The following is a 44926-nucleotide window of genomic DNA, read 5'->3' as shown; positions in this document are numbered from 1 at the left end:
TTGTTCAGTTTTCAAAGGTCTACCAATTGTCTTTTAAGAAAAATTTCTTTTTCCTTTGCGATAACTTTATTAGTATATCATCTGGCTAGCAGCTTGTCAACAAAAACTTTTAATTCTTTTTTGAAGAAGCAAGCTGTTCTCCGTCAGGCAACGTATATAAATATACCAAGTCATAAACATTTCGTCAAGCATTTTTTGAAATTTGTTTTGATTTGTTTCATTTTTTGCTGAAAATCACCGTGTTTTTCACCTATACCAATTTCAGATTGACTGCTTTTGATACCCATCGGATAAGCCATTTCCTAGTCGTTGAACGCCTAAATCAATTTGTGAAAGAGAAACGCTACTAAAACTAACTCTCGCGCCATTTTTATGTGATTTATCTGGAAACAGATTGGTTGAAGGAATCACCATCACATGAAAACTGGGCTTTAACTGTTTTGTTTGAATGCTTTCTAGGTCGATATTCTCCGGAACAGTAATCCAAGTGAAGAATCCACCCTGTGGTTTCGTATAACTTACATTGTTTGGCATGTATTGTTGCATTGCTTTCATCATAGCATCCCGTTTGATTCGATAACTTTTTCGCAACTTCTCTAGATGGTTCGACAAACTATACTTTGATAGATAAGCATTCACTGTTTGAATCATGATATTTGAAGTCTCTAGATCCGCACCAGCTTTCAATTCTTGCAGCCGATTAAAAACTTGACCACCAGCTGATAACCATCCCAAACGCAATCCGGGAGCCAAGATTTTTGAAAAACTTCCTAATTGAATTACACGATTTTGTGTGTCCATTGACTTCAATGTAGGTAATGGCTCCCCTTCGTATCTTAGCCAGCGATAGGGAGCATCTTCCAAAATCAAAACATCATAACGGTTAGCTAATTCAATTAACTGCTGACGTTTTTCCAATGACATTACAATGCCAGTAGGATTTTGAAAATCTGGAATCGTATAGATAAGCTTTATGGAATTTTGAATTAGCATACGTTTTAGTTCAGTTAAATTCATCCCATCATCTTCCATGCTAACGGAAAAGTAATTTGGTTCATAAGCATCAAACGCAGCTAATGCGCCAATATAAGTTGGTCCTTCTACAACCAAACCGTCGCCTTTGTTAATTACAAGCTTAGCAACTAAGTCCAATCCTTGCTGGGCACCTTGTGTCATCATAATCTGATTAGCACAAGTTACTGTGCCATCAGCATTCAACAAATCAGCAATTTTGCTTCGCAGCTCAGCAGATTCCTCACCCACCTGATACTGTAAGGGTGACTTTTGGTTAGTAACTGCAATTTGAAAACTTTCTGCTAATTCTTGGTTGGGAAACAAGCTGGCATCAGGAAAGCCACCCGTAAAAGAAATCATTTCAGGATCTCTACTTGGATAGATAGCATTCAACCCACTTTTTGAAGTTAACGAAACTCGACTAGCAAATTCTTCTTCCATTACAATTCCTCCATACTTTTTCGGTTTCCTTATTGACTCTATGATACTAATTATTTAGTATGAAGTAAAACTCAACGTTCTCAATAGAGCGTGAATGCTTTTCATCACTAAACTATTTGAAATTTACGTTTCATACTTATATATAGAAGGAAGTGCATTAGATGGCTAATTTTTCATATGAGATTTTTGCTCAAGTCGTGACCACTAACAATTTCGGTCAAGCCGCAAAAATACTAAACGTAACCCCAAGTGCAGTCAGTCATGCAATCAGTCAATTAGAACATGAACTAGGATTTCCATTATTTATCCGTAACCGAACTGGTGTGGAACTGACACCAGATGGCCAACAAATTTTACCTGTCATTCAGCACATTTTAAACAGTGAGGCTCAGTTGCAACAAGTTGCCGATCAAATCCGTGGTCTAAATTTAGGAACCGTTCGAATTGGCGCATTTAGTAGTGTGTGCATAAACTGGTTACCCACAATTATTCGCCGGTTTAAGAAAAAATATCCTGGCGTCGAGGTGACAATCACCCAAGGGACCTTTTCAGAAATTACCGAAATGACTCGCATTGGCTCTGTCGACATTGGCTTTGCCACACTTCCAGTAGATTCGCAGCTTCAAACAGAATCTCTAATCGAGGATCCTATCTACTGCGTCACTCCAGCAAACTTTGTACCCAAAAACAAAACTTATATTACAACCGATGACATTGGTGATTATCATTTTATTCTTCAACAAATTGACTATGATCGTGATACCAAGAAAACTTTGGATCAATACAACGTGGCCCCGAAAGCCATTAGTTATTCAATCGATGATCAATCCATCCTTTCTATGGTAGAAAGTGGACTGGGTTTTGGAATTTTGCCTAAGCTAGCGCTGCAAAAGTTGACTGGTGATGTGAATGTTTATCCCTTTTCACACCAATACAACCGCACAATCTGTCTCAGTGTCAACAAAACTCAAGCTGCATCCCCCTCTACAAAACTTATGATGACCGAAATCCATGATTACCTGACCCAACACTATCAAGATGATTACTTGGGGCATCGTTCAAAATAAACATAAAGCTAATCTCTGGTTGTAAGTTAACTCTTGTGGCCGGTGTGCAACGATATATTTATATGGATGGTGAAATTTGTTATTTTCAAAAGATCCATATTGTTCAAAAATAAACATGTGAGACTTTCACAAACCAAAGTTCAATCCACTGTTAAACAATTAGTGGATATAGATTGATTGGGCGGCCCAAAGAGTGACATATGAGGAGGATCTTTAGTATGAATAAATTAAAACTGCAGGTTACAATCGACAGACCAAAAGGATATGTGGATCAGTTTGGAAACGTATATCCATTAAACTACGGCTATATTTCTGGTATTATTGGCGGCGATGGTGAAAAACAGGATGTCTATGTGATATCAAAAAATGCAGAAACTCCCATCGGAACTTTTACTGGTATACTTGTCGCAATCATTCATCGTGATGATGATGTTGAGACAAAATGGGTAGTTACATCTGAAAAAGAAGTAATATCCGAAAAAGAAATTTTTGAAAATACCCAATTTTTAGAAAAGCATTTCAACTCAAGAATAGAAATCCTGTAAATCTGCTGCTTTTCAAATGAGTATAGTAGCATTTAGAGCGTTTAAGCAGACTTTACTAGGCAGATAACAGAATCGTCTTAGTTTCTCTGTTCATTTTAAGGCTAAATTGACATATCCATTTCTGAAATGCTTTTACCTATTCTTATTGGTGAAAAATCTGTGCGTTTAATACTAGCAAGAAGTTATTACCTTTAATAAAATCTAACATTAAAATAATAAACACGTACGATCCCAAATACCCATAAAGCGCCAAATTATCAAACAGCACATTGCCTAAGATAATTTGACGCTTTTTTGAATTTTCCCATATCTTTAGAAAAGCTTCTGTATATAGAAGAGCAAAGATTTCAAATTATTTCTAGGTGTTTAATCAGTAGGACCGCTCGGCAAAATAAGAGGCTGATTATAACCACGACTCCCGCGGGATTGCGATCCCGCATCCGTCGTGGTTATAATCAGCCTCTTACCATTTTGCCTCGCGCACTCTACTTAATTCGCACCAAGAAATACTTCTTCTTTCCACGACGGACAATGACAAACTTCCCTTCAAAGTGAGCACTTGGATCAATCTCTGCATCCACATCCTGCACCTTTTCACCATTAATCCAGATCGCACCATTCTTTACATCTTCTCGCGCCTGTCTTCTCGAAGCCTCAATCTTCGTATCATCAACCAACCACAATATAATGTTTTTCTTCTCAGCACTAACCTCAACAGATGGCATATTCTTAAATCCCTGTTCAATCTCTTCTGCAGTTAAATCCTGCACCTCACCAGAGAACAAAGCCTGAGTAATATGCTGTGCCTCAACCACCGCCTGTTTGCCATGCACAAATTCCGTCACTTCTTCTGCCAAACGACGCTGAGCCTCACGCTTCTCAGGCTCCGTACGTACCTTTTCTGCCAACGCCTTAATTTCGTCTTCATCAAGGAATGTGAAGTACTTCAAATATTTCACTACATCCCGATCATCCTGGTTAATCCAGAATTGATAGAATTCATATGGTGACGTCTTCTTAGGATCCAGCCAAACAGCTCCACCGGCCGTCTTACCAAACTTAGTCCCGTCTGCTTTCAACATTAATGGAATCGTCAGCGCAAACACATCTGTATCTGAACCTTCAATTTTATGGATCAAATCAATTCCAGCAGTAATATTACCCCATTGATCAGCACCACCAATTTGTAACTGAACATTTTCATGTTTATATAGATGAAGGAAATCAATTGATTGTAAAATCTGGTACGTAAACTCTGTGTATGAAATCCCTACTTCCAAACGACTTGCGACAACTTCCTTATTCAACATTGTATTCACATTAAATAACTTACCGTAATCGCGCAAGAAATCTAACAAAGAGATTTTTGAAAGCCAATCGTAGTTGTTCACGATAGTAAAGTTTTTCGTCCCAAACAGCTTGATCATTTGTGCGGATAACGCATCTTCATTATGTTTAACCTGCTCCATAGTCTGTAGAACTCGTTCAGAGTTTTTACCCGAAGGATCACCAATGGCACCAGTTCCACCACCAATTACAATTACCGGATGGTGACCCTGAAGCTGGAATCGTTTCAACATCATAAAGGGAATCAAATGGCCAATATGCAAACTATCACCAGTTGGATCAACACCGCAGTATAAACCAATTTGTTTCTTATCTGTAAGTTCATGTAATCCTTCTTCATCCGTTGTTTGATTGACGGCACCCCGCCATTTTAGTTCATCAATAATATTCATGTAATCGTCCTCCTTATTATTTTTGATATAAAAAAAATCCCTAAAGTCAATAAAGACTCTAGGGACGAATTTTTCCGCGTTACCACCCAAGTTATTACATTTCAATGTAATCACTCAACATCGATAACGGGATGAATCGCTAATTTAGGATTAGAAGCTCAACAAGTGTAATTCACAATTATCACATTCTGGTTCGCAATCCCACCAGATCTCTGAAATGTTGGATAATCTGCTACTTCGGTTGTCTCAATGCTTTTAATGTTAATTACATATTAAGAGAGTTGATTTCGCAAGTCAAGCATCTTTTTACAAAACTAGGCGAATCAGCGCCATACAAATAATTCCGACCACCACAATCACAATCAAACTTTTAGAAATAATGGCGGCGATAAACGCGGGCACAGTTGCTAACAAATTATCGAGATTGACCGTTGGTAACGAGCCAGCGTGATGAGTAAAAATGTTTTCCATAATCAGCGCCGTCATAATGACAATGGGCACAAAACTCAAATAGCGAATCAACCACTTTGGTAAATCGAAGTTTTTAACCAGTACAAACGGAATTACCCGCGACAGCCATGTAACCAAGCCACAGCCAATAATTGCCCACATAACTTTCATCGTGATCGCCATTGTTCCACCACCATTCCTAAAAAGCATCCAATCAATGTCGTGGCAATCAACGCCACATTATCAGAAAAGAAAATTGTTAAGCCATACATTAACGCACAAATAATGACCACCATGACAACCTGAAATCCAAATGCTTTGCTGCGATCGGTAATCATTGCAGGTAGAGAAGCCCGATAAACATCGCCACAAGGGCAAAATCAAGACCAAACGCTTTTGGATCACCAACCAAATTTCCAAGAATGCCACCAGCTGCCGTGGCCAACGCCCATGTGAGATAGGCAACCAGATTGGCCCCGTGAAACCAGCTTGGTGTCAAACGATGATTCGTAAAATTAAGTTTGTTCATGCTTAACGCGAAAGATTCATCTGTTAGCAAAGTACCAATCCCAATGTTTTGCCAAATCGAATCTTGGCGAAAATATTGAGCTACCGTGGTACTCATTAAGATAAAACGCGCATTTACTAAGAATACAGACAACATGATAAACGGAATTGAACTGCCAACCAGCAATAAACTTACCATGATGAACTGTGCCGAACCAGCATATGTAATTAAAGACATCAAGAAAATTTCTAGAACACTCAAACCACTCGTTTTTCCGACAATTCCAAACGCCAAACCAATGCCAATGTACCCAAATACAGTTGGCAACGCATCTTTAACACCTGTTTCAAAATTTAGTTTATCATTCACTCAAGTTCATCCCTTACCCACTTTTATTTCCGCCAACAGCCTTTTTAACAAAAAATCAATTTATAAACGTTTTATTTGTTATAATTTAGACAAACTATTGTTCAGGAGGCACCCCTATGAAAACCTTGTATATCGACCACATCACCGTTGGCTCTTACACTTATCTTTTGGCAGTAGGTGACCGCGGTTTAGCTTTTGTCAGTTCGAACACTGATGGCGAAGATGACCTGCAGCATTATTTTCCTCACGTTCAAAAAGTGAAAAATTCGGTTAAGACCAATGCCTACGCACTAGCACTTAAAAAACTGTTAACCGGCGAATCGCAAAAATTCTCTCTACCAGTAGAGTTCAACGGAACCCCTTTTCAAAAATCTGTCTGGCAAGCTCTTTGCAATGTTCCTTATGGAGAAACGACAACTTACAGTGCATTAGCCGAAAAAATCCACCGACCAACTGCCATTCGAGCGGTTGCTAATGCAGTCGGAAGAAACCCCAATCAAATTGTGATTCCTTGTCATCGTGTATTGCGAAAAGACGGTTCAATTGGTGGTTATCATGGTGGTTTGCCTTTAAAACGTGACCTGTTAGCTCTTGAAGCGCGCACAAAACAAAGTTAACCTACCACTTCAAAAAGTTCACAAAGACAGTTCATATCTTCACTAAATGTTTTGCCAGCCTCTTTGTATTCTTGCTTAAAAAATGCCTCATGGACCTTACGCCAATAAGCTAATGTGCGATCACCTTCGCCTTCGTAGTACGCGTGTTCAGCGGTTACATTTTTATAAGGAACGACCTCCACAGCGAGTGTTTTTGTGATGCAAACTGGATGACCATGACCATCCAAAATCATGTTATATTCACCGACCTGCGGATAAGCCTCATCTTCTTCATATAAATCATATGCCGAAGTTGTGGCTGTTTTTATACCTCTGAATGTCAAATCAGCAAGTTCATTTGCCATCTCAGGTGTAGAGCCAAACGTCCAAGCACTGTAAACAGCACCATTTAACTGCTGCTCCTTTACAAACGTTTGCCAATAGGCTTTAATTTCAGCTTCATGTGACACCAAATCACCTCATTAAATATTTTTACCATTATAGCATTTTTACACGCCTCAAGTCCGTATCAATGTGCTACAAAATTGATTCGTTTTTCCTCATGGCGACTGGTCTTAACCATCTAATTAATTTAAACTTTCGGTCTGGTGTGATACGGTTTATTCAGGTAACTTAAATATAAGGAGATTATTTTTATGACAACTAAATTATCACGCGGTAAATTTGAAAACTTACAAAAACTAGCAGATGACGAAGGCACCATTAACATTCTGGGATTAGGTGAACAAACTAAATTTCAAGCGATGATGAAAACTGCTGAAGAGTCTGCCGGCCATCAATTTGAAGTTGATCAATGCATCGAATTTAAGCAAATTTTATCAGAGTTCTTATCACCAAATGTTTCCGGAGTGCTTTTGGATCCAACGCTGGGCACTAAAGCCATGCAATCTCGATCCAAGGATACTGGCCTAATCACCGTCTATGAGTTATCCGATCAAACACCTGACCACCTTTCCTTAAATCGTTTAGTTCATGCCAAAACGAATGGCGTCAAAGTTCGCGTGGTTTACAATCCCCACACTGATGAACAGACAACTGATCAAAAACTTGCGCTACTAGAACGCGTCGGCGCAGAAGCTTTAGCAGCTGATCTGCCCCTCTTTGTGGAACCCGTTGTTTATGATGATCAAGTTTCTGATAAATCAAGCGCCGAGTTCGCCAAATTGCAACCTGATCTGGTCATCGATACCATTAAGGAATTAACTAAAGAACGATATCACATTGACATTCTTCAAATAGAAACACCAATTAACTTTGCTTACACAGAAGGATTTGCAGAAAGCAATGCAACCGTTGTTTATTCTCAACGTGAAGCCGCAAAATTGTTGAAAGAAGCCAGTGACACCACCACGCGGCCATTTATTTTTCAAACTGGTGATAATTCTGTTGAAACCTTTCGAACTGCGGTTAAATTTGCGGGAAAGGCTGGAGCAAAATTTTCTGGTGTGATGACCGACTATTCTTTAGTCCAAGATGGCATCACTGCCTACGCTACTGAAGGGGAAAAAGGTCTCCATCAATGGTTAGAAACAACTGGAAACAAGAACTTAACTGATCTAAATGATATTCTCGAAAACTATGCAACTCCTTGGTACGATCGGTTTGGAGGTCAAAAAGATTTAGAGCTCTTTGACAATACAATTAAATTATAAAAATCTAGAATAAACGCAATTTAGATTGTTATTTTGAACAAATGGTGCTATGATATCGGTGTGATATCAAGTAAACGGTTTCATATTCATTTTTATTTCTTAGAGGAAGTAGATTTTTATGAAAATTAGTGCTGATGTTTTAAAATCTCAAATTACGTTTAAGCCACAAAAAGATGGCGTTGATCCGTTTTTATCCTGGTGCCACATTCAGATTGATGGGGAAGAATATCCTCGTGGTGGGAAAAGTCTTTTAAAAAAACGAGTTTCTCGACCGAAAGTGCGTTCCAAAACAACCGTGGCTTATGACAAAGACAAAATTGATATCATAATTGAGGGTAATCTATATAAAAGTTATCCGATTACTGACCTTAAGTCATTAACAGTTTTCATCATGAGAGGCTTTGCTGTTTACTACCCTGGTCGTGTTTCTAACAACACGATTTCTATTTTAGAGTTTCCAGACACGCAATATTACTTTGACACACCAACCCCATTGCCGGCGGCCATTTTGTTGGCATCACCAATTTTCGATCACACTACCGTCAATGATCCGATGAATCTCAAAAAGTTCGGAAGTGGGCAAAGTTTACAAGATATGAATGACCACATTGCTCGGATAGGTTACGAAAACTTGGTGAAAGATACGTCACTAAGTTGGTTGGCAACTACTTTTAATCCAGAAGAAGAGCCCTATCAACTTATGACCAATTGACAAAAGGCAGTTTGTGGCTTATCTTTGAGAAACTTAGACGTTTCAAACAGGAGGTCACAACTATCAGAGAACAGCATTTAATCAAACCTAAATATGGCTCACGTGCATTTTCGACATTTTTGTACTTCATTTTCATTCTAGCAACAATCTGTTTGTTTACAGTTTTCAATAAAAGTTTCGGTCAGATTGTAGCCACAAGCGATCCCATTGTGGACCGGATTGTGAGTGTTGTAAACGAAAAGCTACCTCAATATGATGGCTATTCCGTTCAACTCACTGAAGCTGTTATTAAACCTGATCTTAAAACTGCCGTTGGGCAAGTTTATGACGGTAAACAAATAAAAGTCGATCCAACAGCGTTTCAAAATAGTGTCAAACAACAACTTCAAGCGGACGGCGTGTCCACACTCATTATTAATTCTTCAATTGGAGCATCGATTGAGACAAAATTAACTGGTGAATATCAAAGTGCGTTTCAAAATCAATATTTGCTCGAATTTCGCGACCAGCTTCCAACCTACAAAATGATTACCTATCTCGTTATGCTAGTCACGTTTGTGTTTGGAACCTTATTTAGAATTCGGTATCGCAGATCAAGACATTATTAAACCAAAAGGGCAGTTAGGTTCTGAGCGCCGCCTAGACTAATCAGAAGAATCTGCCTTTTTCTTCAAAGTTTAGAAATAACATTCAGAAAATATAACGAGGCCGGACAAAACTATGTTTTTGTCCGACCTCGTTTTCTATTCTCCAGCTTTTTTGTTACCACGATTTTAGCAATCGATCAATTGTCACCAAGACCCCATTTTCATCATGGCTTGGCGCAATTTCGTCTGCAATATCTTTTATAGCTTGCGGCGCGTTTGCCATTGCAAATCCTTGTCCCGCTTCCTTTAGCATCTCCACATCATTACCACCATCCCCAAAAGTAACTACGTTTGCCATCGGCATATCCAGAAAGTCTGCGACGCGTTTAATCGCATTTGCTTTATGGGTATTAGGAATGATTAAATCAATATCGCCATGGCCTGAAGACACGGGTAATAATTTACCTGCAAGCTCATCATCCAACAACTGCAAAATTTCTTCCGTTTTCTCATCTGGACACGACATGCCAATTTTCATAACTGGATCGTCAATGGTAGCCAAATCAGGAACTAACTTTAGTTTATAGTAATATTTAGCCGTCATCTCGGCAAATGATTTAGGAGCTGAATCCAAAACATACGCACTTTTTTGTGCACTCACCACCGGATAGACGTCATCCAGACTAGCTAAAAATGAAATAGCATGCTGATAAACAGCGGGATCCATCTTTGCCGAATACACAATTGTTTCATCAGGTTGCTTCACTAATGCCCCATTATCCGACACAAACCAAATCGAATCTGCGGTATGGGGAAAAAACGCGCGTAACTGTGAATCCTGATTCCCGCTGGCCACTACAAACGTCACGTTCTTAGCTTGCATCCGCGGATACAACTCTAAAAAAAATTGCCGATCAAAATTTTGTTGACTGTTTAAAAATGTGCCGTCCATATCAACAGCAATTAATCTATTTGTCATGTCTAATCTCCTATGCGTTTTCATAATTGATTTAATCATAACAAAAAGCGCTTACAAAATAAAGTAAGCGTCGGCTAAGTTTGTTCGTAATTTATTGAACCATCTCATCTTCAACCGCTTTAATATACTTCTTTGCAATAACTACACGCCCATTAAAATCCGTAATCCGCATCAAGCTATGTCGGTCTTCTTGACAGACGGTCTCCATGTCCAATTCAATCAAATAGGTATTTTCATATTCCTTAATGGCACGTCCCCCAAACCCATTCTTAATCATGGGACACTGATTACAAACAACCTCAAATCTTTGATAACTACATTCTTCATCCCTCATGACGATCCTCCTACATTTTTCTTATGCTTAAGATAAGATTTACTTTAAATAAAAAGTTTGAAGAATGTGTGAACAAAGTTTAGATTAAGATTGAAGTTATAGATTGCATAATAAAAAGAGGACAGGTAAAAAATAGTTTTGCCCGACCTCTTTTTATTTAGTAACCGGAAGAAGCACGGTAAATATCGTACCGCCACCCGGATTATCAGTAACCTTAATTTTTCCTTTATGCGCGCGGACAATCCATTCCGCAATTGACAAACCTAATCCATTTCCACCGGTCTGCTTATTACCCGATTTCTCTTCACGATAGAATCGTTTAAAAACTGATTTTTTGTTTTTATCACTAATTCCAATTCCTGTATCACAAATCTGAATTTTTAAATTACGAGCTTCAATATTACTATTAACGGTTATCGTCGCGCCTTTTGGTGTATATTTTATCGCATTATCCAATAAAATAACGATTAATTGGTGCACCCGTTTGGCATCTAATAAAACTGGGCGATCTACATGAATTGATTTCACCAAATTTTTATCTTCACTAGCAATCAAATCCGTATAAGGTTCCAGAATTTCATTTATGAAACTTGAAAAGTCCACTGGCGCTTTTTCCAGCGTAATCACGTTGGAATTGGCCCTCGCCAATGTTAACATATCACTCGTTAATCCATTTAATCGGCGTATTTCCGAAAGCGACATGATAATAGCCCCCACCTGATTTTTTATGGTGTCATTGGGTTTAGTCATCAAGCCTTCAAGTTTATTTTGGATAATCGTCAATGGTGTTCGGATTTCATGCGCCGCACTATCCACAAATTCCTCTTGTTGTTGCCAAGCTTTCAGTACCGGTTTCATATTAATCCTGGAAATAATGTAACTAATGATAAAGACGATTAATCCGAACACGATGAAAGAGGCTAACAAGAGATTCTTGAATCGATCAATACTTTGAATTTCTGGTGTAATATTTTTCAAAACCAATGCATATTTGGGCTGCTGGCTCGTCGGTAAGGTTTTCCCACTTCGGTTTACCATCAATTGAGAATTTACTTTTAAATAAACTCCCCGCATTGTGACACTACCAACCTTAATATTATAAATTTTGTTCAGCTGTGACTTACCAACTTTAACTTTGGAAACTGAACTCGACATATTACTCAAATTTTGTGAATTAACAATTTTCCCTTTCGAATTATAGTACACCGTAATCGTTTGAAAATCTGGTGGCCCCATCATATTGGTACTATTGGCAGCCATTGTGGCCCGCCGGCTCAGCGTATTATCAATACTGGTATAGGTATTTCGTTGATAAAAAACAAAAATAATCGTTCCCAAGATTGTAAAAACAATTAAAAAACTAAAGAACTCAAATAAAAATAGCTTAATTTGTTGCTTTCGATTTACAATTTTATCCATTAATTCACTTCCAAAAGAAACCCTACATTACGTAAAGTTTGAATCAATTTTGGCCGACCTGCCTTTTCTAGTTTGCGGCGAAGATTACTAATATAAATATTCACGACATTAATCGTCGTATCGGAATCCATCCCCCAGATTCGGTCAAAAATTTGTTCTCGCGACACAATAATGTTTTTATTCTGTGCTAAATACGCTAAAATCTCGTATTCTTTTCCCACCAATTTTAGTGGTTGCCCATCAACTGTAACTTGTCGATTCTCAGTATTTAACCACATGTCATCATCGACCATCAATCGTTTGTCATCTTGATAAACACCACTGCGTTTGAGCAAGGCTTTTACCCGCACAATTAATTCCTCTCGATGAAACGGCTTAGTTAAATAATCGTCAGCCCCAGTATCAAAGCCGGTAATTTTATCTTCCAAACTATCTTTAGCCGTCAAAACTAAAACAGGGGTCTCAATTTTTTCTTTTCGAATATTTTTGATGATCTCTAAACCATTCATCAGCGGCAACATCAGGTCAACGATGAACAGATCGTAAGGCTCTTCAGTTGCCAAGTATTCGCCTTCTTCACCATCAAACGCTTGCTTGACTGAACCAATATCAACTAAAAAGTCACGTACACTGTCCGAAAGCTGATGGTCATCTTCAATTAATAAAATTTTTACAATATCTGCCATCTTGCATCCCTAATTTCTTTTTTTGATTTCTTTACCATTTTAACCTACAAAATGGGGTTAAGACAAAGAATAATATTGTCTTAACCCCATTTTCCAAGTATTTGGTGTTATGCAACAACAAATTCTCGATTTTCCAAACTGATCTTAACATCGCCCTGATCCGCAATTTTTGGATCATGGGTAACAATAATAACAGTTTTATGGTGTTCATGTGCTAAGTCCTGGAACAACTTAATGATCATAGCCGAGTTTTCACCATCAAGGTTTCCAGTTGGCTCGTCAGCAATTACGATATTGGCATCCACCAGCATCGCCCGGATAATGGCAACTCGTTGTTGTTGCCCGCCAGAAAGTTTCTGCACGTTTTTCTTAGCATCAGCTTCCTCGATTCCGACGCCCTTAAGAGAATCAAGGACAAACTGTTTTTCGCCTTTATGTTCTGAATCAGTGACAGATAGGGCCGTTAAAATGTTATCCAATGCCGACATATAATTTAATAAATTATACTGTTGAAACACAATTGCAACTTTATGTTTTCGATAGTTGGTAGCACCAATCTTTTTAATGTTTATACCATCTAAAAAAATATCTCCTTTTTGTGGCTTATCTAGACCGGCAATAAAGGATAAGAAAGTTGTTTTTCCTGATCCTGATGCACCAACTATTGTATAGACTTTGTCAGAATCAAAACTTAAATCAACATCTTCATATAGTGGTTTATCTGCCTGTCCGTACCAGTGGGTTAAATTTTTTACTGTTAACATTTCTTCAACTCCTTATTTTTCTTGGATTTTTTTATTTTTTGAATTGCTATAGCTTTTATTCACCTATCAGGATATCCTTCGGCCTTAATCTCAAAATACTAATTGCCGAAACACAAACTGCTAAGGCAATAATAACTAAGCCCATTCCGCCTAATTTAATAACTGAGCTTGGACTGATACTTGTGTTTAAAGTCTTCAGTGCTTTCTTACTTGCAGAACTAGTTGTCGATTGAGTAGTCATAGCTCCACCACGCATACCACCGCCAGTTTGGCTGGATCCAGGAGCACCGCCGCCTCCAGGACCACCATTGGCTCCTGATGTAGAGGTTACGGACGTTGTTTGCTGTTGGGCCAACAGCTGATTACCCACTTTGTTGCCCACAAAATTTCCTAATAGCAGGGCAATAACCATGGCCCCGATTAAAATAACAAACAGTTCCGAGAAAAGCTGGCCGATAATGTGCATTTTTGATTCGCCCAGTGAAACTAAAACACCAATTTCTCTTTGACGTGTTCTTACGGACAGGATAATGATCAAACCGAGAATAATTGTTCCGGCAATTGCAACTAACCACACAATCTTCTTCGCAAATGCTTGAACGTTTTTCATTGGTTGCAACAATTGTTGATAACTTTCATCGTTTGAACTTACGCTAAACGAACTACTATTTATAATGCTCTTAATTTTTTTAGTTGTTGATTTTTCTTTTGCTGAGTTTGAAAGTGTATAGGTAACTGTACTTGATTTACCCTCTGTACCAGTAATTGTGGCAGGTAATGTGTAGCTGGTATAAATTGTGTTGCTAGGATCACTACCAGGCATACTGCTTGTGCTTGTCGATTTAGCTTTGTAAATCCCGACAACTTTCAATTTAATGCTCTTTTTACCAGAAGTTGTCATTTTTACGGTAATTGTATCTCCAACTTTGATCCCATTAGAACTTGCCAGTTCCTTTTCAATGACCACGTTCTTGCTATTGGCATCACTTGTCGTTATGTTCCGTCCGGAAACAATTTTATCTTCTTTAGAGATGAATGAAGAAGTAAGCTTTGTGCTTGAAACGCCATCAATGGTGATATTACCAGTAGATGCACCGCTGGCACCGCCTTTCATCATGCCACCCCCTTGAGAACCAGTAGTGGTTGAAACGGTATCAAACGAACTAGCGTTTACTGAAGCTGTATTGGTAATATTATAGTAAGCAACAGTACTTAAACTACCTGCTTTCTTAAGTTTTGCGTTAGAGACTGTCGGTGTTGTGATCGTCTTTGTCTTTGACTTTGACACACTTGAACGCATCTTCGAAAACATTTTGTTACGATTGGCCGAAACACTAATCGTAGTTCCTGCCGATTTTGTCACACTATTTGTCGCAGAAACTGCGGCGTTTTGAATAATGATTCCTGATAATACAAAAACCAGAATTGCAGACATAATCAACAGCAATAATAAGCTTTGCCCTTTTTTATGGGTCAAATAAAGCGTTGAACGTTTTAAATAATTCATTCTTTCATCTCCTTGAATTGATAAACTCATTTTACGTAAGTTACGTTAAACGAAGATTAAGAATTTTTAGGAATGGTTGTTTTTTATATCCTCTAAATTCATACTGATGACTTAGGCTGATTTTCGGGCCGGAAATCTTCTATGCTCCGGACGTTGTCCATTCTTGTGGCCGAAGTTCTAGCCGCAAGAAAAGTGGTGCGCTTAAACTGCTTTTGGATTTTAATTATCTGTCTTTTTAGACAGAAAAAGACCGAATCACATTCGCGGTATGATTCGGTCTCTAAGCTATACAGGGGAGTTAGCTTTCAATGATGTAAGTTAATTTTTACAGGGGAGTTGAACATATGGAAAATATTCCATCTTCTTCCAATTTGGAAGGTTATGAAAAAACCACTTCTTTCTCAAATACTAATGACTATTTTTCTCTCAAAAAAACTCATCTTCATTAAGAACACCAAATCATGCTACGTCATTAAAATGACCTGTTGGAGTGGTTCCTTCTTAATGAATAAACACATCTTAAAACCTTCACTTTAAACGAAGATTAAAAGCCAAAAAATATTCTTTTATTTTGATACCTCTTGCTCATTGCTGTAGTAAAAAGAACCACACGACTTTTTGAGTTGAATTCCGGGCCGAAAATCTTTCGTGCTTCGGACGTTGTCCATTCTTGTGACCTCAGCTGACCGCAAGAAAAATGGCGCGCTTAAACTGCTTTTGGATTTTAATTGTCTGTCTTTTTAGACAGAAAAAGACCGAATCACATTCGCGGTATGATTCGGTCTTTAAGCCAGCCGGGGAAGTCAGCTTTCAATGATGTAAGTTAATTTTACAGGGGAGTTGAACATATGAAAAATTTCATCTTGAAAGGCCATTCTGCTCTTCCACTAAAAGGGCTATTGAACTGTTGCTTTCTTAATGAATGAATTCATATTAATACCCTCACTTTAAACGAAGATTAAAAGTAAAAAACGATTTGAAATTTCTTGTAACTCCCTCTTCAATCATCCTTGTCGCCCCAACTCTGACCACAAGAAAAATGGTGTGCTTAAATTGCTTTTGGATTTTAATTTTTTGTCTTTCTAGACAGAAAAAGACCGAATCACATTCGCGGTATGATTCGGTCTTTAAAGCTATACAGGGGAGTTAGCTTTCAATGATGTAAGTTAATTATTACAGGGGAGTTGAACATATGAAAAATCTCATCTTGAAAGGCCATTCTGCTCTTCCACTAAAAGGGCTATTGAACTGTTGCTTTCTTAATGAATAAATTCATATTAATCTCCTTACTTTAAATAAACATTAAATAAGCAAAATAATTCCAAATAGGTTGTGAGCAGTTAACTTTACTTATTTATAGTAAGCATGTATGATACTTATTGTACTCAAGTAAACAAATCTTTGAAAGATGGTGAATTTAATGAAGATTAACATTAAAGATCAAGCAAAAGCCTACTTAACAAGCAAGATTCCTGCAGGAAAACATGTATTTTTAGCACTAGACGATGGTTCCAGTAAGTTTTCAAAACTTGGTGGTTCATGTTCGATCGGTAATAAATTCCAGTTGGTCGTAGCTGACCAATCAGATCCAGAATATGGTGTTGAATTAGAAAACAATGCTGGTTTAACAATGACAACCGCAGAACCCGAAACCACATTTCTTGGTAATGGTTTAGCGCTCGACTATAAGAATGCTTCATTAAAATTAACTGATGACAGTGGTGTACTAGATGGTGCCGTTACCGTTGACGCTTACACAACACCCACCGAAGATAAAAATGCTATGAAAGCAGAAATGTCCGAACTTGGCGGCAAAATCTGCTAAACAATTAAAAATCTAAACTAAAAGGATGGCAAATTTGCCATCCTTTTCTATTACCCATAAGTTTGTTCAAAATCAACAACAGCTCCCCTTAAATTAGCCTGGTCCGTATATTTACATGAGACCACGTCTGGTTTAAGCGAAGCAATCTTTACTTGTTTTCTAATTTTTTCGATGTTCTTTTCGATGTTTGGAATCAGATCTGGATTATTGGAAACTGCGCCACCAATGACAATTTTTTCGGGATCAAAACTATATTGTAAATTATAAATACCTTTTGCGAGTGCCCAGTACATCTTATTTACTTCAGCCTTCGCCGTTTCATCCCCAGCCTTAGCCAGATCGAAAACTTCTTTACCTGATTTCTCCAAACCTGTTTTTTTATTATATCTTTTAGCTACTCGAACCGAAGTGCCCAACTCACTCAAAGTATAAGTATCATCCGATAAAGTAAACCCAAATTCACCACCAAATAAATGCGCGCCATGCCAAATTTTGTGATTAATAATGACTGAACCGCCAACACCTGTTCCAATCACCAAAAACAGTAAGCTGTCTGCCCCCTGTCCAGCACCATCCGCTAATTCAGCTAAAGCCGCACAATTTGCATCGTTTTCCATACTAATGTTCAGTCCAAATCGTTTTTCTAACTCCGGTTGAATTTTAAAGTTATGAATGTATGGTAGCGCGCTTGCGCCTTCAATAACACCAGTCTTCTTATTCACTGCACCGGGGGAACTAATTCCGACCCCTTCAATATGAAACTGGTTTTTCATTTTCAAAACTTCTTCTGTCAAAACATCGTAAAATTCGGCCAAAGTGGCTGGTGTCTTTCGAGAAGTATGTCCTGCCAAGTCCTGACCATCCCATACTGCAAACTTAATTGTTGTTCCGCCAATATCAATCAATCCAATGTTACTCAACTCAAATCACTTCTATCTTTTATTTTGAAATCGCATACATATTTATTATACGATAAAAAAAGGATGATTTCTCATCGAAATCATCCTTTTAACACTTTTTAGTTTTCATCGTTATACTTTGAAGCACGACTTTGGTAAGTTCCCTTTTGTGTGTTGATATCAAGAACTTCCCCTTCTTTAATGAAATCTGGCACAGTAACAACTAACCCAGTTTCCATGGTAGCTGATTTACCAGAACCAGCAACAGTCGCGCCTTTAATTGAAGGTTCTGTTTCTGCAACCTTTAATTGAACTGTGTTTGGTAAAGTAATACCAATTACTTCAGAATTGAAGTAATCAATCTTAACGTTCATGTTTTCCAACATAAATTTCATTTCATTTTGGATCGTAGCTGTTGGAATTTCGTACTGTTCGTATGTCTCCATATCCATGAATACAGCTACATCGCCTTGAGTATAAAGATATTGAGCATCCTTTGTATCAACGATTGCTTGTTCAACCTTTTCTTCAGGACGCATTGTTTTTTCAACAGTAGAACCTGAACGGAGGTCATATAACTTCATTCGCATCACAGTGTTACCTTTTCCTGGCTTATGATGCTCCGAAGCCAATACTTTAATTAACTTACCGTTTTGTTCAAATGTCATTCCTGCTTTAAGATTTATTGCTTCAATCATGTATTTTCTCCTTGTACGTTACTTAAAATTTAATTTCGATTAACCTCATTTAATGATCGCGCTCCAGGTCCAGGACTCATATAGCCGACTTCCCTTCGTTTTAGTATCTATATCTAGTTTAACACTAAAATTACCAAAACAAAGTTTCTCATAATGAGATAAGCACATCTGATAGCGATGTTTGCTGAACTTTCCTCCAGATTATTTAATAAAATTTCCTAAACATTCGATTTTTCTGCCTAAAATACGTTAAATTAAAGCTATTCTTAAATTATCAAAACAAAACGATTAGAGGATCTTGTTATGAGGCGTAAGTGGCAAAAAATTGCGATTGGCTGTCTACTTCTAGTTTTTCTGGCCGGTGGATTGGCCTATTATGAGCGAGCGAACATCCGTACATTCTTTTTAGTGGATCAAATTCATCACAGTAAGCATATTTTAAGTACCGCGCAAATCAAACTGAATCTGCAGCCCACACTATCGACCAAAAACACTAAAACAACCGATCACTTAAGCCAAACCTATCGAAAACGGCTTGCAAACTTAAACACTGGTATCGGTAAAGCAAAAGTCATCGTAAATCCGTACAAGACCAGCCCTTTAACTGGCTTAATATTAGTCAAAACCAAAGCAGCGACTCGTGTCAGTGTATCTGTTCAAGGGGACAGCAGTAAAACCACCATTAAAAAGCGGTATAAATCTTATACTAATGCTCATAGCGTTGGCGTCTTAGGCTTATATGCCGACCGCACAAATCGGGTTAAACTAACCTTTGAAACTAAAAGTGGCCACAAGTTTTCCCGTGTTTACGTCATGAAAACTGGATCCTTACCTACAGATATTGGAACAAACGCTGTCAAAACAAGTAAGCCCTCAAAAATGGTCCTGGGATCTGGAAATACAAAATTAACATTTGCTGTAAGTAGCCAAGGCATAACTTATGGACTTGATGCTCAAGGAAAAGTCCGGTGGTACAGCACAAAATCGATCTCACATGTATTTAAACAATTGAGCAATGGTCATTTGTTAATTCTCACAAAAATTAGCGAAACAACTCCAAAATATAACGCCCTACAAGAAACTGATTTTTATGGACGTGTTTATCGCCAGTATAATTTTAGTGGCCTGTTTCCGACCCACTCGGATCATAAAAAATTAGCAACTAATACAGTTATTCATCATGACGCCATTGAGTTACCCAACCACAACTTGTTATTAACTGTGGATGATGGCTCCGCAAATTACGTTGAAGATACTATGATCGAGATCGACCGCCAAACAGGAAAAATAAAAAAAGTGATAGATTTAAAACGAATTTTGCCTCAGAGTGCCTATACGAAATACTCTGGTACTACCCGCTCAGATGGTAAAACTGACTGGTTCCATCAAAATTCCATGTACTATGATAAAAAGACTGGCAATTTACTTGTATCTGGCCGGAATCAAGATATGATTTTTGCCATTAATTATAAATCTACAAAACTAAAATGGATTTTGGCGGCTAATCAAAAATTACCCAAATCCTATCAAAAATATTTGTTGAAACCAACTACTAAAAACTACAATTTCAACGCCGGTCAACATGCAATTATGCTGATTCACACCAAGAAAAATAAGGGAAATCAGGTAGAATTGGAATTTTACAATAACAACGTGGTGGTAACCCGAGGTAACCAAAGCATTTCGGAAGATTACTCAGCCGCCAACATCGTAAAAATCAATCAACTTAAAAAGACAGTGACAAAAGTTTGGGGTTACGGAAAGTCACGTGGCACATCGGATTTCACCAATATTGTCGGCAGTAACTACGCAATTGGTAAAGGAAATAGTCTTATCAACTTTGGCTATGCGGATAGCGGCACAAGAAGTGAATTTGTAGAAATCAACCGTAAAACTAAACAGATTGTGTTTGACGTCAATCGAACTGGCTTTAGTAGTGGCGATTGGAGTTATCGTGCACAACGAATGTCTCTTTATCCAAAACATTTTGGTTTCTCCCTAAAGAAAATTAACTGACACGTATCTTTAAAATTTAAGAAAATAAAAATGCTGGTCAACTTTTGATCAGCATTTTTTCTATTTAAAACTCTTTGGCAACCTTTTCGGCTTCTTTAGCAATTGTTTCTCGATTGGCTGCCATATCATCAGGGTCTCGATGTGAATTACCTTCACAATAAATACCTTGATAATCCTTGACACCTACTTGGCCAAGTAACGCTTTTAGGTAAGCATCCCCCATATCGAGAGTTGCCATAAAGGCATTATCCGAATGATGATATGTTCCGCCTGAGGATTGGATATGAATAGCTTTTTTATCATGCAAGGTTCCTTCTGGGCCATGCGCACCTTCCACCCATGTTTTGGTAGAAACAATGACCAGATCCAAATACATTTTTAAACGATTCGGCAAAAACAGATTATACATTGGACTAATAAAGACGTATTTATCAGCTTGAATGAATTGTTCTTGAAGCTGTTGTTGACGGCTTAATAAGATCTGCTCGTTTTCTGAAAGCTCCTGATAAGTAACACCATTGGTGAGTTTCTTCCAGCTGTCTAAATTGCTGCTGTTAATTTCCGGCACGCCTTCAGCATATAAATCATGCCCAATAATCTGATCTTCGGGGTGTGCTTGCCGATAAGTTTCAACAAAATGATCTCCGATGACCAAAGAATTAGAAACATCTTCGGTTGCAGGATGAGCCTTAATAACTAAAACGGTACTCATTTCATCATCTCCATTTATTTATTACGTTTATACAATACCACAATTTATATTAATCCTAGTCGAAAGTAGTTTTTAAACCAAAAATAACTTCTCTAATCGTTGTTAGCGATCAAAGAAGTTATCGAATCTAATTTACTTTAAATAGCCATTCCATACATAACCATGAACTTTTCCGTTTCCGGAATGAACATAGTAGTACAAGTATGTCTTGCCATTGTATTTTTTGACATAAGTCTTACGTGTCACAGTAAAGTGAGTCTTAGGATAATTCTTCAAATAATGAAGAGTTACATATTGAAAATCGTTTGAACTACCTTGGAAACCATAAACACTGCCTTTTTTATTCTTAACAACATAGCGATGCTTGTAACTTACTTTGACAGTTTTAGTGATCTTATTTGGACATTTCTTAAGATAGGAATGCCAGATCCAACCAGACTTTTTGCCTGAAGTAATGTGATAGTACAAATACGTTTTTCCATTTCTTTTAATTACATACTCAGCCTTATTAATCTTATAATAGCCTTTCAAAGAACTAAGGGCGAAAGCTTTTTTGAAAGTAAAATTGTCGCTTGTACCATTAAAAGTGTAAGCATAGGCCTTTTTAGCAACTTTGTATCGATCTACGGGCTTTTTAGCACTCCCAGAAACATAGTTCGTAATCATTTTCTTGAAGGTTAACAAAGACTGTAATGGATAGCCATGAGGATCAAACAGAGCTTGATTATCATATGAGGAAGCTCCCCAGTACGAATTAACATTTTCCTCTTGATCACTATAACCAGCATCACCGTAATATTTAGCAGCGTATTGAGTTGCCCAACCAGTGCCATATTTCACACTGATATCTCGGTTGTATTGGTAATTATCCCAACCAGCTTTGACAGGAATCCAGGCTGGTTCCCAATAAAACGCACCCAAAGCCTTGCCGTAACCATTTTGCATCACTGTCTTCCAAACGTCACTAATCGCGTCAGATTGCCCTTGAACTGAGATTGGGAATGGTGGGTTTGTAATGTCACCCACAATATTATTTTGTCCATCCATATCATCTGTTGTGTATGGATAGCTCATTTCCATAACGGCAAATTTTTTCTTATATGTCTTAGTAATAACCTTTTCAGCGCCAATTAATTTGCTATCAGGACCATTCCAATGGGGATAGTAAGTTGCGCCCATGACATCATAATTAACCTTATTAGCTTTTAATTCAGCGGCGATTTTGGCAAAGGAAGACTCAGAAGGAGACTCATAATGAACAGCTGCCAAAGCACCTGGTGCATACTTATGAACGGCATTAACCCCTTCAGCAATGTACTGCATGTATTTAGCAGGATCTGATTCTTGCATCATACCTTTAGTTGTTTCGTTACCAACCTGCACCATACCGATGTCTACACCGGCCTTTTTCATGGTTGTCACAACTTTTTTAGTATAGTTGTAAACTGCCGTCTTCTTTTGAGCAAACGTGTAGTTTTTCCAAGCTTTTGGAAGTGCTTGTTTTGCTGGATCTGCCCAAAAGTCAGAATACTGTAGATCAATTAGAACCTTCATATGATGAGCCGTTGCATCTTTAGCTGTTTTTACTTCATTAGCTAAAGTTGCATCCCCACCACCATATGTATGACCTTTACTATCATATGGATCGTTCCAGATTCGAAGACGGACATAGTTTACACCTGAGTCTTCCAAAGTCTGAAGAATATCTTGTTTCTTACCATTGTAACCATAGAACTTAACGCCGGCATTCAGTTCAGCTTGTAAACTCGAGATGTCAACTCCTTGAATAGAGTTCGTTGTCACCCCGTGAGCTGGATTGACAGTTACCTTGTCATTTTTAACATTTGTCGTACCGTCAGCATTCGCAAAAACCGAAGTTGTTGCGCCACTTAACGCCACTAAAATCCCAGCACTAGCAATCAGTGCCTGGGCAAAAAGTTTACGCCATTTTCTCATATGATTATCTCTCCAGATAATATTTTTGAAACTTTATAAGCTTTTAGTTACTGTTTTATCTTAAGTTTTTCTTAAAAGATCGTCAAGGTAAGTTTTAATCATCTGAACAATAAAAATAGCCATTCCCAATGAATAGCTATTTCAAAAATTATTAACTTAAAGTGGTTTTACGTCATGGTGTCCAAACTGACGGACATGTTCCCGTGCAATTGCAACGATTGTTTCAGCGACGACTCCCATTGCTTCTGTGGTAACAAATTCGTAAGGACCATGAAAATTATCCCCGCCATTAAATAAATTTGGTGTTGGAATCCCTTTTGCAGTGATGGCATTACCATCAGTTCCACCACGAAACGGCTGAATATCCGGTGTTAATCCGATTCGGCGATAAGCATCCAAAGCTAAATTAACAATGTAGGGATTTTTTCGAATTTCATCGCCAATATTTTGATACTGTTCAGTCAACTCTAAAGTGACTCGCGGCTCCACAAAACGGTCATTAATTTTGGCTACGATGCGTCTAAGCAAAGCTTCTTTTTGATGAAAGCGAGGCGTATCAAAATCACGCAAAATTAAATTCAGGCTGGCATGCGCCACTGCCCCTTCAAAATGATTAACTAAGATAAAACCATCGTGATCCCGACTCTTTTCCGGAACCTCATCTTTAGGCAATGCACTCACAATCTCATTTGCAATTGTCACGGCATTCACCATCAGTCCATAGGCATCTCCCGGATGAACGGCGGTCCCTTCGACCTCAATTTTGGCTTCAGAGGCATTAAAAGTTTCATATTCAAATTGACCCGGCTGACCATTGTCTAGTGTATACGCAAAATCAGTTCCAAAGCCTTTGGCATCAAACTGTTTAGCACCCCGCCCGATTTCTTCATCTGGTCCAAACGCAACCCGAATTGGTCCGTGCGCTACAGTTGGATTTTGAATGAAATAGTCTAGTGCGCCGAATAGCGCCGCAACGCCGGCTTTATCATCGGCGCCCAATAAAGTTGTCCAGTCTGAAGTGATCAAACGCTGACCCACAAACTTTTTCAAGTTGGGAAATTCACTAGCTTTCAATACAATTTGTTTAGCTTCATTTAACACGATATCCTGGCCATCGTAATTGGGGTGCACCTGTGGCTTTACATGGTCCGCTGAAAAATCGGCGGTATCCAAATGGGCAATGAAGCCCAACGCACTGATTGGTTTGTCGGAATTACTTGACAAAGTCCCCGTCACATAGCCATTGGTTTCATCAAATTTAACTTTTGCTACGCCCAATTTCTTCAAATCAGCTGTGACCAGTTTAGCTAGCGCGACTTGTCCCGGCGTTGTGGGAACCGTTTGGCTGCGATCATCTGATCTGGTATTTACTTTTGCATATTTTACGAATAACTTTTCAATATAATCTTGATTGATTTCACTCATTTCTTTCATCCCTTATTTTGTGATATATGTTGTTTTCCAGTCATAAGGAACGCCGGCAGGATTATAAACAACGCTCTTAACGTTTGAACGTAGTAGCTGAGACTTAGCAACTTGATACAGCGGAATCGTGCCTTGATCGCTCATCAATAACTTTTCAGCCGCGACCAATTTAGCCCACCTTTTCTCTGGCTGGTTGCCATAGTCGTTTTCTGATTCGTCCAATAACTTATCAAACGTTTTGTTTTTGTATCCCGAAGTGTTGTAGCTCGAACCAGATTCATAAACATCCAAGAAATTAATTGGATCGGCAAAAACTGATTGCCAGGTCTGAATCGTCGCTTCATAGTTTTTCTCATTCTGTTTAGAGATGAGTTGGACAAACGGAATCGTTGAAATTGACACCTTCACATTTGGTAACCGATCTAATTCAGTTTGAAGGAATTCGGCAATTTGTTTACTGCTATCTGTGTCTGAAGTTAGTAAAGTTACTTTGATATTCTTTACACCAGTTTGTTGGTAGCCCTTCTTCAATAACTGTTTTGCTTTTGCTAAATCAGAACTAACTGCTGATTTTACATATGCTTCTTTATCAAATGATTCACCAGTTTTGGGGTTATTTCCCATTCCAGATGGTACAAATCCCTTAAGAGGCTCTGAGCCATCTTGTAAAACGTCATTTGTCAGTTGCTTACGATTAATTGCAAGTGAGAATGCGCGGCGAACGTTAACATTCTTGAAGGCCTTTACCTTGTTTTGATTTAACTCCAAGCGTGCCGTTGCAGTTGGCAAACGTTTCACAAAATCTGCATTGTTTTTATTATTTTTTACTTGTTGACCACTAAGCAATGTTTCATCTGTTTGTTTAGCATTAAATAAGTTGTAACTCGTCGTGGTACTTTCCGTAACAAGCTCATTGATCTTAGTTAAATGAACTGCTTTTTTATCCCAATATTTATTGTTCTTAACCAACGTCCACTTCTTACTTTGTCCATTCCAGTTAGCCAACTTGAAAGGACCGTCAGAAACCGTGTACTTTGCCTGAGTTCCAAACTTCTTACCGTATTTATTAACTATCGTTTGATTCAAAGGATAGAATAACGGCCAAGCTAAAAGCTTTTTAAAATATGAAACTGGTTTTGTCAGTGACACTGTCAATTTATATTTACCTGTTGCCTGAATTCCGAGTGTCTTAACCGATTTTTTGCCATTATTGATGGCTTCTGCATTTTTAACTTGGTAGAAATAAAATGCATCTTGAGAGGCTGTCTTAGGATTAACTGTTCGCCGCCAAGAATAAACAAAATCTTGAGCCGTTACAGCATCTCCATTAGACCATTTTGCGCCTTTACGTAATGTAAATGTGTAAGTTTTACCGCCATTTGTAACCTTAGTCTTTGCCGCTAGCGCTCCCTTAGGTGTTCCTTTACTGTTTAAACGATAAAGTCCCTCTTGAGTATTCATTAACGTATTGAAACTTAAAGTGTCCGTCGCCTGTGATAAGTCTGCCGTTGCCAGCTCTGAACTTTCTGTCCAATTCAACACCTGATTTTTAGCCAGTTTGGTGTTGCTTCCTGCCGTTGCTTGACTTCCACAACCACTTAAAATTAACAACCCTAAAACTAATACAACCGATTTTATTTTTCGATTCATAACAACCATCCCCTCTAGAATATAAAAAAATCGTCCCTCATTTCTGAAGGACGATTTTCGTGTTACCACCTTAATTTGTGAAATACTCGCATATTCCACCTCAATAACTTCTGTTACCAAAAGTTTGAGGCATTAACGGGCCTCATCACGAATTAATAGCTTCCACTGTTAATTTACTCCAAGTTCATCTTCACACAACCTTCTGATCCACGCTTTCACCAACTCGCGGTCTCTATAAACATACTAATTGTGCTACTCTTCTTATCACGGTATCTCGTTTGTTTCGATTTAATACGTTTTTAATCATACCACCGTTTTCTATGCTGTCAATGAGAAAATTATGATTGCCTTCTAATTTTATCTAGATCACCCAAAATAATTAGGTATGCAAATCCTATTGAATATAGACTTGAATATTCAGAACCATAATTTACTTTTTTGTTCAAAAGCTACAAATATGATCTATCAGTCACAAAACGCTCGTTTTTATAATTAGATTTTAATTTAATGATTAAGATCCATTCAAATCACTAATCTCACAAAAACTGTTTGTCTTAACGAAAACACAAAAAAACACCCACATGTGTGTGAGTGTTCAACGATGCTTGTTACTGGACTTGAACCAGCGACCTCCGCTTTACTAGAGCGATGCTCTACCAACTGAGCTAAACAAGCAAACGATATATTCGTGAAAGAATCAAAAAGACTCCTTAACTAGTATACCGAATTATGTAGAAAATTCAAATAGTTTTATTTTGAAAACTACATAATTTGCTACAAATCTCTAAAATTATTGTATAAACCAGTGGATAGTTAGCACCTATCTTTAGTGTTTTAGATGCGTCACACAACATTTGAGATAGTGCCTGATTAAAAATGAATATTCCTAGCTTTTTTCAATACAGAAAGGTGAAAAATTAAAAACCCTCCAAAAATAAATTGCTTTATATTTAGAAGGCCTTTATTATTCAATTTTGACTACCTTTAGCCTAAATTTTCACCGTTGCTCTTGATAACCTCTCTATACCAATCAAAAGAAGCCTTTTTGTAGCGGTTCAATGTCCCGTTTCCCTGATCATCTAAATCAACGTAAATAAATCCATAGCGTTTAGACATCTGACCAGTTGAAGCACTAACTAGATCAATGCATCCCCATGGCGTATATCCCATGAGATCCACACCATCTGTAATCGCGCCAGCCATTGCTTTGATGTGTTCACGCAAATAATCAATTCGGTAATCATCTTGTACATGGAACTGGTCATCTGGTTTATCAACCGCACCCAAACCGTTTTCCACAACAAACAATGGCTTGCGATAACGGTTATATAGTTCGTTCAAAGCAATTCGTAAACCGATTGGATCTACTTGCCAGCCCCAGTCACTTGTCTTTAAGAACGGATTTTTCACGCCCCCAATTAAGTTCCCGGAAGCCTGTTCACGATTCTTATCAGCCACATCAACCGTGGTGGACATGTAATAACTGAACCCAATATAGTCAACTGGATTGTCCTTTAAAGTTGCTAAATCTTCATCACCAATTTCCAGATCGGAAAAACTGAAACCAAACTTGTTCATCAGTTTTTCCGTATAGGCTGGATATTCTCCACGTACTTGAACATCGCCACAGAAATGATTGAAGGCTTGATTTTGTTCTAGTGTAGCTAATTGATTAACTGGATTTGCATCATAGGAATAAGTTGTGGCATAAAGAACCATACAACCGACTTTTAGATCAGGATCCAAGTCATGACCGATTTTGACGGCTTTTGCACCTGCCACAAACTGATTATGCCAAGCCTGATAGATATTCTGCTTATCATCGGCACCATTAGAGGCAACTAATCCTTGGCCCATGACAGGGAAATTAAAGGCACTGTTGATTTCGTTAAACGTCATCCAGTATTTAACTTGCTTATAGTAGCGAGCCAGCACTGTCCGCGCAAACCGTTCGTAAAAGGTAATTAACTGACGATTTTTCCAACCACCATATTTTTTCACAAGGTTTAAAGGCATTTCATAATGCGAAATCGTAATAACCGGCTCAATATCGTATTTCTGACAAGTCTCAATTACTTGATCATAAAATTTCAGTCCAGCTTCATTTGGCTGTTTTTCATCACCATTTGGAAAGATACGCGTCCAAGCAATTGAGAATCGGTAACATTTGAAGCCCATTTCTGCAAATAGCGCGATATCTTCTTTGAAACGGTGGTAATGATCAATCCCGTCATGATTTGGATAAGTATGCTGACTTTCATCAATTGTCCAATCAAAATCAGGAGCATTAACCAATTTAAAACGGTCGGGTCCACCAGGCAAAGCATCGGCAATTGATAAACCCTTGCCGCCTGCTTGATAAGCGCCTTCTAACTGGTTAGCGGCTGTCGCGCCACCCCACATAAAGTTTTTCGGAAAACTACTCATAGTCCATTTCCTCCTTAAATAATATATAAAGCAACATCATCATTAGTAACTGTCGTTTTTTCATTCGATACAATTTCAACAAAATCTTTTGTATTAGTGACAATAACCGGGGTTGTAATGTCATACCCCGCCTTCTTAATGGCATCTAAATCAACATCCATCAGAAGCTGACCCTTTTTAACCTGATCGTTGTCTTTCACATGAGCTGTAAATGGCACACCCTTTAAATTAACAGTGTCCAATCCAATGTGGATCAACAATTCAATTCCTGTATCACTCTTTAAACCAATCGCATGTTTCGTTGGGAAGACGGTCATAATCTGGCCATCAAATGGCGCATAAATTTTACCTTCTTCTGGGATAATAGCAACGCCATCACCCAACATTTTTTGAGCAAAGGTATCGTCAGAAACACTCTCTAAGTTAATCATTTCACCTTTAACTGGACTGTAAACTTTTTTAGTTTCTTTGGCACCAGAAGGCACCGTTGTTTTAACTGCTGGCTCGTCTTCCGACATAGCAGCTGCTTTAACTGGTTTTTCGTCGATTCCAAAAACAAATGTCAAAATAAAGGTCAGTACAAACGAAACAACTAGTACAATGATTGCATTAATTAAGTTGCTACTATCTGTCTTGCTAACAAACTGTGGTAACGAAATCAATGAAGGCACAGCAAACGCAAACGACTTCAAGTTGACAATTCCCATAAACAATCCGGTAACTCCACCTGAAATCATAGCTGCGTATAATGGTTTCTTATACTTCAAAGTCACACCATATAAAGCAGGTTCAGTTACTCCAGCTAGCAAAGCAGAAATTCCGGCAGCACTCGCAATCTGACGTGTGTTTCGATTCTTGGTCATAAATACGACGGCAAAACATGCCGCACTTTGCGCAATATTAGCAGCCAACATTGCTGGAAGAATCAAAGTATCTGGTGAAGCAACGGAAGCAGCTAAGAAGATTGGTGCAAAGGCCCAATGCATCCCAGTCATAACAATCAGCGGCATAAAGGCGGCCATCAAAGCCATCGCAAGCCAGCCTGCTTTTCCTTGGATAAATAAAATGATAAAGGATAATAATTTACCCGCATATGTTCCGATTGGTCCGATCAAAACAAGTGCTAAAGTACCTGTCACAAACAAAACTAACAGTGGTTTCAGAATACTCTTTAATGAGGCTGGGCAAACTTTATCAATTCCCATCTCAATATACTTCATTGCCCAAACTACTAACAAAATTGGAATAACTGATGATGAATAATTAACCAATGTAACAGGTAAATCCATAAAATGAACCGCTTTACCTGCTGTAACCATTGCTGTGAAGTTCGGATGAATCATAACACCGGCAATCGTGATTGCCAACATTGGCGTAACTTTAAAGTACTTGGCAGCTGTATAAGCTAACATGACCGGCAAGAAATAAAATGGCGCATCCCCAAAGATGTTTAAAATTGCATAGGTTTGTCCTTTTTCATTCAACCACCCTAAAAGCGGCAATAAAATCAAGATAACCTTGATCATCCCACCACCAATTAAGGCTGGAATTAACGGTGACATACATGATGAAATAAAATTGGCGAACCGGTTAAACAAATTAACTTTTTGTTTTTCTTCTCCCTGATCAGGTGTTTGGTCCGCATCACCTGTATCAATTTTGCCTAGTTTCAAAATTTCATTGTAGTAGTTTGTCACATCGTTACCGATAATAACCTGATATTGACCAGATTGATGATTAACACCCATGACACCTGGGATATTTTTAACTGCCTCATCATCTACAATACTTTCATCCTTTAAACGAAAACGTAGCCGTGTCATACAATGAATCAACGAATTAATATTCTTTTCGCCACCCACTGCCTCAAAAATCTGTTTGGCTGAACCTGCATAATCCATAATTAATTTCTTCCTTTCTTTCCATAAAAAAAGACCCAAATAGCCAAATAAGCTACTTAGGTCATGCTCAACTAAGATAACACCCTATAAGTTTTTAACAAGACGGCTAATGTGAACCGTCAAATATAATAATTCCGTACTGCTAATTTCATAGTTATATTTTTCCTGAATAAATGTTTGGATCTTCCGTGAACATTCATACGGACCGGCATACTTCTTTTCCAAGGTACGAAGCAAATCTTCATCATCGTCATCGTAGTGCTTATTTAAAAGGACGCGCTGGGCAAAAAACTTTAAATGCGTGATGAAACGATAGTAGTTTAAAGAACTTTCATCAAACTCAGTATGATAATAGTCCTTTACAATATCTTCGACTTCTTTAACCATGTTTGTGACGCCATAGGCCAAATTTTGTTCAGCCCCGGACTCTGTTTCTGCATTCACGAAATGCAAAGCAACAAAGGCACTTTCATCATCTTCTAGCGTGATCCCAAGTTCATTTTTCACAACTTCAACAAGTTTTTGACCGACCGCAAACTCGTCTGGATAAAAACGCGCCACATCCCATTTTAAAGGATTCTTGAGAATAATATGATCACGATATCTTTGAATCGTCGTATGCAAATGGTCTGTTAAATTCACATAAATAATTTCATTTAACTGTTTACCTAATTTGATCTTGGCAAAATTAATAATCTTTTCCGCAATCATAATCTCGTTCAACGGCACATCAATGACTAAGTCCGTAAATTTGTTCATTGTATCCGGATCTTTAATAATAAAAGTCTTTTCTACTTTTTCAATCTCAATCTCTTGTCCCTTTTTCTTACCAAACGCAATTCCAGGACCCATTAACAAAATGGCTAGACCATCATGGTTCTCTGAAATTGCTGTATTATTGTTTAAAACGCGTTTTATTTTCAATCGGACCACCTAAAAAGACTTATTCATTGCAGCGAAAAAATCCCTCCAACAAATAAGTCATGCTCAAAATTTTGATAACACCTTATGATATTTAATTTAACAAATCTACTATCACACATGCTTACCCGAAGTAATAACATTGTGACAATGTTTCTATATTAGCAGTGAATGTATCCGCTGTCAAACTTTTACAAAAAATAAAGCCTGTTTTACATAACAATTTCAACATTTATTTCATTAATCGGCATTTTTTCATCGTCATTCATAGGTAAACCAATTTCAAAAAAAATCAAATAAATGCTGATACATGTGAGATCATGTAACATAACCACTTGCATTATTGTTTTCTGTAACCTAGACTAATAAATGAAATTATTTGTAAATTTCATTCTATTTTTCAGGAGGTTTTCATAATGAAAACATATTTTCAGAGGTTAGGTCGTTCTTTACAGCTTCCCGTGGCCGTCTTACCGGCGGCAGCACTACTTGTCGGCGTCGGCTTTTGGTGGGCATCCGCAGATAGTGGTTTTATTGCCCGGTTTTTACAAGCTGGTGGTAATGCAATTTTAAATCAATTGCCACTACTCTTCGCTGTCGGGACAGCATTAGGGATGGCTAAGGATAAGGATGGCTCCGCAGCTTTAGCTGGACTAGTTGCATTTGAAGTTCCCACAAATGTTTTGAAGTCTAGTTCCGTGGCGACCTTGCTTGGCACTAAAGTTTCGGCAGTGGATCCGTCATTTGCAGCAATCAGCAATGTTTTCATCGGAATTATGTCCGGTTTAATTGCCGCGGCCTTGTATAATCGATTCCACAACACCAAATTGCCAATGGCGCTTTCCTTCTTTAGTGGCAAACGGTTAGTCCCAATTATGGCGGCGCTCGTCATGTTAATTGTCAGTGCTGTCCTGCTTGTCATTTGGCCACCGCTTTACAACGCTTTGGTCATTTTCGGAAAATTTGTCGTCGGCTTAGGCCCTCTAGGAGCTGGTATTTACGGATTCTTCAACCGCTTGCTGATTCCAACTGGTCTTCATCAAGCTTTGAACTCTGTCTTCCTATTTAACGTAGCCGGGATCAATGATATTGGTAAGTTCTTAGCTCATGAAGGTCCGAAAGGTGTTACCGGAATGTACCAAGCTGGTTTCTTCCCTGTTATGATGTTCGGGTTACCAGCTGGAGCCTACGCCATTTATCGAAACGCGCGTCCTGAACGCAAACAAGAAGTTGGTTCCTTGATGCTAGCAGGCGCCTTTGCTTCATTTTTCACCGGTGTTACTGAACCTCTTGAGTTCTCCTTCATGTTTGTAGCTTGGCCGTTATACGTCATTCACGCCTTCTTCATGGGCTTATCAATGGCATTTGCCGCCTTCATGCACTGGACAGCCGGTTTTTCATTCAGTGCTGGTTTAATCGATTATGTGCTGAGTTTAAAAAATCCAATTGCAAACCATCCGTTAATGCTGATTCCGCAAGGATTAGTGATGGCTGCCATTTACTACTTTGGATTTAATTTTGCCATCCAAAAGTTTAACTTAATGACTCCTGGACGAGAACCATTAACTGACACTGATGACGGTGATGCTCCCCAGGCAACTATTCAAACCGATGATAAAGACGATAAATTCAGTATTCAAGCGAAAAAAATTTATGTGGCCCTAGGCGGTGCTGATAATTTAACTGCTGTGGATAACTGTACAACTCGTTTACGTTTACAACTGAAAGATACGGATAAAATCGATGAGGCTGCCATCAAGCGCAGTGGAGCTGTGGGCTTAAATAAGCTTGATAAAGTAAACCTCCACATCATTATTGGAACTGAAGTTCAGTTTGTAGCCGATGCTTTAAGCAAACTGTTTAACGCCAAAACGCCGCTTGCAGAACTTGAAGAAGAAGCAACGACTAAGACCCAATCTCCTGCTGAAACAACGTCGGATTCTGCTATCAAATCTGGTGTATTAAATGAGTTTTACAGTGTTGCTGATGGCACGTATATGAATATTGAAGATGTCAATGATTCAACATTCTCGCAAAAAATGTTAGGTGATGGATTTGCCATTGAACCCACATCTGGCACCATTACCTCTCCAGTTGATGGGACGGTTACCACCGTCTTTCCAACCAAACACGCCATTGGTTTTACAACTGATTCTGGTCTGGAGATCCTCCTTCACATGGGAATTGATACAGTCGAATTAAAAGGTAAACCTTTTGATGTAAAAGTTAGTGATGGTCAACACATCAATCATGGTGATTTAGTTACTAACGTTGATTTACAAGCCATTAAAGATGCCGGCAAACAGACCCCCATGATGGTAATCATCACCAATATGGATGCCATTTCTCTCCTGAAATTTAAGGTACTGAATAATCAGGTTTCGCCGAAAACTAAAATTTTGGAGGCCACAACTAAATAAATAGATGTGACATCAAGAAGAGTAAAAAATATTCAAAAAAAGAAGAGAGACTACGAAAAACACTATGTTTTTGTTGCGGTCTTCTCTTCTTTTTTCATTTTTTATGCAACTGTGATCGAAATCTTTTCGATAATTGCCTCAAAATCTGTAAGCGTCTGTTTCCACGTAATGGACTTTAAATAAGAAACGCCCTTTTTCACTCGTTTTTCAATTACAAAACTATTCAATCTGGCGTTTAAAAAAGTCTGGGCCAAATATTTTTCATCAAAACTAGTCTGTAAATAAGAACCTTCTGGCAAGAAATATTTTCCTGTTCCTTCTTTAAAATCGATCAATGGAAGCCCACAACTCATCATTTCAAAAGGTACTAACGAGAAGTTTGTCATTGATGGAGCAATGCCAAAATCACAACGATGATACAAATCAATCATCTCAGTTTTGGTTAGTTTGCCAAGATTTTCTCCATTAATAAACTTTGCGGCTTTATCAGTACCAAAATAATGTAAATTCAATTTCATATCATGTTTAGCTAAAATTGCCTGACAATTCTTCAAACTCAACTGAATATTAATTGGTGCTCGTCTTGGACTGCTCCACTTAGTATACACGGCCACATCAAAGCTACTTTTATTCTGATAATGACTAAAATCACGAGATTGATAAGGATACTGTTCCAAGTTGACCGGAAAATTAATCTGATCAATTGGACTTGTCACAGTACAATTCTCCTTAATCATTTTTGCGCACCATGGCCCCAACGAAACCATATGCAGTCCTAATTCATAACTTCTTTTGGCCATTTGATAACGATCACCATAAGGATAAAAATAAGGCTCATAATCTTGCACAAAATACATTTTGTAACCTGGTTTATTTTTAATCACATACGCTGACTCCCACAAAGTTGCGAGCCAGATATCCGACTTATGTGAATCTAACTGACTCATGTCCAAACAAGTACCTTCATAACCGGCATAGTTGAATTCAGCGTTTTGAGCCATCTCTTTACGAGTTTGCGGCACATAACTTAGATAATAAACATCGTATCCCTGTTGACTAAGCAATGTTCCTAAATGTAGCATTGTTGTTTGACCGCCGTCATAAGCAATAATTCCGGTCGTGACAAACGTAATTGAATGATACGCATCCTTTTTTGTCTGTTTCACAGGCTCACTATTAAAATATTTCAGAATCTGATCATAGCCGTGAATGTCACCTTGAGGGACATCCTTGGTTGCTGTTTCTACTGGTTTCACAATAATTCACTCCTATTTTAAAGCTTGAATACTTTCCGTTTAATTATTCACTTGATTAGATGTGACCATCGTTCTATTTTTGGTTTCAGGTACGACCAAGTAAACAAATATGAGACAAAGAACGCCACAACCCGCAAAAATTCGGAAAACTGCGGACAATCCTAACGCACTCATCAAAATTGGATAGATGAAACTAACTGCAAAGTCCGCCATCCAAACAAAAAACGTTGAAAAACTCATTCCAACATCACGAATATCAATCGGAAATAGTTCTGACAAAATTAACCAAGTTAGCGGACTGATAAGTCCTTGCTGACAAATTAAAAATAACGTGATAAAAGCCAGAACTGTTATGACTAGCCCTAAGCCTGTCAGTAAACGAGTTACTAAACTCAAAGCGGCTAAAATTACCGAACTACCAATTAACCCCGCCAACAATAAATGACGGCGTTTGAATCGTCCAACAATTCGGACACTGATACCCACACTCAACACAGATACTAATCCAATGATGATGTTTCCATAAAGTGACGAACTTCGTGTTAACCCAGTTTTTTCTAACATTAAGGTACCGTAATACATAATGGCATTGACCCCCGTGATCTGCTGAGCAATTGCTAGTCCAACCCCTATTAATAAAATCTTGATATTACTCGAAAATAAGACGTTTCGCCAAGTTTGTGCTGGAGTAACTGAATCGTCATCAGTTTGAAGTTCTTCAACTTCTTGCTTAGCTTCCTTGGGTTGCAAATATCTCTGCATGACCAATTTAGCTCTTTTAAAATAGCCATTCTTCCATAACCAAATAGGGCTTTCCGGAACGGAACGATCCTCCAACAACAAAATTGCAGCCGGTAAGGACGCCATGACTAACATGACACGCCAAATCCACATAATATTGCTAAACGTCCCACCAATAATGGCATTAACGGCATAAGCGAAAAATTGCCCCAACACAATTTTGAAATCGTTACGGGTAACAACCATCCCCCGGGCATTAATCGGTGAAATTTCCGAGAGATAAACAGGAATTACTTCGGATGCCGCCCCGACGGCAATTCCCAAAACAAACCGAAAAATAATAAAAATAAATTCGTTCGGTGCCAACGCACAAAATACATTAGCGAGAATAAATAAGCTGGCAATCCATTGGACCACACGATGGCGCCCATAAAGTGCCGAAACTTTTCCAGTAAACATGGAACCTAAAGCGGCACCTAAAATTAAAATACTGGATACTAAACCTTGACCTGTCGCATTTAAATTTAGCTGCGATCTACTTGACATAAATGGCAACGCACCGTTAATCACACCTGTGTCATAACCAAATAACAAACCACCAATTGTGATTACGCTGGTTGTATGACGTAAGTTACGTGTTCTATGATGCAAACAAATCACTCCTTAATAAAATAAAAAATATCATCCTCAAATCAGTATTCTGTTTCGAAAGTTACCCTCCTCCACTAACTAATTTAAAGTGCTATCCAAGTAAACCCTACTACCAAATTTTGGCATAAACAAACAAAACCCATTATAAAGCGTTTTCATTGAGGGCCACACTGGATTTTCTCTTCTATTTGGAGAGACAATTGCATATAAAAAAAGGCCAATTCTTATGTCTAGAATCGAACCTTTTGTAGTTAAAGCACCTTTTGCATCAAATAATCTGTCTGTTCATCATCGCCCATAAAAAAGGAATGTTGGCCAATGCGTTTGAACCCAAACTTGGCGTAGAAATGTTTAGCCGGTTCGTTATGTTCCCAAACGCCCAACCAAATTTTGGCCTTATGATTTTCACGAGTTAGTTTTTCCGCTTCTTGAATGAGGCGGGTACCTAATCCCTGGTGTTTAAAAGCTGGACGAATATAAATTCTTTCTACTTCCAAATTATCAGTTCCCATTTTTTCGGTTTGCGCATCATTTATATTTACTTTTAAGTACCCGGCTGTTTCTTGATCGACCTTCACAAAGTAAAAACTAGAATTAGGATTTGCTAACTCCCGCTGCAATTTTTTCGGTTCATACGCCTCCGTCAAATAAGCGTCCATAATATCAGGCGGGTTGAAAGGATCAAACGTATCCTTATAAGTTTCGATACTCACTTTTTGTAATTCTTGCCAATCATTGACGTCTAATTTTGTCAGTTGCACTTGTTTTATCATTTCAGTACCTCCGCTGATTTCCTTTTTTAACATAATTCCAATCTGACGAAACGTTTTCGCGCATTCGGGTTAATAATCGTTCAACTAATTGCCGTTCTTCATCCGTAAACCCATTCAAAGCCACCCTAGTTGAATACTTGTTTTCCCTTTGAATAACGGGGAAAATTGCCAGTCCTTTTGATGTTGGAAAGAGCTGTTTATTTTTCTTATTAGTGACGCCCATTCGTTTTTCAATTAACCCATTTTGCGTTAATTTCTGAATGGCTCGAGCCGCGGTAGTCCGATCCACTTTAAGCATTTCAGCTACTCGTTCTTGAATAATACCGGGATTTTCACAAATGCGCACCAAGTAAAGGTACTGTCCTTTGGTTAACTCATACTTTTTAAACTCAATATTACTAATCGAATCGAGTGCTCTTGAAATTGCGCCAATTTCGCGTAAAACATCGGCCATTGGAAATCACCTCGCTTAATAAAAAACATTATAGCATTTTGTTGCAAATACAGCAAAACCAATTTTCAAAATATCAAAATATCAAAATTCATCTTAACAGAATGGTCGACTTGAAACTGATCTAACAAGGTGTATACCATATGTGATTCACAACATTGGGGGAGCAGGAAATGGACAAAAAACAAAAAGCAATTTTTAATTTAATTGATGAGGCCTACAAAGATCCAGAAATCAAACAAAATACAGAAATTTCAAAGTTTCTCTTAACTTATGCAACTGAATTAGAAAATAATGCTGAAGTCAAACTAGTTTGCGTAAAACTCAGTCGTGAAATTACACATTATTTACTTGCTCATCAATACGTGGCACCACATGCTTTAACAACTTTGTATGAAGGAATTGCCCATAATGCTGTAAAGTACTGGGGACCAGCATATCTTTACTAAACTATACAAAAATGAGGTTTGGGAATTTCCCCTTACCTCATTTTTGTGACTTAACTTATTTATCATAGTCGAAACTGAAGTCACTTTTCTAAATTTAATCTGACCACACCGATTTAGCCGTGTCGATCACAAGTTTCAACTTGTCCCATTGCTGGTCTTCGGTCAAGTGGTTACCCTCTTCAGTTGAGGCAAAGCCACACTGTGCTGATAAGCAAAGATCTTCCAAAGGTACATATTGGCTAGCGTCCTTAATTCGTGCTTTCAAAACAGCCTGTGGTTCAAGCTCTGGTTTCTTAGAAGTAACCAAGCCTAACACAATGCGTTGATGACGGCCATTATCGGCAATCTTCTTAAGAGGTTCAAAGCCACCAGAGCGTTCGTCATCATATTCCAAGAAATAACCATCAATATGGAGTTGTGCTAAGTAGTCGGCCACTGGATCGTAAGCCCCTGCCCCTGCCCATGTTGAAGCATAATTTCCGCGACACACATGCATCGTCAAGGTTAAATCTGCTGGTTTGTTATCAGCAATGGCGTTGATTGCACGAACAGCTGCTTTCGCAACGGGTTTTAAGTCAGGATTCAGCGTGCCCTTTGAAAAACTGGCCCACATTCCCCATGAGGTATCATCAATTTGTAGGTAACGACAACCTAAATCATAAAAATGCTGAACCGTTTTTTGGTAGGCAACAATCAAATCGTCCACAAAGTCGTCCAAATCATAGTCATAATAGTCATCAAAAATTTCTGCATCCTTATTAGGAAACAAAACAGATGGGCTTGGAATCGTTTGTTTAGCAGTCACGCCTTCTGGCACAATACTATTTAGGTATGAGAAATCCGCAAAGAAAGGATGATCAGGGTTATAAGTCACCTTATCTGTGATCTTGATGCCACCTTTACGGGTTTCAAGACCATTAAAATTATACCCCTTTTCAGGTGTGAAGAAATGGGCACCATTTAGACCATCGATAAAGTCCAAGTGCCACCAGCTACGACGGAACTCACCAGCAGTTACCGCCTTTAAACCAAGCTCAACTTGTTTTTTAACAATCCGGTCAATTTCTTGGTCTTCAACCTTTTTCAACTCATCCGTGCTAATTTTATTAGCATGAAATTTGGCCCGAGCCTCTTTCAAAGCTTCTGGCCGCAACAAACTGCCTACTTCGTCATAACGATATGGAAATTGATTCTTTACACTAACTGTCATCTCATACACTCTCCTATTTATTATTTGAACAATAAAAAACGCCCCTGGAATAAATTCCAAGGACGATTGATCTCGCGGTACCACCTTTTGTTTTTGTTTAGTTCACACTAAACAACTTAAAAAGTACGACAATAAAATTGCTATACTCTGCGCGTTAATGGGCGTACCCAATGTTGTCTAGTCAATGATTCAACAACATTTCTCTCCAAGACCATCTTCACCACTTGATTGTAGTTCCTTTCACCAAACGGAACCTCTCTAAAAGTCAATCGCATGACTACTCATCTTTTCATTGTTCATTTATTAATTTGATTTTAATGCAATTCTAATCGTGATAAAATGAATTGTCAAGTGGAAAAATAAATGAATAAAATACTAGTTATAAAAAGCTAAGTGTGCTTTATGTGGGATCGTAAACCTGCTGGAAGCGTACTTAGCATTTATAACCGTCTTTCAGAGGGTTCCTCCATCTAAATATAAAAAGCTTTAATCCTTTTAAACACATCGTCATTAGGGATTTGAACCCTTGCATCTACTGCAATAACGCTAACAATCAATATCACGCCTCTTCATTCAACATGATAAAATAAGTAAAAAAGAATTTTAATATAGAGAGGAAGCTAGCCTCATGGATCGAACATATCCTTGTGAACTTACTTGTATTTGTTTAATTAACTGTAATCAAAAAATACTTGTTATGAAAAAAAATGATTCCGAATTCGAACCATCACTAACATTTCCTGGTGGTCATGTGGAACCCAACGAATCCGTCACAAGCGCGGCCATTCGAGAGATTAAAGAAGAAACTGGTTTGACCATTGTGTCTCCCACACTAATGGGCTTTGTTAATTTCGACCGTCAAGACAGTCTCAAAGAACTCATCTTTGTATATCAAGCAACAATTCCCACAGAAACTGCAACACATAACCTAGCCGGAACAAAAAATGAAGGTCAAACATTGTGGTTGGCACGGAATCAAATGAAAAACTATAAGCTAAATTCGGTTGTTTCGGCCATTTTTACCGATTATCTCAATCATAAAAATAAAGAGTTGTACTTTCCAAGCAACCAAACATTTAAGGAGCAAAACCATGATTAAACCCATCAATCGCAACACAGCGTCACTATCACAAAAGGCAGTTAAAGCTACCAAAGCAGATGCTCAAGTGACAACTGATTTATTAGACACTCTCAAGGCGCATCAAGCTGATTGTGTTGGGATGGCGGCCAACATGATTGGTGTGAACAAACGCATCATTGTTTTTCAAATGGGACTATTGCCAGTTCCAATGGTAAACCCTATAATTACGAAAAAAACAGACGCCTATTCCACTAAGGAAGGCTGTCTGTCTTTATTAGGAGAACGTCCAACTACCCGTTACAAACAAATTGAAGTGGCTTATCAGGACCAAAATTTTGTCCCCCACACTCAAAAGTTTTCGGACTGGATCGCCCAAATCATTCAACATGAAGTTGACCACTGTGACGGCATTTTAATTTAGCTATTGTTCCAGCATCACTCTCTTAGTTAAGCGCAAACTTCTGAATCGCTTTTGCTAAACCATCATTGTCATTGGTATCAGTCACATAGTCCGCATTCAGTTTGGCTAACTCAATGCCATTCCCCATCGCAACAGCCGTTCCTGCAAACTTAAACATCGGGATGTCATTTCTTTCATCCCCCACTGCCATCACTTCGTTTGCACTTAGATGTAATGCCATGGCAAGATCTTTCAGTGCCTGTCCTTTGTTTACCACAGGATTCATTAACTCGAGAAAGTTTTGTTCGGCTCGCACCACATAAAAGTCTTGTCCAAATGTGGCTCTAACTCCGGCCTCAATTGCATCAAGCTGGTCTTTTTCACCAACAAATAGGCCTTTTGCAATTTCAAAATTATCTGGTAACTCGTCTGGCGTGCGAATTAGCAACCCAGCACTATTTTCCCACGCCTGAACCACCGTAATCCGATTCACATCATGATCTGCTGTGTAAATCAAACTGTGTTCATCAAGCACGTTAAACGCAATTTGCTGGTGTTGCGCATAGCTAGTCATTTTTCGATAATCTTCATTTTTAACTAAATGTTTTGCCACAACCCGACCACTAACGGATTCAATCACCGCCCCATTATAGGTAATGGCGTATTGATCATCGCCATCAATCCCCAAAGCTGCATCGTAGGGTTTAACCCCGGCAAGTGGTCGTCCTGAACACAAGACAACTTTGATCCCACTGGTCGTTACCTTTTTGATTGTCGTTATAGTGTTAGGCAATAATTTCCCCTGTGAATCCAATAACGTATCATCAATATCAAGTGCAATTAAACGAATTGACATGTTGATCTCCTTTCAGCGTGACACATTGTTTTTACTGTACCTATCTCTTGCATATAGGTAAACTATAGCAGATGATAGAGAGATGTAAGCGCCATTTTTAAAAGTAATTGTGGCCATTTTAAGCATTTTTAGTTAATTAGCAATCAAACGATCTAGAATTAATCTTGGGGTGAACTCTAATGCAAATTCAACACGAAAACGTCCAAGTCATGCCTGGACTTCCTTTTAAATATTATGAACACAGTCCTTTAACATCCATTAATGTTGCGCCTCACTGGCATCAAGGAATCGAATTAAATTGTTTAACAGCTGGCAAAACTTTAAAATTTGTTACGGACGGCAAGACTGCTGAATATCACCCTGGCGACATTTGGGCAGTCAATCGACGAAGTGTCCACAGTGCTTCTGGTGATCCCAACGTTGACTGGGCAGAATTTGGCTTAATTATAGATGATGATTTTTTACAGGCCCAACTACCGAAAAGTGCTAATTGGCAAATCACTTTAGTTGGTCCCCAAGCCAAACAAAATGATCCAACCGGTTACGCCGCTATTCGTACCCATTTGATTGCGATTCACGATATTCTTGCGCAGGGAATTTCAGATTTAGCGCGGTTATCTGTCTTAAGTCATTTTTACAACTTACTCGTTTTGCTGGCGCAGTCATTTACCATCCCTGTTGCCCCTCAAAATGTGAAAACTAATCCATCGTTGGCTGATACAGTAATGGATTATATTGATCACACGTATGCCCACCCCATTACTGGAGCAACGCTAGCCCGCCAATTTCACGTGTCCTTGACGACTTTAAATCAACAATTTAATGCCAATCTCCAAATGTCGGTGAATCGTTACCTGCGGCTGGTGCGCTTAATGAATGTCCGGCGGTTACTCTTGGAAACGGATAAACCCATTGATTACATCGCCAATATTTGTGGTTTCACCAACAATAAAACCTTGAATCGTAATTTCAAAGCATGGAAGAACCTAACACCAACCGCCTACCGCCAAACCTATGCGCGGTATCACAAAATTGATACCAGTTGCTTTCAAAATCGTCCTTTGTAAGGGTTGCTAAAATGGTAAACTACCTTCTGTAATTACATTATGGAAGGCTTTTTTGATCCATGAAAATTGTGGGTAACCAAACTGCCAACCAAATAAAATTTTGGAGAATATTAATATGATTAAACTAATTGCAGTTGATATGGATGGCACCTTTTTACGAGATGATATGAGCTATGATGAATCCAAATTCGCGGCATTACAGAAACAATTCAAGCAACGTAAAATTCGGTTTGTCGTCGCTAGTGGTAATCAGTATTTTCAACTGAAATCTTTTTTTAAAACTTATCCCGACACAATTTATGTGGCGGAAAACGGCGCTTATATTCGTGATCAACAAAATATTTATGCGCTACATTCATTTTCACCAACAATTGTCACTCACATCTTAAACGATCTCGCTTTGGTTGCCAACCTGAAAATTATAGTGTGTGGTCAAAAAAGTGCTTATATTTTGGCCAGTGAGGATCCAGCTTATATCACTAAGATGCGTCAATTTTATTATCATTTAGATTTAGTAGATGACTTCTCAAAAATCGATGATCATATTGTAAAATTTGCGATTGGTTGTCCACCAGAAAAAACTGACGCTATTGTCAAACAGCTCCAAACCCTTTTAACGGGCTTGGCTGAACCAACAAGCAGTGGTCACGGCGATATCGACCTCATTCAACCCGGCATGAACAAAGCGGCTGGTTTAAAAGAACTAGGCAGTATTCTTGGTATCGACCTTTCTGAAATGTGTGCGTTTGGAGATGGTGGTAATGATCTCGAAATGATCCGTGAAGTAGGATTAGGCGTTGCTATGCAAAATGCGCAACTGGCAGTCAAGGCTGTGTCTGATGACCAAACATTGGATAATCAGAAACAAGGCGTTTTGGTTTTCTTAGATCAATTATTAAAGTCCCAAAACTAATTAAAACTTGGTTTAAACCCATCATTGCTAATCTAAATCACTTGAAAAAGATTATAAAAACGAGAAGAAAGCCATAATTGAACTAATTATTTGTAACACAAAGACCCTTTCTCAAAGACCATCAGGCAGATTGTGTCGGTATAGATAATAATATGATTGAGGTCAATAAACGAATTGCTGTGGTTTAAATGGGAGTCTTACTAGTCACGCTAATCAATCCAATCATTACAAAAAAGCAGTCTTTGTGAAGGTAGTATGGAATCGTGTCCATGATTTCATACTACCTTCAAACTGTTATGAAAACTTATTTTTATACCAACTTTGGAGACGCAAATTATGGAAACAAATACTAATAGTGGCGATGCGTTTGGCAAACTGTTTTTGGCCTTCGCACAAGTAATCTCACAAAATCGGTCTCTCGAAGATTTCGAACTCACTAGATTGCAAGCCATCACGCTCAGAAATGTTTACCGTCACTCCGGCATGACCATGACTGAACTGGCAATCGCGATCGGCATCACTCGACCACAATTGACCCGCATTATTAATACACTTGAAAAACGTGGGCTAGTGCACCGAAAACGAAACGAGGATAATCGCCGAATCATTAATGTTCAACGCACAAAAAAGGGTCAATCAGTTGTTAAGGCCCATATGGATTTGATTCAGTCTCAGATCGAAAGTCGAGTCGCCTTACTTGATAGCAACGATCAAAAATCTTTAGTCCATCACCTGGAAGAAAGTATCCGCTTAATGGAAAAGGCGGGGATCATTGAACTGGGAATCGAAAAAAATTAACAAAAAAAGACGGTCTTAATGCGATAATCCCTTTGTGGTT

The 44926-nt window shown here is 38.4% G+C and carries 40 protein-coding genes, 1 tRNA gene, 1 pseudogene and 2 other annotated features; of the genes and pseudogenes, 15 read left to right on the top strand and 27 right to left on the bottom strand.

Annotated features, from left to right (window positions below; translation table 11 throughout):
* Positions 1 to 261: 261 nt before the first annotated feature.
* Positions 262 to 1455 carry an aminotransferase-like domain-containing protein gene (locus tag DD627_RS04175; RefSeq protein ID WP_057784828.1) on the bottom strand — a complete coding sequence of 398 codons (1194 nt, stop codon included), beginning with the start codon at positions 1453 to 1455 and terminating at the stop codon, positions 262 to 264.
* Positions 1456 to 1616: 161 nt separating this feature from the next.
* Between DD627_RS04175 and DD627_RS04170 the strand changes: the two genes are divergently transcribed.
* Complete coding sequence (locus tag DD627_RS04170) at positions 1617 to 2522, top strand: LysR family transcriptional regulator (RefSeq protein WP_260268002.1); 906 nt, start codon at positions 1617 to 1619, stop codon at positions 2520 to 2522.
* Positions 2523 to 2740: 218 nt separating this feature from the next.
* The gene (locus DD627_RS04165; protein WP_057784830.1) at positions 2741 to 3067 is read left to right on the top strand and encodes an inorganic diphosphatase; all 327 of its coding nucleotides are present in this window, start codon (positions 2741 to 2743) and stop codon (positions 3065 to 3067) included.
* A gap of 485 nt (positions 3068 to 3552) precedes the next feature.
* Here DD627_RS04165 and tyrS read toward each other — a convergent pair whose 3' ends face one another.
* The 3 genes and pseudogenes from tyrS to DD627_RS04150 form a co-directional block, all read right to left on the bottom strand.
* Complete coding sequence (tyrS, locus tag DD627_RS04160) at positions 3553 to 4806, bottom strand: tyrosine--tRNA ligase (RefSeq protein ID WP_068805056.1); 1254 nt, start codon at positions 4804 to 4806, stop codon at positions 3553 to 3555.
* A 57-nt stretch (positions 4807 to 4863) separates the two neighbouring features.
* Positions 4864 to 5065 (bottom strand) — a binding site (T-box leader).
* Positions 5066 to 5112: 47 nt separating this feature from the next.
* A complete protein-coding gene (locus DD627_RS04155) occupies positions 5113 to 5439 on the bottom strand; it encodes an AzlD domain-containing protein (RefSeq protein WP_260274260.1) in 327 nt (108 codons plus the stop codon).
* Positions 5424 to 6133 (bottom strand): annotated as a pseudogene (locus DD627_RS04150) (AzlC family ABC transporter permease). Before DD627_RS04150 ends, DD627_RS04155 begins: the two are co-directional and overlap by 16 nt.
* Positions 6134 to 6249: 116 nt before the next feature.
* On the opposite strand from DD627_RS04150, the gene DD627_RS04145 reads away from it, so the two are divergent.
* Positions 6250 to 6750 (top strand): methylated-DNA--[protein]-cysteine S-methyltransferase, encoded by a 501-nt coding sequence (locus DD627_RS04145; protein ID WP_057784834.1) that lies wholly within the window; start codon positions 6250 to 6252, stop codon positions 6748 to 6750.
* Here the strand turns inward: DD627_RS04145 and DD627_RS04140 are convergent.
* The gene (locus DD627_RS04140; protein WP_057784835.1) at positions 6747 to 7199 is read right to left on the bottom strand and encodes an ASCH domain-containing protein; all 453 of its coding nucleotides are present in this window, start codon (positions 7197 to 7199) and stop codon (positions 6747 to 6749) included. The genes DD627_RS04145 and DD627_RS04140 overlap by 4 nt on opposite strands.
* A 186-nt stretch (positions 7200 to 7385) precedes the next feature.
* Here DD627_RS04140 and DD627_RS04135 point away from each other — a divergent pair, with 186 nt between their 5' ends.
* The 3 genes from DD627_RS04135 to DD627_RS04125 all read left to right on the top strand — a co-directional run bounded on the left by DD627_RS04135 (position 7386) and on the right by DD627_RS04125 (position 9722).
* A complete protein-coding gene (locus tag DD627_RS04135; protein ID WP_260274262.1) occupies positions 7386 to 8402 on the top strand; it encodes a tagatose 1,6-diphosphate aldolase in 1017 nt (338 codons plus the stop codon).
* 118 nt (positions 8403 to 8520) lie between these two features.
* Positions 8521 to 9114 (top strand): hypothetical protein, encoded by a 594-nt coding sequence (locus DD627_RS04130; protein WP_057784837.1) that lies wholly within the window; start codon positions 8521 to 8523, stop codon positions 9112 to 9114.
* A gap of 11 nt (positions 9115 to 9125) precedes the next feature.
* Positions 9126 to 9722, top strand: a complete 597-nt coding sequence (locus DD627_RS04125) for a hypothetical protein (protein WP_260266695.1) — start codon at positions 9126 to 9128, stop codon at positions 9720 to 9722.
* A gap of 154 nt (positions 9723 to 9876) precedes the next feature.
* Here the strand turns inward: DD627_RS04125 and DD627_RS04120 are convergent, their stop codons facing one another.
* The 6 genes from DD627_RS04120 to DD627_RS04095 all read right to left on the bottom strand — a co-directional run bounded on the left by DD627_RS04120 (position 9877) and on the right by DD627_RS04095 (position 15390).
* Positions 9877 to 10680, bottom strand: a complete 804-nt coding sequence (locus DD627_RS04120; RefSeq protein ID WP_057784839.1) for a Cof-type HAD-IIB family hydrolase — start codon at positions 10678 to 10680, stop codon at positions 9877 to 9879.
* 91 nt (positions 10681 to 10771) lie between these two features.
* Positions 10772 to 11014 (bottom strand): hypothetical protein, encoded by a 243-nt coding sequence (locus DD627_RS04115; RefSeq protein ID WP_260266693.1) that lies wholly within the window; start codon positions 11012 to 11014, stop codon positions 10772 to 10774.
* A 153-nt stretch (positions 11015 to 11167) separates the two neighbouring features.
* Positions 11168 to 12433 (bottom strand): sensor histidine kinase, encoded by a 1266-nt coding sequence (locus DD627_RS04110; protein WP_068805037.1) that lies wholly within the window; start codon positions 12431 to 12433, stop codon positions 11168 to 11170.
* A complete protein-coding gene (locus tag DD627_RS04105; protein ID WP_057784843.1) occupies positions 12433 to 13119 on the bottom strand; it encodes a response regulator transcription factor in 687 nt (228 codons plus the stop codon). The genes DD627_RS04110 and DD627_RS04105 overlap by 1 nt, the downstream gene beginning before the upstream one ends.
* Positions 13120 to 13226: 107 nt before the next feature.
* Positions 13227 to 13883, bottom strand: coding sequence for an ABC transporter ATP-binding protein (locus DD627_RS04100; protein WP_057784844.1), 657 nt, complete (start codon positions 13881 to 13883; stop codon positions 13227 to 13229).
* Positions 13884 to 13938: 55 nt separating this feature from the next.
* Positions 13939 to 15390, bottom strand: a complete 1452-nt coding sequence (locus DD627_RS04095; RefSeq protein ID WP_260274264.1) for an ABC transporter permease — start codon at positions 15388 to 15390, stop codon at positions 13939 to 13941.
* Between the two features lie 1420 nt (positions 15391 to 16810).
* On the opposite strand from DD627_RS04095, the gene DD627_RS04090 reads away from it, so the two are divergent.
* Positions 16811 to 17215: an iron-sulfur cluster biosynthesis family protein gene (locus tag DD627_RS04090; RefSeq protein WP_057784080.1), complete on the top strand. Its 405-nt coding sequence runs from the start codon at positions 16811 to 16813 to the stop codon at positions 17213 to 17215.
* A 50-nt stretch (positions 17216 to 17265) separates the two neighbouring features.
* Here DD627_RS04090 and DD627_RS04085 read toward each other — a convergent pair whose 3' ends face one another.
* Both DD627_RS04085 and efp read right to left on the bottom strand, forming a co-directional pair.
* Positions 17266 to 18135: an ROK family protein gene (locus tag DD627_RS04085; protein ID WP_057784078.1), complete on the bottom strand. Its 870-nt coding sequence runs from the start codon at positions 18133 to 18135 to the stop codon at positions 17266 to 17268.
* A gap of 98 nt (positions 18136 to 18233) precedes the next feature.
* Positions 18234 to 18812 (bottom strand): elongation factor P, encoded by a 579-nt coding sequence (gene efp / locus DD627_RS04080; protein ID WP_057784076.1) that lies wholly within the window; start codon positions 18810 to 18812, stop codon positions 18234 to 18236.
* Positions 18813 to 19115: 303 nt separating this feature from the next.
* Here efp and DD627_RS04075 point away from each other — a divergent pair, with 303 nt between their 5' ends.
* Complete coding sequence (locus tag DD627_RS04075; RefSeq protein ID WP_260274265.1) at positions 19116 to 20828, top strand: aryl-sulfate sulfotransferase; 1713 nt, start codon at positions 19116 to 19118, stop codon at positions 20826 to 20828.
* A 64-nt stretch (positions 20829 to 20892) separates the two neighbouring features.
* Here DD627_RS04075 and DD627_RS04070 read toward each other — a convergent pair whose 3' ends face one another.
* From DD627_RS04070 to licT, 8 genes are all read right to left on the bottom strand, one after another.
* Positions 20893 to 21540 (bottom strand): FMN-dependent NADH-azoreductase, encoded by a 648-nt coding sequence (locus tag DD627_RS04070; RefSeq protein ID WP_057784073.1) that lies wholly within the window; start codon positions 21538 to 21540, stop codon positions 20893 to 20895.
* A 132-nt stretch (positions 21541 to 21672) separates the two neighbouring features.
* Positions 21673 to 23496 carry a glycosyl hydrolase 53 family protein gene (locus DD627_RS04065; RefSeq protein WP_260274266.1) on the bottom strand — a complete coding sequence of 608 codons (1824 nt, stop codon included), beginning with the start codon at positions 23494 to 23496 and terminating at the stop codon, positions 21673 to 21675.
* A 156-nt stretch (positions 23497 to 23652) separates the two neighbouring features.
* Positions 23653 to 24921 carry a peptidase T gene (gene pepT, locus DD627_RS04060; protein WP_260274267.1) on the bottom strand — a complete coding sequence of 423 codons (1269 nt, stop codon included), beginning with the start codon at positions 24919 to 24921 and terminating at the stop codon, positions 23653 to 23655.
* Positions 24922 to 24933: 12 nt separating this feature from the next.
* Positions 24934 to 26580, bottom strand: a complete 1647-nt coding sequence (locus DD627_RS04055; RefSeq protein ID WP_260274268.1) for a peptide ABC transporter substrate-binding protein — start codon at positions 26578 to 26580, stop codon at positions 24934 to 24936.
* Positions 26581 to 27173: 593 nt separating this feature from the next.
* Positions 27174 to 27246: transfer RNA gene (locus tag DD627_RS04050), tRNA-Thr, on the bottom strand.
* A 309-nt stretch (positions 27247 to 27555) separates the two neighbouring features.
* Entirely contained in the window at positions 27556 to 28998 is a 1443-nt protein-coding gene (locus DD627_RS04045) for a glycoside hydrolase family 1 protein (protein WP_057784065.1), read from the bottom strand.
* A 14-nt stretch (positions 28999 to 29012) separates the two neighbouring features.
* On the bottom strand, positions 29013 to 30899 hold the full coding sequence (locus tag DD627_RS04040) for a beta-glucoside-specific PTS transporter subunit IIABC (protein WP_260266688.1): 1887 nt from the start codon (positions 30897 to 30899) through the stop codon (positions 29013 to 29015).
* A gap of 84 nt (positions 30900 to 30983) precedes the next feature.
* Positions 30984 to 31823, bottom strand: coding sequence for a BglG family transcription antiterminator LicT (gene licT / locus DD627_RS04035; RefSeq protein WP_057784060.1), 840 nt, complete (start codon positions 31821 to 31823; stop codon positions 30984 to 30986).
* A gap of 413 nt (positions 31824 to 32236) precedes the next feature.
* On the opposite strand from licT, the gene nagE reads away from it, so the two are divergent.
* A complete protein-coding gene (gene nagE, locus DD627_RS04030) occupies positions 32237 to 34240 on the top strand; it encodes an N-acetylglucosamine-specific PTS transporter subunit IIBC (protein WP_260274270.1) in 2004 nt (667 codons plus the stop codon).
* A 101-nt stretch (positions 34241 to 34341) separates the two neighbouring features.
* Here the strand turns inward: nagE and DD627_RS04025 are convergent, their stop codons facing one another.
* The 4 genes from DD627_RS04025 to DD627_RS04010 form a co-directional block, all read right to left on the bottom strand.
* The gene (locus DD627_RS04025; RefSeq protein WP_260274271.1) at positions 34342 to 35496 is read right to left on the bottom strand and encodes a glycosyltransferase; all 1155 of its coding nucleotides are present in this window, start codon (positions 35494 to 35496) and stop codon (positions 34342 to 34344) included.
* Between the two features lie 39 nt (positions 35497 to 35535).
* A complete protein-coding gene (locus DD627_RS04020; protein WP_260274272.1) occupies positions 35536 to 36888 on the bottom strand; it encodes a sugar porter family MFS transporter in 1353 nt (450 codons plus the stop codon).
* 251 nt (positions 36889 to 37139) lie between these two features.
* Positions 37140 to 37661, bottom strand: coding sequence for a GNAT family N-acetyltransferase (locus DD627_RS04015; protein ID WP_068805009.1), 522 nt, complete (start codon positions 37659 to 37661; stop codon positions 37140 to 37142).
* 1 nt (position 37662) lies between these two features.
* Positions 37663 to 38115: a MarR family winged helix-turn-helix transcriptional regulator gene (locus tag DD627_RS04010; protein ID WP_057784051.1), complete on the bottom strand. Its 453-nt coding sequence runs from the start codon at positions 38113 to 38115 to the stop codon at positions 37663 to 37665.
* 170 nt (positions 38116 to 38285) lie between these two features.
* On the opposite strand from DD627_RS04010, the gene DD627_RS04005 reads away from it, so the two are divergent.
* A complete protein-coding gene (locus DD627_RS04005) occupies positions 38286 to 38561 on the top strand; it encodes a bacteriocin immunity protein (RefSeq protein WP_260266685.1) in 276 nt (91 codons plus the stop codon).
* Positions 38562 to 38655: 94 nt separating this feature from the next.
* Here the strand turns inward: DD627_RS04005 and DD627_RS04000 are convergent, their stop codons facing one another.
* On the bottom strand, positions 38656 to 39771 hold the full coding sequence (locus DD627_RS04000) for a 5-methyltetrahydropteroyltriglutamate--homocysteine S-methyltransferase (RefSeq protein ID WP_260274273.1): 1116 nt from the start codon (positions 39769 to 39771) through the stop codon (positions 38656 to 38658).
* Between the two features lie 55 nt (positions 39772 to 39826).
* Positions 39827 to 40073 (bottom strand) — a binding site (T-box leader).
* 326 nt (positions 40074 to 40399) lie between these two features.
* Between DD627_RS04000 and DD627_RS03995 the strand changes: the two genes are divergently transcribed.
* Positions 40400 to 40870 carry an NUDIX domain-containing protein gene (locus DD627_RS03995; protein ID WP_057784046.1) on the top strand — a complete coding sequence of 157 codons (471 nt, stop codon included), beginning with the start codon at positions 40400 to 40402 and terminating at the stop codon, positions 40868 to 40870.
* Positions 40863 to 41273 (top strand): peptide deformylase, encoded by a 411-nt coding sequence (locus tag DD627_RS03990; protein ID WP_260274274.1) that lies wholly within the window; start codon positions 40863 to 40865, stop codon positions 41271 to 41273. The genes DD627_RS03995 and DD627_RS03990 overlap by 8 nt, the downstream gene beginning before the upstream one ends.
* 22 nt (positions 41274 to 41295) lie before the next feature.
* Here DD627_RS03990 and DD627_RS03985 read toward each other — a convergent pair whose 3' ends face one another.
* Positions 41296 to 42108, bottom strand: a complete 813-nt coding sequence (locus DD627_RS03985) for a Cof-type HAD-IIB family hydrolase (RefSeq protein ID WP_260274275.1) — start codon at positions 42106 to 42108, stop codon at positions 41296 to 41298.
* 179 nt (positions 42109 to 42287) lie between these two features.
* Between DD627_RS03985 and DD627_RS03980 the strand changes: the two genes are divergently transcribed.
* The 3 genes from DD627_RS03980 (at position 42288) to DD627_RS03970 (ending at position 44886) form a co-directional block, all read left to right on the top strand.
* The gene (locus DD627_RS03980; RefSeq protein WP_068804997.1) at positions 42288 to 43175 is read left to right on the top strand and encodes an AraC family transcriptional regulator; all 888 of its coding nucleotides are present in this window, start codon (positions 42288 to 42290) and stop codon (positions 43173 to 43175) included.
* A gap of 115 nt (positions 43176 to 43290) precedes the next feature.
* Positions 43291 to 44088, top strand: a complete 798-nt coding sequence (locus DD627_RS03975; protein ID WP_260274276.1) for a Cof-type HAD-IIB family hydrolase — start codon at positions 43291 to 43293, stop codon at positions 44086 to 44088.
* Positions 44089 to 44424: 336 nt separating this feature from the next.
* The gene (locus DD627_RS03970) at positions 44425 to 44886 is read left to right on the top strand and encodes a MarR family winged helix-turn-helix transcriptional regulator (protein ID WP_057784037.1); all 462 of its coding nucleotides are present in this window, start codon (positions 44425 to 44427) and stop codon (positions 44884 to 44886) included.
* Positions 44887 to 44926 lie beyond the last annotated feature (40 nt).

The sequence above is a fragment of the Pediococcus sp. genome (genome assembly GCF_003533255.1).
GTDB classification, from domain to species: Bacteria; Bacillota; Bacilli; order Lactobacillales; family Lactobacillaceae; genus Pediococcus; species Pediococcus parvulus.
Note: the sequence above shows the minus strand (reverse complement) of the source record. Positions and strands in the feature narration are given on the sequence as shown.

What these genes read in the sequence shown, in the direction of transcription:
- DD627_RS04130 (WP_057784837.1), top strand. Translation starts at nt 8,521, where the DNA reads ATGAAAATTAGTGCTGATGTTTTAAAATCTCAAATTACGTTTAAGCCA.
- DD627_RS04175 (WP_057784828.1), bottom strand. Translation starts at nt 1,455, where the DNA reads ATGGAAGAAGAATTTGCTAGTCGAGTTTCGTTAACTTCAAAAAGTGGG.
- efp (WP_057784076.1), bottom strand. Translation starts at nt 18,812, where the DNA reads ATGATTGAAGCAATAAATCTTAAAGCAGGAATGACATTTGAACAAAAC.
- DD627_RS04040 (WP_260266688.1), bottom strand. Translation starts at nt 30,899, where the DNA reads ATGGATTATGCAGGTTCAGCCAAACAGATTTTTGAGGCAGTGGGTGGC.
- DD627_RS04075 (WP_260274265.1), top strand. Translation starts at nt 19,116, where the DNA reads ATGAGGCGTAAGTGGCAAAAAATTGCGATTGGCTGTCTACTTCTAGTT.
- DD627_RS04045 (WP_057784065.1), bottom strand. Translation starts at nt 28,998, where the DNA reads ATGAGTAGTTTTCCGAAAAACTTTATGTGGGGTGGCGCGACAGCCGCT.
- DD627_RS04015 (WP_068805009.1), bottom strand. Translation starts at nt 37,661, where the DNA reads ATGATAAAACAAGTGCAACTGACAAAATTAGACGTCAATGATTGGCAA.
- DD627_RS04110 (WP_068805037.1), bottom strand. Translation starts at nt 12,433, where the DNA reads ATGGATAAAATTGTAAATCGAAAGCAACAAATTAAGCTATTTTTATTT.
- DD627_RS03970 (WP_057784037.1), top strand. Translation starts at nt 44,425, where the DNA reads ATGGAAACAAATACTAATAGTGGCGATGCGTTTGGCAAACTGTTTTTG.
- DD627_RS04100 (WP_057784844.1), bottom strand. Translation starts at nt 13,883, where the DNA reads ATGTTAACAGTAAAAAATTTAACCCACTGGTACGGACAGGCAGATAAA.
- DD627_RS04145 (WP_057784834.1), top strand. Translation starts at nt 6,250, where the DNA reads ATGAAAACCTTGTATATCGACCACATCACCGTTGGCTCTTACACTTAT.
- DD627_RS04090 (WP_057784080.1), top strand. Translation starts at nt 16,811, where the DNA reads ATGAAGATTAACATTAAAGATCAAGCAAAAGCCTACTTAACAAGCAAG.
- nagE (WP_260274270.1), top strand. Translation starts at nt 32,237, where the DNA reads ATGAAAACATATTTTCAGAGGTTAGGTCGTTCTTTACAGCTTCCCGTG.
- DD627_RS04105 (WP_057784843.1), bottom strand. Translation starts at nt 13,119, where the DNA reads ATGGCAGATATTGTAAAAATTTTATTAATTGAAGATGACCATCAGCTT.
- DD627_RS04070 (WP_057784073.1), bottom strand. Translation starts at nt 21,540, where the DNA reads ATGAGTACCGTTTTAGTTATTAAGGCTCATCCTGCAACCGAAGATGTT.
- DD627_RS04065 (WP_260274266.1), bottom strand. Translation starts at nt 23,496, where the DNA reads ATGAGAAAATGGCGTAAACTTTTTGCCCAGGCACTGATTGCTAGTGCT.
- DD627_RS04095 (WP_260274264.1), bottom strand. Translation starts at nt 15,390, where the DNA reads ATGAATTATTTAAAACGTTCAACGCTTTATTTGACCCATAAAAAAGGG.
- DD627_RS04135 (WP_260274262.1), top strand. Translation starts at nt 7,386, where the DNA reads ATGACAACTAAATTATCACGCGGTAAATTTGAAAACTTACAAAAACTA.
- DD627_RS04005 (WP_260266685.1), top strand. Translation starts at nt 38,286, where the DNA reads ATGGACAAAAAACAAAAAGCAATTTTTAATTTAATTGATGAGGCCTAC.
- DD627_RS03995 (WP_057784046.1), top strand. Translation starts at nt 40,400, where the DNA reads ATGGATCGAACATATCCTTGTGAACTTACTTGTATTTGTTTAATTAAC.
- DD627_RS03985 (WP_260274275.1), bottom strand. Translation starts at nt 42,108, where the DNA reads ATGTCAATTCGTTTAATTGCACTTGATATTGATGATACGTTATTGGAT.
- DD627_RS04115 (WP_260266693.1), bottom strand. Translation starts at nt 11,014, where the DNA reads ATGAGGGATGAAGAATGTAGTTATCAAAGATTTGAGGTTGTTTGTAAT.
- DD627_RS04010 (WP_057784051.1), bottom strand. Translation starts at nt 38,115, where the DNA reads ATGGCCGATGTTTTACGCGAAATTGGCGCAATTTCAAGAGCACTCGAT.
- tyrS (WP_068805056.1), bottom strand. Translation starts at nt 4,806, where the DNA reads ATGAATATTATTGATGAACTAAAATGGCGGGGTGCCGTCAATCAAACA.
- DD627_RS04055 (WP_260274268.1), bottom strand. Translation starts at nt 26,580, where the DNA reads ATGGTTGTTATGAATCGAAAAATAAAATCGGTTGTATTAGTTTTAGGG.
- DD627_RS04155 (WP_260274260.1), bottom strand. Translation starts at nt 5,439, where the DNA reads ATGGCGATCACGATGAAAGTTATGTGGGCAATTATTGGCTGTGGCTTG.
- DD627_RS03980 (WP_068804997.1), top strand. Translation starts at nt 42,288, where the DNA reads ATGCAAATTCAACACGAAAACGTCCAAGTCATGCCTGGACTTCCTTTT.
- DD627_RS04120 (WP_057784839.1), bottom strand. Translation starts at nt 10,680, where the DNA reads ATGACAAATAGATTAATTGCTGTTGATATGGACGGCACATTTTTAAAC.
- DD627_RS04000 (WP_260274273.1), bottom strand. Translation starts at nt 39,771, where the DNA reads ATGACAGTTAGTGTAAAGAATCAATTTCCATATCGTTATGACGAAGTA.
- DD627_RS04170 (WP_260268002.1), top strand. Translation starts at nt 1,617, where the DNA reads ATGGCTAATTTTTCATATGAGATTTTTGCTCAAGTCGTGACCACTAAC.
- pepT (WP_260274267.1), bottom strand. Translation starts at nt 24,921, where the DNA reads ATGAGTGAAATCAATCAAGATTATATTGAAAAGTTATTCGTAAAATAT.
- DD627_RS03990 (WP_260274274.1), top strand. Translation starts at nt 40,863, where the DNA reads ATGATTAAACCCATCAATCGCAACACAGCGTCACTATCACAAAAGGCA.
- DD627_RS03975 (WP_260274276.1), top strand. Translation starts at nt 43,291, where the DNA reads ATGATTAAACTAATTGCAGTTGATATGGATGGCACCTTTTTACGAGAT.
- DD627_RS04165 (WP_057784830.1), top strand. Translation starts at nt 2,741, where the DNA reads ATGAATAAATTAAAACTGCAGGTTACAATCGACAGACCAAAAGGATAT.